Below are 55,566 nucleotides of genomic sequence, written 5' to 3'. Positions count from 1 at the left end.
CTGGGCGCAGGGCGATTATCGCAAGGCGGTGGAGGAGTGGCGCGGCCCCGCCATCGCGGGCGACGCCGATGCGCAGTTCAACCTGGCCCAGGCCTATAAGCTGGGGCGCGGCGTACCGCTCGACCCCGCGCTGGCCGAAAGCTGGTTCCGCAAGGCCGCCGCGCAGGGGCATGCCCAGGCCGCCGACAATTATGGCCTGGCGCTGTTCCAGTCGGGCAAGAAGGCCGAGGCGCTGCCCTGGCTCGAAAAGTCGGTCGCACGGGGCGAGCCGCGCGCGCAGCTGGTGCTGGGCACGATGCTGTTCAACGGCGACGGAGTGACGCGCGACTATCCGCGCGCCTATGCGCTGATGACGCTGGCGTCGCAGGCGGGGCTGCAAGCCGCTTCGCAGACGCTGGCACAGATGGACCAGTATATCACCCCGCCCGACCGCCAGCACGGCGTCGAGCTGGCCCAGCAATATCGCGCCCGGCTGGCGGCCCTGCCCGCCCCCGAAACCACCGGGCCGAAGCGGGTGACGGTGGGAAGCGAAGCGACGCCGGGCAAGACCGCCGACGGCCCGGTCCGCACCGCCGCACAACCGCGCCCGGCAGTGCAGCCGGTGCCGGTCCCCCCGTCGCGATCCGCGGCTTCCGGTTACGGGGCCAGCTATCCGGCACCCGGCACCTCGCCGAGCACGACGCCACCGGCCCGCGAGGTGGCCGCCGCCCCGGTCGACCGGCCCAAGCCCATGGCGTCGACGCGCACCGCCGCGCCGCATGCCGCCAAGCCTACGCCTCCCCGCGCGGCCGGGGGCGGCGCGTGGCGTATCCAGCTGGGCGCTTTCCGCGACCGGGGCAATGCCGAGGGGCTATGGCAGCGGGTGCGCGGGCGACTGGCGGGCGCACAGCCGCATTATGTCAGCGCGGGCGGGGTCATCCGCTTGCAGGCGGGCGGCTATGCCGATCGCAACGCAGCCCAGGCCGCCTGCACCCGCTCGGGCCAGCCCTGCGTGGTGGTCGTCCCGTAAACGACGCCCCTTCCTCCCCTATCCCGGGAAGGAAGGGCATCATGGTCCTTAACCGACCACCCATTCCGAACGCGGAATGCCCTGCGCATAGAGAAGCGCGGTCAGGTCGTTATGATCGACCCGCGCCGCCGCCGCGCCCGCGACGATCGGCTTGGCACGATAGGCGACGCCCAGCCCGGCGCGACGGATCATCGCCAGGTCGTTGGCCCCGTCGCCCACTGCCATGCTCTCCGCCGCGCCAATGCCCAGTTCGTCGAGCGCGGCGAGCAGCGTCTTTTCCTTGGTGTCCGAGCCGACGATCGGCTTGCGCACCGTGCCGGTCAGCTTGCCGTTCGCGATCTCGAGGTAATTGGCGATGGCGCGGTCGAAACCGATCTCGGCCGCGACCGGCTCGGCGAAGCGGGTGAAGCCGCCCGACACCAGGATCGCATGGCCGCCCCGCGCCTTCATCGTGCGGACCAGCGCGCGGGCACCCGCCATCAGCGTCACCCGCTCGGCCAGGCATTGCTCGATGACCCGCTCGTCCAGCCCTTCGAGCAGCGCGACCCGTGCGTCCAGCGCGGCGGCGAAGTCGAGTTCGCCGCGCATCGCCCGCTCGGTCACTTCGGCGACCTGCTCCTTGATCCCGGCATAGTCGGCCAGTTCGTCGATGCATTCGACCGTGATCATGGTGGAGTCCATGTCGGCGACCAGCAGCCGCTTCTGGCGGTTCGCGGCGGGCTGGATGATGACATCGGTCCGGTCAAACCGGCCATGCAGCACGCCCGCCGCAAAGTCGGGGTCCTCGGCGAAGCAAATATCGGCCGCGCGGCCTTGGTCGATCCAGTTCCAGTCGGCGACCGCGCATCGCGACGTCACCTGCACCACAGCCTCCGAAATATCGCGCTCGGCGATCGATTCGGCTGCTATCAGCGTGGCGATGAACATGGCGAACTCCTCTGACCGTCCAAAGGTCGCGCTCATCGCAGGGCCGACCGCGAGCGGCAAGTCCGCATTGGCGCTCGATCTGGCCAAGGCGACCGGCGGCACCATCATCAATGCCGATTCGGCGCAGGTGTACCGCGACCTCTCCATCCTGACCGCCCGCCCCTCCCCCGAAGAGGTGGCGCAGGCACCGCACCGGCTGTTCGGCCATGTCGACGGCGCGGACACCGGCTATTCGGCGGCACGCTGGGCGGCGGAGGCGCGCGCGGCGATCGCGGACAGCGTGGCGGCGGGGTCGCTGCCGATCCTGGTCGGCGGCACCGGCCTTTATATGCGCACGCTGCTCGACGGCATCGCGCCGGTGCCGGAGATCGACCCCGCCATCCGCGCCGAGGTTCGCGCGCTGCCCGTCGCCGAGGCCCATGCGGCCCTGTCCCGCGAGGACCCGACCGCCGCCGCCCGGCTCAATGCGGCAGACACCACCCGCGTCGCCCGCGCGCTGGAGGTGGTGCGTTCGACCGGCCGTCCGCTACACGCATGGCAGGCGCATAAGGAAGGCGGCATCGGCGATCGGATCGCGCTGTCCGCCGTCATCCTGCTGCCCGACCGAGACTGGCTGAACGCCCGCATCGACCGACGCTTCGGGGAAATGCTGGACGAGGGGCTGGACGAGGCCGCCGCGCTTCTCGCCCGTCCCGACCTGCCCGCCGACGCCCCGATCCGGCGTGCGATCGGCGTGCCGGAGGCCGCCGCGCTCCTCGAAGGCCGCATGACCCGCGCCGAGGCGGAGGCAGCCGGAGCGCTGGCGACAAGGCGTTATGCCAAAAGGCAATTTACCTGGTTCCGCCACCAGCCGGGGCCCGACTGGACCGTGATTCCGGACCCTGACGCCGATGTGCGTCGCAACATAATAGAAACTTTATTGCGCCGTTGACGGTTGACGCGCACTTTTTAAACTTGTAGCCGCGCCTTTCCCGACAAGCCCCGTCAGTGGGCACGGACGCAGAAGGACGAAGACGATGACCGAGAAAAGCGGAGCCGATATCCTGGTCGAGGCGCTGTGCGATCTCGGCGTGGAGGTCGTCTTCGGCTATCCGGGTGGTGCGGTGCTGCCGATCTATGACGCTATGTTCCGACATGCGAAGAACGGGGGGCGCATCCGCCACATTCTGGTCCGCCACGAACAGGCGGCGACGCACGCGGCGGAGGGCTATGCCCGCTCGACCGGCAAGCCCGGCGTGGTGCTCGTCACCTCGGGCCCCGGTGCGACCAATGCGGTCACCGGCATCACCGACGCGCTGCTCGATTCGATCCCGATGGTGGTCATCACCGGCCAGGTGCCGACCGCGCTGATCGGCACCGACGCGTTCCAGGAAGCCGACACGGTCGGCATCACGCGTCACTGCTCCAAGCACAACTATCTGGTGAAGGACCCCGCGCGTCTGGGCGAGGTGGTGCACGAGGCATTCCACATCGCGACCTCGGGCCGCCCCGGCCCGGTCGTGATCGACATCCCCAAGGACGTGCAGGTCGCCACCGCCCGCTATCAGAAGCCGGGTCCGATCCGTCACAAGACCTATCGCCCGCAAGTGAAGGCCGACCAGAGCCAGATCGAGCAGCTGGTCGACATGCTGGCCGCGGCCGAGCGTCCCATTCTCTATACTGGCGGCGGCATCATCAATTCGGGTCCGGCCGCGTCGCAGCTGCTGCGTGAACTGGCCCGCATCACCGGCGCGCCCGTCACCTCGACCCTGATGGGTCTGGGGGCCTTCCCGGCGAGCGACCCGCAATGGCTGGGCATGCTGGGCATGCACGGCACTTACGAAGCCAATATGGCGATGAACCAGGCCGATCTGGTGGTCGCGCTGGGCAGCCGGTTCGACGACCGCGTCACCGGCCGACTGGACGCGTTCAGCCCGAACAGCCGCAAGGTCCATGTCGATATCGACCGGTCGAGCGTGAACAAGAATGTCCGCGTCGACCTGGCGATCATCGCCGATGTCGGCCACGCGCTGGAGGATGCGGTGCGCATCTGGAAGTCGCGCCAGCATCCCAAGCCCGACACCACCGAATGGCAGCGCCGCATCGCGGGCTGGCGTGCGGTCGGCTGTCTCTCCTTCCCGGAGAATGGCGACGCGATCATGCCGCAGCGCGCGATCCGTGCGCTGTACGAAGCGACCCAGGCCCGCCAGCCGATCATCACCACCGAGGTCGGCCAGCACCAGATGTGGGCCGCGCAGCATTTCGGCTTCGAAAAGCCCAATAAGTGGCTGACGAGCGGAGGGCTGGGCACCATGGGTTACGGCCTGCCCGCCGCGATCGGGGCGCAGCTCGGCAATCCGGGGGCGCTCGTCATCGACATCGCCGGTGAAGCCTCGATCCAGATGAACATCCAGGAACTGGCGACGGCGACGCAATATCGCCTGCCGGTCAAGATCTTCATCCTGAACAACGAATATATGGGCATGGTCCGCCAGTGGCAGGAACTGACCTATGAGAGCCGCTATGCCGAAAGCTATTCGGACTCGCTGCCCGACTTCGTGAAGCTGGGTGAAGCCTATGGCTGGAAGGGCATCCTCATCGAGCACCGCGACCAGCTGGAGGACGGCATCGCCGCGATGCTGGACCATGACGGGCCGGTGATCGTCGACTGCCGCGTCGCCAAGCTCGCCAACTGCTTCCCGATGATCCCGAGCGGCGCGGCCCATACCGACATGATCCTGCAGGCCAATGAGGTATCGGGCACCATGGACGACGAAGCCAAGGCGCTGGTCTGACCTTCAAGCTCCTCCCCGGCACGGGGAGGGGGACCGTGACGCGAAGCGGCACGGTGGAGGGGGATCGCCGCGCAGGACAGCATGAGTGGAGAGCCCCCTCCACCATGCTCCGCATGGTCCCCCTCCCCGTTCCGGGGAGGAATTGAATATGCACATCAAGACCGAGAAGGTGGAACGCCACACGCTGGCGGTGATCGTCGACAACGAACCGGGCATTCTGGCGCGGATCGCCGGGCTGTTCACCGCGCGCGGCTATAATATCGAAAGCCTGACCGTGTCGGAGATCACCGCCGACAAGGCCGTCAGCCGCATCACCATCGTCACCAGCGCCTCGCCGCCGGTGATGGAGCAGATCATCGCCCAGCTCGACCGGCTGGTCCCCGTCCACAAGGTCGCCGACCTGACCGTGCAGGGTGACCATGTCGAGCGCGAGCTGGCGCTGGTGAAGGTGGCGGGCACCGGCGAACGCCGGATCGAGGCGCTGCGCCTGGCCGAAGTCTATCGCGCCCGCGTGGTCGATGCGACGATCGGCAGCTTCGTGTTCGAGGTGACCGGCACCATCGCCAAGATCGACAAGTTCGTCGAGCTGATGGGCGAAGTCGGCCTGGTCGAGGTCGCCCGCACCGGCATCGCCGCCATTTCGCGGGGCAAGGACGCGGCCTAAAGCATCATCACAACCACCATCGTCACCCCAGCGAAGGCTGGGGTCTCCTGGCCGGGCACTGGCCCTGACCGCAAGAGATGCCAGCCTGCGCTGGCATGACGGACCTCATCGAAAGGGAAGAAACCAATGCGTGTCTATTATGATCGCGACGCCGATCTGAACCTGATCTCCGAAAAGAACATCGCCATTCTGGGCTACGGCTCGCAGGGCCATGCCCATGCGCAGAACCTGCGCGATTCGGGCGTCAAGAATGTCGCGATCGCGCTGCGCCCCGGTTCGGCCTCGGCCGCCAAGGCGGAAGCGGCGGGCTTCAAGGTCCTGTCGAACCAGGAAGCGGCCGCCTGGGCCGACATCCTGATGATCCTGGCCCCCGACGAGCATCAGGCCGCGATCTATGACGCCGATATCAAGGGCAAGATGAAGCCCGGCGCCGCGCTCGCCTTCGCGCACGGCCTGAACGTGCATTTCGGCCTGATCGAGCCGCCTGCGGACATCGACGTCATCATGATCGCGCCCAAGGGCCCCGGCCACACCGTGCGCAGCGAATATGTGCGCGGCGGCGGCGTGCCCTGCCTGATCGCGATCCATCAGGATGCCAGCGGCAATGCGCATGACGTGGCGCTCGCTTACGCCTCGGGCGTCGGTGGCGGTCGCTCGGGCATCATCGAGACCAACTTCCGCGAAGAGTGCGAGACCGACCTGTTCGGCGAGCAGGCCGTGCTGTGCGGCGGCGCGACCGCGCTGGTCCAGGCGGGCTTCGAGACGCTGGTCGAGGCGGGTTATGCCCCCGAAATGGCCTATTTCGAGTGCCTTCACGAGCTGAAGCTGATCGTCGACCTGATGTATGAAGGCGGCATCGCCAACATGCGCTACTCGATCTCGAACACCGCCGAGTATGGCGACATCAAGACCGGCCCGCGCATCATCACCGAAGAGACCAAGAAGGAAATGAAGCGCGTCCTGGCCGACATCCAGTCGGGCCGCTTCGTGAAGGACTTCGTCCTCGACAACCGCGCCGGCCAGCCCGAACTGAAGGCCAGCCGCATCGCCGCCAAGCGCCACCAGATCGAACAGGTCGGCAGCGAACTGCGCGCGATGATGCCGTGGATCGGCGCGAACAAGCTGGTGGACAAGGCGAAGAACTGATTTTTTGTCGGGGGGTGGGCTCGGTGAGACACCTTTGCCCTCCCCCATCCCCCCCCGCTTGCGGGAGGGGTGCGCCAAGCGGAAGCCGCAAGCGCTTCGGCTAGCCCGCAGTTTGCGACAAAAGCAAAACGACTGCCCCAAACCTCTCCCCTCCCGCAAGCGGGAGGGGATGGGGGAGGGCAAGGGGCCTCGCAGAGACCCACCCCCGGAAACGCATCGTTGCGACCTTGGCCTTTGACGTGCGTTAACCGCACGGCCCACAAAGGCCGCCGTTCAACAGGGAGTACCCACCCATGCGTTTCGTCCTTCCCGCCGCCCTGGCGCTCGTCCTCGCCGCCCCGGCCATTGCCCAGACCGCTCCGGCGGGCACGCCCGGCGCGCCGGTCGCCTCGCGCGTCGTCGCGGGCACCTATGCCGTCGACCCCGCGCATACCCAGGTCACCTGGTCGCTCAACCATATGGGCTTCTCGATGCTCGAGGGGCAGTTCGGCGCGTCCGAAGGCACGCTGACCCTCGACCCGGCCAAGCCGCAGGCCGCCAAGGTCGATGTGACCTTCAAGATCGACAATCTGTCGGTCACCGCCGCCCCCTTCGCCAATCACCTGAAGTCGAAGGACTTCTTCGACGCCGCCACCTATCCGACCGCGCGCTTCGTCTCGACGGGCGTGAAGGTCATGGGCACCAAGGCGGTCATCACCGGCAACCTGACCATCAAGGACCAGACCAAGCCGGTCACGCTGAACGCCACCTTCTTCGGTGCGGGCACCAATCCGATGTCCAAGAAGCTCAACATCGGCTTCCGCGCGACCGCCAAGATCAAGCGTTCGGACTTCGGCGTCGGCGCCTATGTGCCGGTCGTGGGTGACGATGTGGACCTGGTGATCAACGCGGCCTTCACCGCGCAGTAATCCATTGCCGTCCGGTTCCGGCCGCCCGAGACCGGGCGGTCGGGGCAGGATCAGAACAGACGCTTCAACCCCGCGAAACTCTCGAACGTGGCCCGGATCTCGGGCGATGCCGTCGCCGCCATGCCCGCGATGCGCGCGACCAGCCTGGCCTTGTCCTCGCCCTTGGTCGCATAGCCCATCGCCCAGTCGCCGAACTCGCGGGCGTCCACCGTCCGGTCGGACAGGATCACCAGGGCATGGTGACGCGAATCCGCCGCGATATGGCGATAGACCCGCTCCACCGCCGCCGCCTCGCCCTCCAGCGCCTGGAGGAAACGCCGACCGTCATAATAGAGCAGCCCCGTCACCCCCGCCCGCGCATTGTTGCGGCGCGACGCCTGCAGGATCGCCTCGGGATCGATTGCCGCCGCCGGGCCCTTCACGCTGCTGATATAGACGAGCTGGCGCAACATCGCGGTCCCCCTCTTCCCGGCCCCTCTTCCCGGCCCCCTCTTCCCGGCGGCGCCGGTATTCCGGCCGTCGATGCCGCGCCCGGCTTTAACAAAGCGTTCACGCGGTGCGGCGGGATATGGACAAGCCCGCCGTGACGCGGCATGAACCGCTTCATCATGATCGCCGTGCTGCCGCTTCGTTCGCTTCGACTTATCCGCCCTTAGGGGAGGATCGGCGTGGCCATGCGCGACTTCCCTAAGGGCTGAATGAACCGATAAGCCTGTCCCCGCCGTGCCTCTGGCCAGACGCGGCCGAGAATGCTGGAAGACCCGATCATGTTGCGCGACCCTTCGACCAAATACCGCCCCTTCCCCGCAATCGCCCTGCCCGACCGGCAATGGCCGAACCGCACGATCACGCGCGCGCCGCGCTGGCTGTCGACCGATCTGCGCGACGGCAACCAGGCGCTGATCGACCCGATGGACGCCGAGAAGAAGACGCGGATGTTCGACCTGCTGGTCAAGGTCGGACTGAAGGAGATCGAGGTCGGCTTCCCCAGCGCGGGCGCGACCGAGTTCGACTTCATCTCGGGCCTGATCAAGAATGATCGCATCCCCGAGGATGTGACGATCCAGGTCCTCACCCAGTCGCGCCGCGACCTGATCGAGCGTAGCTTCGAGAGCCTGGAGGGCGCGCGCACCGCGATCGTCCATCTTTACAACGCGGTCAGCCCGGCCTGGCGCAAGATCGTGTTCGGCATGACCCGCGACGAGGTGCGCCAGATCGCGGTCGAGGGTGCCAAGATCCTGCGCGACGAGGCGGCCAAGCGCCCGGACACCGACTGGTTCTTCGAATACAGCCCTGAAACCTTCTCGACCGCCGAGCTGGATTTCTCGGTCGAGGTCTGTGCCGCCGTCATGGACGTGCTGAAGCCGACGCCCGACCATCCGCTGATCCTGAACCTGCCCGCCACGGTCGAATGCGCGACGCCGAACGTCTATGCCGACCAGATCGAATGGTTTGGGCGCAACATCCCCAACCGCGAGTCGGTGGTCATCTCGCTCCATACGCATAACGACCGCGGCACCGGCGTCGCGGCCGCCGAACTGGGCGTGATGGCGGGTGCGGACCGGGTCGAGGGTTGCCTGCTGGGCAATGGCGAGCGGACCGGCAATTGCGACCTCGTGACCGTCGCGCTCAACATGTACACGCAGGGCGTCGATCCGGGGCTGAACCTGTCGGACATCGACGAGGTGGTGAACACGGTGCAATATTGCACCAACCTGCCCGTCCATCCGCGCACCCCCTATGCGGGCGACCTGGTCTTCACCGCCTTTTCGGGCAGCCATCAGGACGCGATCAAGAAGGGCTTTTCCGCGCAAGCCGCGCGCAATGACAATCTGTGGGAGGTCCCGTACCTCCCCATCGACCCCGCCGATCTGGGCCGCTCTTACGAAGCGGTCATCCGCGTCAATTCGCAATCGGGCAAGGGCGGCGTGGCCTGGGTGATCGAGCAGGACAAGGGGCTGAAGCTGCCCAAGCGGCTCCAGGCGGATTTCAGCCGCCATGTCCAGGCCATGGCCGATGCGACCAGCCGCGAACTCAACGCCGCCGACATCTGGGGCGGGTTCGAGGCGACCTATCTGCCGCGCGGCGACGACCGCTTCGTCCTGCGCGACTATGAGGAGAGCGGCTCGGCCGGGCAGCGCATCTTCGTCGGTCGCGTCCAGGTGGACGGCGAGGAGAAGTCGATTTCGGGGCGCGGCAACGGCCTGATCTCCAGCGTGATCGCGGCGCTGGCCGACACCACCGGCCCCGCGCTCGAGGTCGTCGACTATAATGAGCATGCGATCGGCCACGGCGCCGATGCGCAGGCCGCCGCCTATGTCGAGGCGCGGACCGCCGATGGCCGGACCGTCTTCGGCGTCGGGCTGGACACCGACATCGCCACCGCCAGCGTCCGCGCGGTGCTGTCCGCCGCCAACCGGGCCTGACGCCCATGGTCCCCGCCCCGCTCTTCCCCATGACGTTCGTGGAGAGCGGGGCGGTCTCGGCTCTTACGGCGTAAGGCCCCCGACATGGCGGTGCTGACCCGGCTGCCCGAACGGTATCGCGAGACCCTGCGCGAGCGGGGGGCCTCGATCACGCTGACGGTGCTGGCGCACCTGCTGCTCGCCTGGTTGCTGTTCCACCTGGCGCCCAGGCTGATCGCGCCCGAGCCATCCTCCTCGCTCAGCACCTTTTCCGTCACCCCGTCGGACCGGGAGGCGGGTGCGCCGGTGCCCGAGACGCGCATCGCCACGCGCAAGCCCGCGGCGGCGGGCGGCTCCAAGGCCCCCGTCACCCCCAAGCAACCCGACACCCCCAATCCGCCGACCGAGAAGCCCGCCGACACCTCCGCGCCGACGCCGTGGCAATGGGGCGACAAGTCGCTGTTCGCGGCGGGCGACATTTCCGCCATGCCCAAGGGGGCGGGCAATGGCGTGGGATCGAGCAACGGCGACGATCGCGGCCAGGACAGCGCATCGGCCTATGGCCCCGGCGAGGGGCCGGGCGGCCAGCGGCTCTACAATGCCGAATGGTATCCCCATCGCCCGAGCAATGCCGAGCTGAACGGCTATCTGCACAGCGCGCCGCCGCCGAACAGCTGGGCGTTGATCGCGTGCCGGACGATCCCCGACTATCGGGTCGAGAATTGCCAGATCCTGGGCGAATCGCCGCGCGGACTGGGCCTGGCCCGCGCGATGCGCGAGGCGGCGTGGCAGTTCCGCGTCCGCGCGCCGCGCATCGGGGGCAAGGTGATGGTCGGCGAATGGGTCCGCATCCGGATCGACTTCAACAGTTCCGGCGGCGGGGACTGATCCTCAATAGGTGAATTGCAGCTGGGTGCGGATCAGGTCGCCGGTCGCGCGGCCGGTGCGCCGGGCATCGGCCTCGCGCCGCTCCATCCGCGCATAGGCCAGCGTCAGCTCCAGCGCCTCGACCAGCTGGATCTCGGCGCCCAGCTCCCACTCGTCGGTTTCCAGACGCGGCGCATCGACATTGGCCTTCCACCCGCCGCGATAATGTTGCCACCGGGCATAGGGGATCATGCGGCCGATCGGGGTCTTGCCCGCGTCCATCATCAGCTGGACATAGCCGCCGCCCAGCGGGCTGCTCCGCACCGCGCGAAGCCCCAGGTCATATTGCGGGCCATGGCCGGTCATCCATTCGGTCTGGATGCCGAAGGGTTGCGGATAGAGGATGGCATGGACGCCGACCCGGTCGTCGCGATAGCTGATCGGGCTGATCCCGCCGCTGCGCAATTCGGGGCGATAGCGGTTGAACATCGCCGATCCGCCGATCTCCAGCACCTGCCCCCGGAACAACGGCCCCAGCCCGTCGAGCGCGAAGGGCCAGGTCGCCATCGCGACCTTCATCAGCCGGTCGTTGCGCTCCGGCCGGTTGGTGCCCTGGCCGTTATAGACCGCCAGCCCGAACGCGCCGTAATTGCCGAACAGCTTCTGCTTCTTCTTCGACAGCCGGTCCCAGATCGCCTGCACCGCATCGGGGGTGTAATAGGCGTTGATGCCGACATCGCGCTCGCCGGGCACGCCGCTGTTGATCGCATCCGACCGGTCCAGCGTCAGCCGATTGGACGAGGATTGCAGATTTTCCCAGCCGAACGGCACCTTCGACTGGCCGAAGCGCAGCCGCAGCCGCCGTTCGGGGTCGAGGAACCAGTCGACATAGACATCGCGCAGCTGCCCGAAATTCTCGCGCCGCTCGGTGCTCGACTGGTTGTTCACCGCCGTACCGAAGTCATGCTGGAAATAGAGCTGCAACCGCTCGGTGATGTCGCCTTGCAGGACTAGCCGGACGCGGCGCAGGAGGAACCCGCCATCCTCGTTGATCGAACTGTCATGCACCGAACGCAGCCGCGATCCGGCGTCGGAGGGCGCATCCTTCTCGTCGAGAATGCCGTTATAGCGCAACTGGGTATAGCCGCGCAGGCGCAACCGCTCATACCAGGGCGCGCGCGCCGATGGCGGTTTGGCGATCGCGATGCGCGGAGCCGGGGCGCTGGTCGCCGGTGCCGACGCGGCGGGCGGCACGGCGGCGATCTGCGGCGCGGGGGGCGGCGATGGCTGGGGGGACGGCGCGGCCGACACCGGGACGGCCGCGGCCTCGCCCCGCTGCGCGGCGGTCAGCGCCTTGATCTGCGCCTTCAGCTCGTCGATCTGGCGCTGCAATTCCTGCACCGTCTGCGCGGCGGCGGGCACCGGACAGGCCGCCAGCATCATCGCGACGGCGACCCGGTACCGGGCCCGATGGGGTTTCGACATGCTCACCGTGCTGATTCCGCCCTGTTCGCCGCGATGCCTGCGGCACCCGCTGATGCGGCGGCGGCTTAGGCCAGCGACCGCCGGTTCCGCAACAGATTGATGACAGTTCGGTGATAAATCCGTGACACCAAGGCCCCGGCGATCAGCGCGTCCGCTCGATCTCGCATCCCACCCGCGCATCGGGATAGATGCCGGTCTTCATCGACCGCACCCGGACCTTCACCACCCGCCGGTCGGCGAGGCACAGCGCCGCCACCGCCTCGCACAGGCTTTCCTGAAGCGCAAAGCCCGGCCCCCCTGCCATCGCCAGGATCGACTCGCGCAGGAAATCATAGTCCAGCACCTCCTCGATCCGGTCGGCGCTGGGGGCGGCGGGATAGGTGACGGTCATCGCGACCGACAGGGTGACCGGCTGGGGCTCGGCCTCGTGCGGATGGATGCCCAGGCGCATCGCGACCCGCAGATCGTCGAGCAGGATCGTATAGGTCGCGCTCATCGCCGCCCCTCGAACATCACGTCGCCGTCGCGGCGGCAGAAACGCTGGCCGCAATCGACATAGAGTGTCTGGCCCGCAATCCCCCTGGCGGTCAGCAGGAAGGACACCGCCTCCGCCACCGCCGCCGCGCCGATCAGGCGACCGAGCAGGTTCTTGCTGGCCGCCGCGGCGAATTCCGCATCCGACTGGTCGCCGCTTTGCAGCGTGAGCCCCGGCGCAACCGCATTGACCGCGATGCGGGGGCCGAGCGCCTGCGCCAGCATCGTGTTCGCCCCCGCCAGCGCGAACTTGGCGCAGCTATAGGCGAAGAAATCGGGGTTCGGATTGGCGAGCTTCTGGTCGAGGATATCGACCACCGCGCCGTCCGCCACATCGTCCTGCCGCGCCAGGGCAGAGGCCAGCAAGGCCGGAGCGGCGGCGTTGATCGCATAAAGCCTGGCCATCAGCGCGGCATCCACCTCCGGCGGGCGATCGAAGACGAAGGCCGACGCCGAATTGACCAGCCCGTCGATCGGCCCGCCCGCCGCCATGCGGGCACGGGCGAACAGCGCGTCGATCCCGTCCAGCTCGGCAAGGTCGCCCTGCACGACCGGCGCGTCCAGCTCCGCCGCCAGCGCCTTCGCCGCGTCCGCCGAGCCGTTATAATGCACCACCACCCGATGTCCGTCCGCGACCAGCCGCCGCGCGATCGCCGCGCCCAGCCGCTTGGCCGCGCCGGTCACCAGGACGGTGCGGGTCGTCATCCGCCCAGGCCCATCAGCGACAGCACTTCCTTGCGGCTGCGGTCGTCGTCGCGGAACACGCCCATCATCCGGCTGGTCACCATCGACACGCCCGGCGTGCGCACCCCGCGCGCGGTCATGCAGGCATGGGTCGCCTCGATCACCACCGCGACGCCCAGCGGCTTCAGGTTCTGCCAGATGCAGTCGGCGACCTCGGCGGTCAGCCGCTCCTGCACCTGCAACCGGCGCGCGAAGCCGTGCAGCACGCGGGCGAGCTTGGAGATGCCGACGACATGGTTGCGCGGCAGATAGGCGATATGCGCGCGGCCGATGATCGGCGCCATGTGATGCTCGCAGTGCGACTGGAAGGGGATGTCCTTCAGCAGCACGATCTCGTCATAGCCGCCGACCTCCTCGAACACCCGCGACAGGTGGACGGCCGGGTCATCGCCATAGCCCGCACAATATTCGCGCCATGCCCGCGCCACGCGCTTCGGCGTATCGACCAAGCCTTCCCGCGCAGGGTCGTCGCCCGCCCAGGCGATCAGCGTGCGGATGGCCTGCGCCACATGATCGGGCACGACGACCTTGCCGTCCTCTCCGATCAGGTCGCCATCCTCCGGGTCGCCATGCGCGCAGCTCATATCATGTCCTTCACGTCAAAGCCGGTGCGATAGCGGATCGATTGTCGGGGTGCAAAACTCGCGGCGGTGCCCTGCGATCCCCCACACCCGTTCAGCCTGAGCGAAGTCGAAGGCCACGCGACAACGACTGAACCTAAGCGGATTCCCTTGGCCTTCGACTTCGCTCAGGCTGAACGGCGGTTGGGGGATTACCCGCGCAACCGCTCCGCCGCCCAGGCGACATGGTCGCCCATGAAGGTGGAGATGAAGTTGTAGCTATGGTCGTAACCCGGCTGCATCCGCAGGGTTAGCGCGATTCCCGCCTTCTCGCATGCCTCCGCCAGCAATTCGGGGCGCAACTGCTCGGTCAGGAACTGGTCGGCATCGCCCTGATCGACCAGCAGGTCGGGCAGCCGCGCGCCGTCCTCGATCAGCGCGACCGCGTCGGCCTGTCGCCATGCCGCACGATCGGGGCCCAGATAACCGCCCAGCGCCTTCTCGCCCCATGGCACCTGGCCCGGCGCGACGATCGGCGCGAAGGCCGAGACGCTGCGGAAGCGATCGGGGTTGCGAAGGCCGATGGTCAGCGCGCCGTGGCCGCCCATCGAATGGCCGGTAATGGCTTGCGCCCCCATATCGGCGACGGAAAAATGCGCGGCGATCAGCGCGGGCAGTTCCTGTTCGATATAGCTCCGCATCTTGAAGTGCTTCGCCCAGGGCTCCTGCGTCGCATCGACATAGAAGCCCGCGCCCTGCCCCATGTCATAGGCGTCGTCATTCGCCACGCCCTCGCCGCGCGGCGAGGTGTCGGGGGCGATGAAGATCACCCGATGCTCCGCGCATGGCCCCCGAAACTCGCCCTTGTCGGTGACATTGGCATGGGTGCAGGTCAGGCCCGACAGATACCAGAGGACGGGCAGTTTCTCCCCTTCCTCATGCTCCGGCACGAAGACCGAGAAGGTCATGCGCGTGCCCGTCACCGCGCTGTCATGGGCATAGACGCCCTGCACGCCGCCATACGCCTTGGAGGTCGAAATCGTCTCGATCGTCATCGGAACACCACCGTCCGGTTGTCATTGAGGAAAACGCGCCGCTCGCCCACCCAGGCGACCGCGCGGGCCAGCACCTGCGCCTCGATATCGCGGCCGATGCGGATCAGGTCGTCGACGCTGGCGCGGTGGTCGACGCGTTCGACCGCCTGTTCGATGATCGGCCCCTCGTCGAGGTCCGCCGTCACGAAATGCGCGGTCGCGCCGATCAGCTTCACGCCGCGCGCATGGGCGCGGTGATAGGGCTGCGCGCCCTTGAAGCCGGGCAGGAAGCTGTGATGGATATTGATGCACCGCCCCGGCAGCGCCGCGACCAGCCGCTCGCCCAGCACCTGCATATAACGGGCGAGGACGAGATAATCGGCGCGGGTCTCGTCCATCAGGGCGAGCATCGCCGCCTCCTGCTCGGCGCGGTTGGCGTTGCTGACCGGCAGGTGATGCCAGGGCAGGCCATGCCACTCGACCAGCGGGCGAAGGCTGTCATGGTTGGACACCACGCCGACGATCTCGACCGGCAGCGTGTTGGTCCGCCAGCGATGGAGCAGGTCGTTCAGGCAGTGCGAGCCCTTCGACACCGCGATCAGCATGCGGGGGCGTTCGCTGGCGGGCGCGACATGCCAGTCGAAGCCGAATCGCGCCGCCGGTTCGTTCAGCGCCGCCCTCACCCCCTCGACCGAGGCGGGAAAACGCGCCCCCTGGCCGGTGAAGACGATGCGCAGGAAGAAGCGCCCCGTCTCCAGATCGGCATATTGCTGGCTGTCGAGGATGAACCCGTCAATCCCCGCCAGCGCGCCCGACACGGCGGCGACGATGCCGACCCGGTCCTGGCACGCCAGCGTCAGGATATAGTCGGCGTCGCTCATGCGGCGGGCAGGCGACAGCCGAGACAGAGCTTGTTGCCGTCCGGATCGCGCAGATAGCCCAGATAGGCCTTGCCCAGCCCGGTATCCCGCTCGCCCAGGGGCCCCTCGATCGCGGTGCCGCCATGCGCGGTCCCGGCGGCATGTGCCGCCTCGACCTGCGCCGGATCGACCGCGCCCAGCCCGATCGTGCCGCCATTGGCATAGGTGGCGGGCTGGCCGTCGATCGGCCGGGTCACGATGAACACCGCACCATTGTGCAGATACAGGACACGCTCGGCATCTGGCGCCTGCCGACCCGGCTGGCCGCCCAGCGCGGTGAACAGCGCGTCATAGAAGGTCTTGGACCGCGCGATGTCGTTCGATCCGACCATGATATGGGTGTACATGTCCATTCCCCCCTTGGGACCGTCAGGCGGCGAGCACCAGATAGCGCGCGCACAGCTTGTTGCCGGTCGGATCGCGCAAATACGCCAGATAGATCTTGCCGACCGGCGGATAGCGATAGCCGGGCGGGTCCTCGATCGCGGTGCCGCCATGCGCCAGCCCGGCGGCATGCCAGGCGTCCGCCTGCTCGATCGACTTTGCCGCGAAGCCCAGCGTCCCGCCATTGGCATGGGTCGCAGGCTCGCCGTTCAGCGGCCGGGTGAGCAGGAAGCGCGAGCCTTCGTGGCTGTAGACCAGCCGTCCCCAGGGATCGATCACCCCCTCGGGCGCGCCGAGCACGCCCAGGATCGCGTCATAGAAGCGCTTGGCCTCGGCGATATCGTTCGCGCCCAGCACGACATGGCTGAACATCAGAAGATCACCACGCTGCGGATGCTTTCGCCCTTGTGCATCAAGTCGAAGCCCTTGTTGATCTCCTCCAGCGTCAGCCGGTGGGTGATCATCGGATCGATCTCGATCTTGCCGTTCATATACCAGTCGACGATCTTGGGCGTGTCGGTCCGCCCGCGCGCGCCGCCGAACGCGGTGCCGCGCCAGTTGCGGCCCGTCACCAGCTGGAACGGCCGGGTGCTGATCTCCTTGCCCGCCTCGGCCACGCCGATGATGATCGAGGTACCCCAGCCGCGATGGCACGCCTCCAGCGCGGTGCGCATCACCTCGGTATTGCCGGTCGCGTCGAAGCTGTAATCCGCGCCGCCATCGGTCAGCTCCAGGATCTTCGCGATCGTCTCCTCGCGCGATAGGCCCTTGGAATTGAGGAAGTGGGTCATGCCGAAGCGGCGGCCCCATTCCTCGCGGTCGGGATTGATGTCGACGCCGATGATCCGGCCCGCGCCCGCCAGCTTGGCGCCCTGGATGACGTTCAGGCCGATGCCGCCCAGACCGAAGACGACGATATTCTCGCCCGGCTGGACCTTGGCGGTGTTGACCACCGCGCCCACGCCCGTCGTCACGCCGCAGCCGATATAGCAGCTGGTGTCGAACGGCGCGTCCTCGCGGATCTTGGCGACCGCGATTTCGGGCAGGACGGTGAAGTTCGAAAAGGTCGAGCAGCCCATATAATGGAAGATCGGCTGGCCCTTATAGCTGAACCGGGTCGTGCCGTCGGGCATCAGCCCCTTGCCTTGCGTCGCGCGGATCGCGGTGCACAGGTTGGTCTTGCCCGACAGGCACGACTTACACTGGCGGCATTCGGGGGTGTAGAGCGGGATGACATGGTCGCCCGGCACGACGCTGGTCACGCCCGCGCCCACCTCGCGCACGATGCCGCAGCCTTCATGGCCCAGCACGCTGGGGAAGATCCCCTCGCTGTCCAGGCCGTCCAGCGTATAGGCGTCGGTGTGGCAGATGCCGGTCGCCATGATCTCGACCAGGACCTCACCGACCTTGGGTCCTTCCAGATCGAGTTCGACGATTTCGAGCGGCTTCTTCGCTTCGAAGGCGACGGCGGCGCGGGTCTTCATGTGTTCCAGTCTCCTCAGATGGCGTCCTGATGCCCCGATGCGCCCGCATGTGCAACCAACGAACGCCCCGGCGGATTGATGGGCCTGCACAAACCGGGAGAGCGACGATGACCGAATTCAAGAAGGGCGACCATGTCGAGTGGAACAGCCATGGCGGCACCGCCGAGGGCAAGGTCGTGAAGAAGCAGACCAGCGATACGAGCATCAAGGGTCATACCGTCCGCGCATCGAAGGACGAGCCGCAATACATAGTAGAGAGTGACAATGGCGGAAAGGCGGCGCACAAGGCGGACGCGCTGAAGAAGGCGTGATTCACGCGCGTCCCGCCAAGCGGCTGGGATGCTGAAGGATTAAGGGAAGGAATATCATGGCCACCGCAACCACGGGCACCGGCATCCACGCGCCGGTCCAGCCGTCCGAGGAACTGGGCGCGATCGTCGGCAACGATAAGCTGCCGCGCAGCCAGGTCATCAGCAAGGTGTGGGATTACATCAAGGCCAACAACCTGCAGAACCCCGAGAACAAGCGGGAAATCCTGGCCGACGACAAGCTGAAGAAGGTGTTCGGCAAGGACAAGTGCACCATGTTCGAGATGAACAAGTTCATCTCGGCGCACCTGAAGAAGTAAGCTTCTTATCCGGGCCCCCGGCCACCGCGCCGGGGAATCCCACTCGCGCCGCCCGCGTGCCAGCTATCGCAGGTCTAGGACCAGCGGCTTGCGCGCGGGCGGTGTCGCAGACGGCGTCGGCCGGGGTGTCGCGGGCCGGGACATGGCCGATCCGGCGGCTCTGGCCGCTCCCCTTGCGGGTGGCGATACGGGTGCCGCCGTCGGTGCGGGCACATTGCCCGGCGCCGCCTCCGCCCCGACACGCTCCAGTTCGATCTGGTTCAGCCGCTGCTCGACCAGTTGCGCATCCAGCAGCTTGCGATCCCCCTGCAACGCCGCGACCTGCGCCTCCAGCGTTGCGATCCGCTGTTCCAGCATCTTGACCCGCACTTGATCTTCGGTCTGCGCGACCATCTCGCGCGCCGCCTTTTCCTGGCGCGCGCGCTCCCGGCTTTCCGCCGCATCCACCGCATCGGTTCGGCCATCGGAGCCGGACGGCTGGCAGGCGACCAGCGCCAGCGGACAAAGGATCAGGGCAGGCACGCGACGCATGGGCGACAGTCCGGACAAGAGGAGGCGACGGCTTATCCCCTGCCCCCCGGCGGGAAAAGCCCCTGCGGACCCGCCGGAAAAATCCCTGTCTTCCTAAAGCTATGTTAAGCGAATCATCCTAAGCCGACCGTCAGGATTGGATGGAAGGCGACAGGATGAAGTGGTTTCATCGCGAAAATACGAATTTGAACGATCGCGTCGCCATCGCCCTGTTCGATCGATCCCCCGATGCCATCATGCTGCTGTCCGAAGGTCGCTTCATCGCCTGCAACGCCGCCGCCGAGCGCATCTATGAGCGTCCCCGCGCCGACGTGATCGGACAGGACCCGCTGGTCTTCTCCGCCCCCACCCAGGGCGACGGGCGGCCGACCGCGATCCATATCCAGGAACGCGTCCAACAGGCGCTGCGCGACGGCTTGGCCCGTTTCGAGTGGATGAACACCAGTCCGAACGGCCAGCTTCGCCGCTTCATGGTCATGCTGCTGCCCGCGCCGGTGGTGAAGCCCGACGACCTGCTGGTCATCATCCAGGATCTCGACGAGACCAGCCAGGTCGTCGATGCGCTGCGCACCGGCCTCGCCACCATTTCCTCGGGCGATCTGACCTACAGCATCGATACGCCCTTTCGCAGCGACTATGAACCGCTACGCAACAGCTTCAACGACACCGCCGCGATGCTGCGCCGGTCGATCGGCGATATCGATGCCGCCTCGCAGCGCGTGCTCGCCGGGGCGGGGGAGATCCGCAAGGCGGCCGACGACCTGTCGATGCGAACCGAGCAGCAGGCCGCCTCGATCGAGGAAACCGCCGCCGCCGTGCATCAGATCAACACGACCGCGCAGCAATCGGCGGTCAGCGGCGCCCGCGCCGCCGACGTCGCCACGGCGGCCCAGACCAACGCCGCCGAGAGCAGCGCCGTCGTCCGCCGCGCGATCGATGCGATGGGCGGGATCGAGCGGACCTCCACCGAGATTTCGGAGATCATCGCGGTCATCGACGGCATCGCCTTCCAGACCAATCTGCTCGCGCTGAATGCGGGGGTCGAGGCGGCGCGTGCCGGTGACGCGGGCAAGGGCTTTGCCGTCGTCGCCAGCGAGGTGCGCGCGCTGGCGCAGCGCTCCGCCGACGCCGCCAAGGACGTCAAGAGCCGCATCGGCGCCTCCGCCGAACAGGTCCGCGCGGGCGTCGAGCATGTCCATGCCGCCGGGACCGCGCTCGACCGGATCGCCGCGCAGGTCCGCGAGATGAGCGGACTGATCGCCGACATCGCCAATTCGGCGCAGCAGCAGGCGACCGGCTTCTCGCAGATCAACCTGGCGATCAACGACATGGATTCGATGACCCAGCAAAATGCCGCGATGGTCGAGGAAGCGACCGCCGCCGCCCGCGAACTCGCGCAGGAAGCGACGGGCATGGCCGATACGGTCGGCCGGTTCGACCATGGCAGCGCCCTGCACGCGACAGCCTGGGCACAGCCCGCCCGCGCCACCCGCCGGGCCGCGTAATCCCGACGATTCGCCACCCAAGCCGGCAGATATTTCTCCGCCAACGAAGACCTTTCGCGAACAGACAAAGCATTGCCCGGCCATGAACTTCGCCGGGAACAGCATATCTCAGAATAACCTCTAGCACCGCATTACGACATATTCATTCCACCCATGTGACACTTCGGTTTCCGATCTGCGAAATCGTCGCAAAAGACTCGCGACTTGTCGTCAAATTGTCACCGCCTGCTGCGAACAGGGGCCGCATCGTCGTTCAACGGGATGCCCCTTCGATGGCAACGCAGATGAGTACCGCCAGCGTCACCAAGGCCTATGATCGCTGGTCGCCTGTCTATGATCTGGTCTTCGGCCCCGTCTTCAAAAAGGGCCGCTCCGCCGCGATCGTCGCGGCCGAACGCATCGGCGGCCGGATCATCGAGGTGGGCGTGGGCACCGGCATATCGCTGCCCCAATATTCGCGCGACAACCGCATCGTCGGCGTCGACCTGTCCGAGCCGATGCTCGACAAGGCGCGCGAACGGGTGGCGCGCGGCGGGCTGAGCCATGTCGAGCAGATCGCTTACGGCGATGCCGAAGCGCTGCAATTCGCCGACAACAGCTTCGACGTGGTGGTCGCGCAATATGTCATCACCGCCGTGCCGAACCCGGAAAAGGCGCTGGACGAGTTCGCGCGCATCTGCCGCCCCGGTGGCGAGATCGTCATTACGACGCGGGTGGGGGCGGGCGACGGGCTTCGCGGCACGATCGAGAAGACGCTGATGCCGATCACCAGCCGGTTGGGCTTCCGCACCGACTTCCCGTTCGAACGCTATACCGACTGGGCGGCGACGCGCGGCGATGTCGAACTGGTCGAAAGCCGCCCCCTGCCCCCGCTCGGCCATTTCTCGCTGGTCCGCTTCGCCAAGCGCCAGCCTTCCGCTTAAGGACATGTCCAATGACTGGTTTTCGCGCGCAGCTCGCCGAACAGCGGTGGGACGATCATCGCTATTATCATCACAGCCTGGTCAATCAGAGCCTGCACTTCGTCAGCGCCTGCACCTTCCTGACCGCCTATGTGCTGCTGTTCATCGATCCGGCGGTGGCGAGCCTGCTCGCCTGGGGCGTGGCGATGACCAGCCGCCAGGCCGGGCACTTCTTCTTCGAGCCCAAAGGCTATGACCATGTGAACAAGGCGACGCACGAGCATAAGGAAGAGATCAAGGTCGGCTACAACCTCGTCCGCAAATATGTGCTGATGGGCATCTGGGGCGCGATCCCGCTGGTGCTGCTGGTCCAGCCGACCCTGTTCGGGACGCTCGACTATCCGGACGGCTTCATGGGCTATCTGCGCCATGTCGGCATCGGCTGGCTGGGCCTGGGCGTCAGCGCGATCGTGGTGCGCGTCCTTCAGCTCTGGGCGAAGCGCGACCTGGAGACCGGCCTCGTCTGGGCGACCAAGATCGTCACCGACCCGTTCAACGACTTCAAGATGTACAAGAGCGCCCCCCGCCGCCTGATGAAAGGCGAGCGGATGGATCATCACGATGTCGATGATTTCGAGGATCTGAAGGCGGCGTAACGCGCGGCTTCGGTTTGACGGACAGGGCGGCGGTTCGGAAAGGACCGCCGCCCCTTTTATATTCCGGCCTCTTGTCTGGCCGCTCCCCTCCCGCAAGCGGGAGGGGATGGGGGAGGGCAAGGTGTCTCACAGAGACCATCGCTTGCGGCCCTGCCCTCCCCAAACCCCTCCCGCCTGCGGGAGGGGCTTAAGAAGTGGGGGGCTTTACCTTCCCCGCCCCAACCGCACCGCCAGCGACTCCTTCAAAATCCGCCGCCGGATCGCCTTGTTCGCCGCCTTCAACTCCTTCGGCGCCTCGGGCGAGGTCCACCACCAGCCATCGTCACGCATCTGTTGTCCCGCTGCAACGAAGCGGTCGCAAATCTCGGCGAACAGGGTGTCGTCGATGTCCAGGCTGAAGATCAGCCGCCCGGTCCCGACCCAGCTCAACGCCAGCCCTTCCGCCCGGAGATAATATTGCAGCATCCAGTTATAGGGCGAGGCGACCGAATAGAGGATGGTCCAGATCGTCTGGACATGCGCGACCGACAGGGGCAGCCCCGCCGCGGCCATCGCTGCGTTGAACATCGCGGCCCGCGCATTCCACCGCTCGTCCAGCCCGTCATAGAGCGCGGCCACCTCGGGCGTTTCCAGCCGCCGCAGGAAGGCGTTCATCGCCCCCATCACCATGGGATGCGAATTGAACGTGCCGCGCGCGAAGCAGATGTCGACCGGGCGATCCTCGCGCCACCGCTTCATCAGATGCGCAGGCCCGCACAGCACGCCGACCGGCAAGCCACCGCCCAGCGTCTTGCCATAGGTGATCAGGTCGGGCTTCACCCCGAAATATTCGGGCATCCCGCCTTTGGCCAGGCGGAAGCCCATGAACACCTCGTCGAAGATCAGGACGATGCCGTTCGCCCGGCACACATCCGCCAGCCGGTGCAGCCAGTCGCGATAGGCGGCCATGTCGGCCCCCGCCTTGCGCCCGCCATCGACCAGCTGCCCGTCGGACGGCGCCGAGCCATTGGGGTGCATCGCCTGGAGCGGATTGACCAGCACGCAGGCAATGTCCTTGCGCGTGGCGAGGACCTTCAGCGTCCGCTCGGACATATCGGCCAGCGTCAGCGTGCGGTCGGCGGGCACGGGGTTGCCGATGCCGGGCTGAACCTCGCCCCACCAGCCATGATAGGCCCCGGCGAACCGCACCAGGCGCGGACGGCGGGTGTGATAGCGCGCCAGCCGCACCGCCTGCATCACCGCCTCGGTCCCCGACATATGGAAGGACACCTCGTCCATCCCCGTCAGGACTGTCAGCCGACGGACATTGTCGGCGACGACCGGGTGGAACGACCCCAGCACCCCGCCCAGATCGGCGACGGTCGCCGCCCCTTCCGCCATGGTCCGCTTGTAAAAGTCGTTGCCGAACAGATTAACCCCGTAGGAGCCGGTCAGGTCGATCAGCCTGTTACCGTCCAGATCGACCAGGATCGGCCCCTCCGACCGCTGGTAGAAGGCCCCGGTCGCCAGCGTCGTGCGGACCTTCTCGCGAAACTGGAACGGCACGCGGTACGCGCCGGTGAATTGCAGGTCGGACAGGCCGGGCCGCGTCTCGCGGGTCAGCGCCAGCGTCTGCGCATAACGTTGCGCGAACAAGGCGCCCAGCCGCTCGAAGCCTGCGCGCCGTTGCCCGGCCACCGCGTCTGGGGCGCCATCGACCCGGAAGAAGCGGTCCTCGCCATAGCTGTAGAACGGGATCTGCCCCGCGATCCGCTTGGCCATGCGGACGTGACCGCCCAGCCCCGGATGCTTGGCGCGCGACAGGGTCAGGCGGCGATGCCCTTTCGTCAGGGCGACCGCACCGGCGGAGACGGCCATCAGGCCAGTGAGAATCGGGTTCATGCGGCCTTTGACCGCGTGCCCATGACGGAGGCATGACAATGCGCGGACCCATCATGCGGTTCTTTTTGAACGAGGACATCAATTTCCTCGTCACCAACCGCCTGCCGCGCCGGTTCGCGACCAAGCTGGTCGGCCGAATCGCACGGATCGAGCATCCGCTGATCGCCCGGCCCTGCCTGGCCCTGTGGAAATTCTTCGCGGGCGTGGACCTGTCGGACGCGCGGACGACGCGGTTCCGGTCGTTGCGCGACGGCTTCGTCCGTTCCTTGCGCGACGGCGCCCGCCCGTTCGACGGCGATCCCGACACGGTCGCATCCCCCTGCGACGCGCTGGTCGGCGCGCATGGCGAAATCGCGGACGATCGACTCTATCAGGTAAAGGGCTTTCCCTATCGCCTGGGCGACCTGATCCCCGACCCCGAACTGGTCGAGCGGTTCCGCAACGGATCGTTCGTCACGCTGCGGCTGACGGCGGGCATGTATCACCGTTTCCACGCGCCGACCGACATTGCGGTCGAGGGCGTGACCTATCTCTCGGGCGATTGCTGGAACGTCAATCCGATCGCGCTCAAGCGGATCGAGCGGCTCTTTTGTCGCAACGAACGCGCGGTGATCGAGGCGCGGACCCTGGTATCGGGCCAGCCGCTGCTGATCGTGCCGGTCGCGGCGATCCTGGTGGCGAGCATCCGGCTCCATTGCCTCGACACCGAACGCACCCTGCGCGAGCATGGCCCCGGCCGCCGCGCCTGCACCGCCCGGATCGGCAAGGGCGAGGAGATGGGCTGGTTCGAGCATGGCTCGACCATCATCCTGTTCCTGCCTCGGGGCATGCGATTGCTCGACATGCTGACGGAGGGACAGGCGATCCGTGCGGGCGAGGCGATCGGGCGGACGGCGTGATCGCTCGCGCGGCACTCCCGAACGTCGGTCACTGGCTGTCGTTCTCGTCGCGCAGGGCCCGTCCGGCGATCGTGATTTCACCGACGAAACAGGCGAGCCCCGCCACCGCGAACAGCAGGCCCCCGCCGAAGAAGAAGAACAGCAGGGAGGCATGACCCGATTCGCGCAACGTCCCCAGGAACAGCGTGATCGCCGAGCAACAGGTCATCGCACCGGCTGCCGCCGTCATCGTCACCGCGATGTCGAGGATCTTCGAGCGCAGGCGCAACCGGCGCATCTCGAAGCTCTTCGCCCGTCCGTCGCGCTTGAGCGCCTGGATCCGGTCACTGATCCGCCCCAGCCGGGTGGCGAACACGTTGAGCAACGATCCCACGGCGGTCAGCAGAAAGATCGGCGTCAGCGCCAGTTGAATGACATGCGCGGCCGCGTTCAAGGGTTCGGTCATATCGGGTCCATTCTCCACCGATCCCCGATCGATCAAGCCGCCGCGATGTTCCCCGCCATGTCCCCGGCGTCGCCCTGACATATTTGTCATGGAACAGGCGATCGGTCCCGATACTTGGAAGGCGATCGAATAACCCAGGAGGATGTCATGCGGATCGCTCTAATCGCCCTTGCCGGTGCCACGCTGCTCGCCAGCCCGGTCTATGCCAAGGGCTGTATCCGCGGCGCGGTGGCGGGCGGTGTCGCGGGCCATATGGTCGGAAAAGGGCATGGCGTCGCCGGGGCAGCGGCGGGCTGCGCGCTGGCGCACCATCATTATGCCAAGAAGGCCAAGAAGCAGAAATAAGCCGGTCGCCTGGCCGGACAGCGGAGCCGCAGCCACCGGTTGCGGCTCTTTTCCACGCCCGGCAGGAATCGCCAAAGCCTTGGAAAATATGGCATGGTGACCCCGACTGGATTCGAACCAGTGGCCCTCAGATTAGGAATCTGATGCTCTATCCTGCTGAGCTACGGGGCCCCATGCGGGCGCGGTGATACAGGGGACGCGGGGTCCGGTCCAGAGCGTTTGCCGCCCCCCCATGCGCGCCGGTCAGTTGGTCAGCTTGGGCGGCACCACCGGAAAGGGCAAGGGCGCGACGGGCACGCCCTCCTCGACCAGCGCCTTGGCCTCGGCGAGGCTGGCCTGGCCATGGATCTGGGTGACGGGCGCCTCGCCGTCATGCATCGCACGGGCCCGGTCGGCAAAGGCGGTGCCGACCCAGGTCGATTTCTCCAGCATCCTGGCCTGCTCTCCCGCCAGATGGCGGAGCGCGGCCTTGATCGCCTCGGGCGACGGGGCGTCGGGGCGGCTATTGCCCTTGGCCGCGATCTGCGGCGCCATCACCGCCTTTTCGATGTCGCGGTCGCCGCATATCGGGCATTCGATCCGCCCGCTCTCGCGCTGTTCGGCATAGGCGCCGGACGAGGCGAACCACGCCTCGAACACATGCGCCTGGCCGCAGCGCAGGTCGAAGACGATCATGCCCCGGCCACCGGCGGAATGGCGCGACGATGGCGGATGGCGGGCAGCCGCTCGCGCACCGCCTCCACCTGCGCGGGGTCGATCGCGGCCACGCCCAGCCCCGCCGCCTCGCCCATGTCGAGCAGCACCTCGCCCCAGGGCCCGACGACCAGCGAATGGCCATAGGTCGCGCGGCCGTCCTGATGCTCGCCGGTCTGCGCGGCGGCGACCAGATGCACGCCCGCCTCGATCGCCCGCGCGCGCAACAGCACATGCCAGTGCGCCGCGCCGGTCGGCCGGGTGAAGGCGGCGGGCACCGACAGGATCGTCGCCCCCGCCTCGGTCAGCGCGGCGAACAGCGCGGGGAAGCGCAGGTCGTAGCAGATGGCGAGGCCCAGCCGCCCGACCGGCGTGTCGACCACCACCGCCTGCTCGCCGGGCGCGTAGGAGGCGGATTCGCGCCAGCTCTCGCCGCTCGGCAGGTCGACGTCGAACAGATGCATCTTGTCATAGCGGGCCCGGATCGCGCCCGCATCGTCGATGACATAGCCGCGATTGGCGAGCCGCCCGTCCGCCCCGCGCACCGCCAGCGAACCCAGATGGACCCAAAGCCCATGCTCGGCCGCCGCCGCCCGGACACGCGCCAGCACCGGATCGTCCGCCTCGACCACCAGATGCTCGGCCGCCCGCGCACGATCGCGGTCGATCAGCCCGGACATTTCGGGGGTGAACACCATGGCGCAGCCGCGCGCCGCCGCCTCGGCGATCGCCTGTTCCAGCACGGCCGCATTGGCGGCGGGGTCGATCCCCGCCGTCATCTGCAGGACGGCGATGTCGGTCATGCCGACAGCAGCGGGTCGAGCCCTCCCCGCTTGTCGAGCGCGGCCAGATCGTCCGATCCGCCGATATGCTGGCCGTCGATGAAGACCTGCGGCACGGTGGTCCGCCCGCCTGCGCGCTCGATCATCTCGGCGCGCTGCGGGCCGCCCATGGTGATGTCATATTCCTGGGGCTCGACGCCCTTGGAGGCGAGCAGCGCCTTGGCCCGGGTGCAATAGGGGCAGAACGCCTTGGTGTAGATTTCGACCTTTGCCATCCCCCTCAGGTGTGGCGCGCGGGCCCTATTGTCAATCGTCCGCCCCCTCGACCACCCGCGCCCAGCACAGGATCGCCACCGAAGCCGCCCCCGCCGCCAGCAGCGCGCGGACGCACGCCCCCGTCGTCGCGCCGGTGGTATAGACATCGTCGACCAGCACCACCCGCCGCCCCGCGACCCGCGCCGGATCAGGCACGCGAAAGGCCGAGGTCATCGCCGCCCGCCGCTGCCGGGGCGACAGGCCGCGCAGCAACGGGGTCGCCCTGACCCGCACCAGCCCGTCGCGCAGCATCGGCACGCCCGTCCGCCGCGACAGGCTGGCGCCGATCAACACCGCCTGGTTGAAGCCGCGCCGCCACAGTCGCCAGCGATGCAGCGGCACCGGCACCAGCAGCTCGGCCCCTTCCGGCATCCGCCGCGCCATCGGCCCGGCCATCGTCTCGGCCACGCCGATCCGCCCGCCATGCTTCAGCCGGATCGGCAATTCGCGGGCGATCGGGCCATAGGCGACCGCCGCATGGATTCCCGCATGGACCGGCGGCGAGTCGAGGCACGTCGCACAGCGCGCCTCCCGCCCCCCTTCCGGGACGATAGGCAGTCCGCAGCTCGCGCATCCCATGTCATCCAGAAAGCGGAGCTGCCCCCAGCAGCCCGCGCAGAAGCGATGATCCACTTCGACCGGCTCGCCGCAGCCGGGACAGCGCGGCGGCAAGGCCCAATCGGCGACGAGGCGGATCAACGAGCCGACCAGCCTGTACGCCGCCCGCCCCGCCGCAAATCCCGGCCGCGTCATGTCCCCCGCCCCATGATCCGACTTGTCCCCGATCGGTTGAGCGCGCACAAGCGCGACCGTGACCCCCACCACCATCTTCGACCGTAGCGCCCGCCGCCACCGCCGCGACCGCGCCCAGCCCGATTATGCCGCGCACGACTTTCTGCGCGCCGCGATGCTCGACGGGCTGGCGGAGCGGTTGGATGCGGTGACGCGGCCGTTCCGCGACGTTCTGGACCTGGGCTGTTTCGACGGCGGCTTTCCCGTTCCGCCGGGCGCGCATGTGGCGCGGCTGGACCCCGGTTTCGCCTTTGCCCGCGCGGCGGGGGGCGTGCAGGCGGACGAGGACCGGCTACCCTTCGCCGATCGCAGCTTCGACCTGGTGGTCAGCGCGGGCGTGCTCGACCAGATCGACGACCTGCCCGGCGTGCTGACGCTGATCCGGCGGGTGCTGCGCCCCGACGGGCTGTTCCTGGGGGCCTTTGTCGGCGGCGGCTCGCTGCCCCGGCTTCGCGCGGCGCTGCGCGTGGCGGAGGCGGAGCGGCCGGTGGCGCGGCTCCACCCGCAGGTCGATGTCCGCTCGGCGGGCGATCTGCTGATGCGCGCCGGGTTCACCTTGCCGGTCGCGGATATCGAGACGCTGGAGGTGCGCTACCGCGATTTCGGGCGGCTACTGGGCGATCTGCGCGGCATGGCGGCAAGCAACCTGCTGGCCGAGCGGCGACCGATCGGGCGGACCGCCCTGGCCTCCGCCGCCGCCGCCTTTGCCGACATGGCCGACGAGGACGGCCGGACCAGCGAGCAGTTCAGCCTGATCTTCCTGACCGGCTGGGCCCCCGATCCGTCGCAGCCCGTACCCGCCAAGCGGGGCAGCGCGACCGCTTCGCTGGCCGACGCGCTGAAGGCCAAGCCCTCGGCCGAATAAGCCAGGTCGGATCGACATTTTCTTCCCCTCTCCCCTGGACAGGGGAGAGGGTTAGCGAAGCTTGCCAGCCTGCTGGCTAGCGCAGCTTGGGTGAGGGGTTGAGCGAGCCCAAAGGCTCGCGCGCTGCGCGCATACACCCCTCACCCAGCTCCGACTAAGCCTTTGCTTTCGCAAAGGCCAAGTCTGCGCAACCCTCTCCCCTCTGCGAGGGGCGAGGGAAGGAGAGGCATCGCTGAATGTTGATCGGCGTTAGGAGATCATGGCCCCGCCGCGATCGCCCGCCAGGATGCGGCCGATCGCCTCGAACAGCTGGTCCATCGCGACGGGCTTGACGATCACATCGTCCGCGCCCGCCGTCATGCAACGTTCGCGCAGGTCGACGCCGCTGTCGGCGGTGACGACGATGATCGGCAGTTCCGCCTTGTCGTCGCCGCGCGCGCGGATGTGGCGGATCGCGGTGATGCCATCCATGCCGGGCATCCGCAGATCGATCAGGATCATGTGATAGGTATCGCGGTCGATCATCTCCAGGCCGATTTCCGCGCTCTCGGCCTCGGCCATGGTTGCGCCCGCGACGTCCAGCATGTCGCGCACGACCCGGCGGTTCATGCGGTCATCCTCGATGAAAAGAACGTTCATCCGCGTCCTTTTGCCACGTCGAGCCCGAATGCGTTGATGCTCAAGGTCATGGGGTCCGCCCTAACGATCATGCCGCTTGCGTTACAAGAGGCGACGGAGCGGTTTGCGATGAGGTGCCGAACAACATGCGCATCACCTCTCCCCCGGAGATCGGTTTGGCGATAACCCTGATTAAGTCGCGTTCGGTAAAATCGTTCCCTGCCAACGACTCCGTTTTCGGCCACAAGAGATGAAGCGGGAGGTTCGCCGGAGCAGCGCCCCGGATCGCGGCGATCGCGGCGGCCACGCCGTCCCTGTCGATCGCGCTGTCGTCGATCAGGACATGGGTGATGCCCCCCTCGCCCAGCCGGACCACCGCCTCCGCGACGTCGGCGGCAAAGACGATGGCGGCCTGCGATGCGGACAGCTTGGCCAACATGGCGCGGCGAATGGGGTTGCGGTCGACGAGCAGCAGATGCGGGCGTTCGCCCTCCTCCTGCGGCACCGCCGCCAGCTCGGTCAGCGGCAGGGTCAGGGTGAAGCGGGTGCCGCGCCCCGGCTCGCTCTCGACGGTCACGTCGCCACCCATCGCGCGCGCCAGCCGCCGACAGATGGCGAGCCCCAGCCCGGTGCCGCCGAACTGGCGCGTCGTGCTTGCATCGGCCTGGCGAAACGCCTCGAATATATCCTCCAGCGTGTCCGCCGCGATGCCGATCCCGGTATCGCGGACCTGCACCTCGACACCCTGCCCGCTGCGCCGCGCCGTCAGGTCGACGCGGCCGGACGGGGTGAACTTCAACGCGTTGGACAGGAGGTTGAAGACGATCTGGCGAATCCGCGCAGAATCCCCCTCCACCCTGTGCGGACAGTCCGCCAAATCGAGCGCGAAGCCCAGCCCCTTGGCCGCCGCCTGATCCTCCCATAGTCGCGAGGCGTCGCGGATCGTCGCGACCAGATCGAACGGTGCCTTTTCCAGCGTCAGGCCGCCATGTTCGATCTTGGCGACATCCAGCAGGTCGTCGACCAGCGCGCGCATGGTCAGCCCGGCGCCATGCATCACCTCGACCCGCTCGCGCTGGTCGCGCGCCAGCGCCCGGTCGGCCAGCATGACCTGCGTCATCCCCAATATGCCGTTCAGCGGCGTGCGGATCTCATGGCTGGTGGTCGCCAGGAACTCGGTCTTGACCGCCAGCGCCTTTTCCAGCCGGTCGTTGGTGATCGCCAGATCGCCATGCGCCGCGCGGATACGGTTGCGGCTGCGCCCCAGCGTGACCAGCCAGATGCCGAGCAGCGCGAGCACGACGACGATCCCGGCGACCGACCCGATCAGGATCAGCCGCTCGGTCCGCAACTGCTCCCGCTCGAAGGCGATGTTGCGTTGCAGGTCGGCGGCCTTCATCCGCGCGATCCGCAGTTCCTGATTGGCGAAGTCGAACCGCGCGCCCATCAGCGCCAGGCTGGTCGAGGTCGCCAGCCGCGTCGCCTCGTCATCGATGCGTTTGAGCGCCTGGAGATGGCGCAGCGCATCGGCGGTCCGCCCGGCGGCGGCATAGATGCGATAGGCGCTCCGATGCGCGTCGCGCTGCGTCATCGGCGTCCCGCTCGGATCGACACCCGCAAAGCTCCGGTCGATCAGCCGGGTCGCCCCCGCCAGATCGCCGCGCTGGAACGCCGCCTGCGCCGCGATGCTGTCCAGCGCGCGCCGATCCTCCTCGCCGGCCTGCGGATCGGCCCTGGCCGCGCTGGCGAGCGCCGCCTGCCCCTCGGCAATCCGTCCCGCCTCCAGCCGGGCGCGGGCGATGTTGCGCCAGATCAGCGCCTGGAGGCCGGGGCTGTGCATCGCCTCGGCCAGACGACGTGCCTCGCGCAGCTGCGCCAGCGCATCGTCGAACCGCGTCAGCTCGACCAGCGTCAGCGCGCGGTTGTTGAGGATCGCCAGCCGCAGCGCATCGTCGCCGCGATAGGCGGTCCGCGCCTGCTCCAGATAGCGCAGCGCCGAGGTCAAGTCTTTGCCGTCGCTGTACAGGCCCGCAATCTGGACGAGCGCTCGGGCCTGTCCGCGCGTGTCGTCCAGATATTGGAAGACCCGGTGCGCGACCTGATAGGCTTTGAGCGCGTCGGCGATATCGCCCCGGTCGCGGTCCAGCCCGCCCCTGGACAAAATGAGATTGCCGAACAGATCGGATCGCGGCGCCAGCCGCCGCGCGGTCGTCAGCGCATGTGCGATGATCGGATAGGCGTCCTGGCCGCGCCCCAGCCGGATCATGCTCTCGCCGCGCAGCCAGTCCGCCGTCGCCAGCGCGACCAGGCGGCGATCGCCCTGCGCCATGGCCTGCGCCTGGTCCCGCGCGCGCTCGGCCTGGTCCATGGCCTGGGCCGGGTCGCGCAGCATCTCGGCCCTGGCCGCGTCGATCGCATGGGCGAAGCCGGGCGGCCATGGCGCGACCGCCGCCCCCTGCCCCTTCGCCTCGACCACCGCCACCAGAAGGGCCGCGGCGACCAGCAGAACCCTAAGCACGCGCACGGGTAGCGAGCCGGGCAAAGGGCATGGGCGGCGACGGCGCCACCGTCGCCTGATGCGCCTGGGCGTCGAGGAACGGAATCAGCGCGTCGAGCGCGATCGGGCGGCTCATCAGATAACCCTGCACCATGTCGCATCCCATCACGCTGAGCAGCGCGAGTGTCGCGGGCGTCTCCACCCCTTCAGCGACCACCTCCATCTCCAGCGCATGCGCCAGGTCGATGGTCGAGCGGACGATCAGGGGATCGCGGTGCGAACTGGTCAGCTGGGTGATGAACAGCTTGTCGATCTTCAGCTCGCAGGCCGGCAGCTGCTTGAGATAGGATAGCGAGGACAGGCCCGCGCCATAATCGTCGATCGCGACCGCGATGCCCATGGCGGCGAACGCGCGGAGATTGGCGATCGCGCTGTCGGGATCGCGGATGACCGAGGTTTCGGTGATCTCGAACCCGATGCTGGCGCCGCTGTCGATGACGATCGCACAGGCCTCGCGCACGAAATCCTGGTCGCCCAGCAACATGCCCGAGATGTTGATGAAGATGCGCTGCGCATGGCCCAGCGTCGCCAGACGCCGCTGGTCGGCGATGACCCGGCGCAGCACCCACAGGGTCAGCGGCGCGATGATCCGCGACTCCTCGGCCACCGGAATGAACTCGACCGGCGAGATCAGGCCGTGCGTGCCGTGACGCCAGCGCAGCAGCGCCTCCAGGCTCGACACGCGCTGCTGGCGGACATGGACCTTGGGCTGATATTCGATGAACAGCGCATCCTGCTCGATCGCCTCGCTCAGCTCCTGTGCCAGCGTGAGCCGGTCGAGCCGGTCGGTCCGCGTCGCCATGTCGCGGATGACGGTCCGCCCCTCGACCTGCGATTCGGCGAGCGCCTGTTCGGCCTCTTCCAGCAGGCGGATATCGTCGTCATGCGGCATCCGCGCGGCCGCGACGCCCAGCATGGGCTTGATGCGGCAGGACGCGTCGCCCAGCGCGAAGGGGTGGACCAGCACCTCGCTCAAGGTCGCCAGATAGGCATCCAGCCCGACGCGATCGGCGGCGTGCAGCATGACCTCGACCTGCGAGGGGCCGGACGGGCGGGCGACGGCATCGGGAATGCACCGGGCGATTCGGTCTGCGATCGCCTCGATCAGCGTGGCGCTTCCCGCCCGCCCCAGGCGACGGCGCAGCGCGTTGAAGTTGCTCAGGCCGATCAGGACCAGGAACTGCCAGGGCGAATCGCGATCGTCCGCCGGATGGCCGTCGGGGGTGAGGCACATAGCGTCACCGGGTGGGGTTCGGGACAATCCTTTACTCACGCCCCTGGGTCTAGGGGCGATCCTTAAACAAGGGGTTAACCGCCTTTGCGTGGGGATCTCAATCGCTTGGCAATTCGTCGCAATGCCATTGCGCCATGGTTAACAGCGTATTAACCATGGCGTCGCGCCAACAAAAGGGGCGCTCTCAGGGAGGTACCCATGCTGAACTTCATTCTCGCGCTGATCTACGGCGAACAGATTCGCCCCTGGTAATCATATCCGCCCCTGAAGCGGGTCGGATGCGCGGCATCCGCTCGCTTCAGGGCGCATATCGGCCGGTCTAGCCCAGCAGATCGTCCGCCAGCCGCAGCATGAAGGCGGCACCGCGCTCCATCTGCGCAACCTCGATATATTCGTCCGGCTGATGCGCCTGCGCGATCGAGCCCGGTCCGCAGATCACGGTCGAAAATCCCGCCCCCTGAAACTGCCCCGCCTCCGCGGCATAGGGCACCGCGCGGGCCGGACCATTGTCCCCCGCCCATCGCCGCGCCAGCCGTTCGGCCGCTCCGTCCGCCTCGGGCGCGAAGGACGGCGTGCGCGAGCGCCGCTCGATACACACCCCGGCCTCGGGGAAACGGGCGCGAAGCGCGGCATCGGCGTCGGCGCAGGCCGCGAAGAAGGGCGCGAGCAACGCCTCCGGGTCCTGCCCCGGCAGTGTCCGCAGATCGAAGGCGAACCGGCATTCGCGCGCCAGGATGTTGACCGCCGTGCCGCCCGCCATCTGTCCGATCGTCAGCGTGGCATGGTGCGGACAGAAGGGGCCGTGCGGATCGCCCTCGCCCGCCAGCCGGTCGGCCAGATCGGCCAGCTCCTGCATCAGCCGCACCGCGACCATGTTGGCCGACGCGCCCAGATGGATCAGGCTGGAATGCGCCTCATGCCCGGTGACGGTCACGGTCCAGGTCGCGATGCCCTTGTGGCCGCTGACCACCACCATCTCGGTCGGCTCCCCCACCACCACCGCCGCCGGCGCGGGAAGCTCGCGCGCGATCTCGGCGATCATCGACGGCGCACCGAGGCAGCCGACCTCCTCGTCATAGGAAATCGCCAGGTGCAGCGGGCGGACCATCCGCCCCTTGGCGACATGCGGCGCGATCGCCAGCGACAGCGCCAGAAATCCCTTCATGTCGCAGGTGCCACGCCCGAACAGCCGGTCGCCGCGCCGGGTCAGCCGCCACGGGTCGCTGGTCCAGGGCTGGCCGTCGACCGGCACCACATCGCTATGCCCCGACAGGACGACGCCGCCCGGCACCGCCGGGCCGATGCTGGCATAGAGATTGGCCTTGGTCCCCTCGTCGTTGAAGACCCGCCGCCCGGTCGCCCCGAACCCCGCCAGATGCCGCTCGACATAGGCGATCAGGTCCAGATTGGACTCGCGCGAGGTGGTGTCGATCGCGATCAGATCGGCGAGGATGGCGGTCGCATCGGCGGCAAGGCGGTCCGGGGTCATGGCCCCATCCTGCCGGATGTTTCACTTCGATGAAACCCCGCCGGGACCGCCCGGCGGGGTTTCGCCATCGATCAGAAATCGCGCGAATAGCGCAGGCTGGCCGCCGATCCGCCGAACGAGCCGGTCTGGGTCAACAGGCTGAGCGTGCGGGTCAGCGCGATCTGCAACTGGGTGGCGGTGAAGCCGCGCGCATCGGTCACGATCTCGACATAGATATTGTCGGTCAGATATTTGCCCGCCGCCAGGCTGGTCCCCCGGCCGGTCGCCTCGTCGGCGCCCAGCACGCGCAGCCGGTCGAAGCCGACCGCCGAGCGCAGCTTGCCCAGCGGATTGAGCCCGCCGCCGCCCGATCCGCGCAGCGAATTGAGCGCGGCGGCCAGCTGGATCGCCTCGGTCGCGGACAGATTCTCGGGGTTGGTGCCGAACAGCAACCGGCTGAGCACCTCGTCCTGCGGCAGGGTTGGCGTCGAGGTGAAGCTGATCTGCGGACGCTGGCCGGTGCCGGTGACGTTGATGACCGCGGTGATGCCGTCGGTGGTCGTCGTCGCCTGGATATTGATGTCCGGATCGGTCAGCGCGCCGCCGCGGAAGCGGATCGTGCCGCGATTCACCTCGAACCGCTTGCCGGCGAAGCTGTACGTGCCGCGCACCAGGTCGAGCCCGCCATTGATCGTCGGCGCCGCGCTGGTGCCGCCGATGCGCAGGTCCATCTCCCACTCCGATTCCAGCCCCATGCCCGAGACGAACAACTGGTTGTCGGCATGCACCCGCAGGTCGAGGCGGAACAGCCCCGGCGGCGGGGTGGGCGCGGGCCGGTCGGTCGGACGCGGGGTGCGGATCTCGCTGCGACGGCGCACGCCGGTCAGCTCGGGCACCTCGGCCTGGCCCTGGCGGATGATCTGATAGCGCGCATTGGGCACGGTCAGGTCGCCCTGGATCAGTCCGCCGTCGCGACCATGGGTCAGCCGGATCGTGCCGCTGGTCGTCGCGGCCAGCGCATCGCTGTCGGCCAGCCGCGCATTGTCCAGCCTGGCGCGCAGATCGATGGGATAGCCGCTGTCCGCCGCCAGCCCGATGGTGCCCTGCGCCTGGATGCTGCCCTCACCCGCCTTGGCCTGCATCCGGGTGATCTCCAGGCGGTCGTTGTTGAAGCGTCCCGCCAGCTGCATGTTGTTCAGCCGCGTGCCGTACGCCTCATTGTCATAGGTCAGGTTGTCCGCGCGGATCAGGCCGTTGAGCTGCGGCGCCGACACCCGCCCGCCGAAATCGGCGGCGATCGCGATCGGTCCGCTCAACTGCTGGTTGGGCAGCGCCGCGAAGGAGAACAGCACCGAGGACGGGCCGTTATAGCGCAGGCCCCCGGACAGCGGCGCCTGCATCAGCCGGTTGACCCAGCCGCCATTGCCCGGCGGCAGCGGACGCAGGTTCGCGACCATCCGGCCGACGACAATCTGCCCGCGCCGGATCAGCGCGCGCGCCTCGCCGCCATCGGACACGAGCCGTCCGGCAAAGACGATGTCCACCGCCTCCGACACCGCCGACAGGCCGGTGCGCCGGAAGTTGTTGATGGTCAGCCGCGCCTCGGCCGCGGGGAAGCTGCTGCCCTGCGCCTGGGTGAAATCCAGCGCGCCGCTCGCCTGACCCGAAATCCCCAGATTGGGGATGAAGGCGTCGAGGATCGAAAGCTGGAGCTTGTCCAGCCGCGTCTGGACGTTCAGCCCCTTGCCATAGGAACCCGCCATCAGCACCGATCCCTGATCGAAATTGATCCGGGTCGGCGCCAGACGCCAAGTCCCCTGCTCCTGACGGATGCGCGCCGGATTGGTGGTCCGGAAGCCGATGCCGTTGGCCTGCCCCTTGGCCGCCACCAGATAGTCGTCGGGCGCCAGCCGCGCATTGAGCGCGACGTTGAACGGAATGCTCGACGATCCGGTCAGCACCGCCTGCGCCGTACCGCGCCCGCTGGTGTAGTTCACCTTGGCGCGGGCCGACTGGATGACGACCTCGCCATAACGGGTGTCGGCCAGCTGCGTGTCGGCGACGATCTGCGGCGCCTTGGGCAGCATGACGATGCTGGCGTTGACGATGGCGCGGCCGATGGTGAAGTCGACCATGCCCGGCACGCGGGCGTTATAGGCGCGCGCGGCGATGTCGGCGCGCTGGTTGCCGCCCTGATCGGCCAGCTGGACGCGGCCGCTGATCCCCTGCCCGGCGAACTGCAACGCGCCCGCGAACGGTCCCGCCGCCGTCTGGACGACGCGGCCGGTGGCGTTGATCCCGGCGAAGACCAGGCTGCGAATGTCGATCGCCAGCTGCCGCCCGGTGCTGACCAGCACATTGGCGGTGAAGGGGCCGTAATTGGTGTCGCCGCTGGCGTTGACCGCATAGGCGCCGTTCCGCCCGACGATCCGCGCCTGGAGATTGGCCAGCCCCACGCCGACGCCCGGCTTGGCCGCGCGCAGCACGATGACCGGGTTGGTCTGCGACCCCGTCACGCGCGCGGTCAGCGGGCCATATTGGTTGGAATAGGCATCCGCCTCCACCGCCAGCGCGCCGTTTGCGGGATTGTAGCGACCGCTGCCCCGCGTCACGCGGAATTGCGGTGCGGCCAGCCTCAGGCGGCTGAAGGTCACGATCCCCTGCGGGCTATACTCGACATCGGCGCGGACGACGGCGTTGCCGCCCAGGAAGTTGCGCGCGCCCTCGTTGAAAATCTGCGAGGTGCGCGCGACCACGCGGCCCTTCATCCCGAACCCGCCGGGTGTCGCCACCAGATTGGCGTCGGTGGTCAGGTTGATGATGCCGATGCTCTCAACCCGGTAATTGTTCACCCGGCCCTTCAGCGCGCCGGTATAGCGCCCGGTCGACAGGTTCGCGACGACGACCGCCGTCGCGTCGATATTGTCGGAGCGGATGCGCAGATTGTCCGACAGGATGTTGGGCATGGCGATCGCGAAATCGCCCTCGATCGCGACATTGTTGGTCAGCCCGCCGACCGCCGCGTTCAGCCCCGCGATCCGCTTCGCCCGCGCCTTGACCGGCACCAGGATGCGGTCGGCATTCACCTTGGCCAGCCCCTCGGCATAGAGGTTCTGGACCGAGGTCTCGCCGAAACCGAGCGCCGCCGCGCGGACCTTGTAATCCACCGTCGGCGTCGCGAACGCGCCGTTCAGCACCACGCGGGCCAGCACGTCGCGCCCCGTCAGGTTGGGCGCGATGGCTCCCGGCGTCAGCAGCTTGGCGTCGACCGCGAAATTGCCGAACTGGCTGTTCGCCAGATCGAGCAGACCGCCCGCATCGACCAGCAGCGCCGAGGAGCGCAGCTTCATCCGCGTGTCGGCGCGGCGTTCGTTCAGCGTGGTGTCGATCGCGACCTGGAGCGCGGGCGCGGTCAGCCGTTCGACCGGTCCTTCCAGATACAGGCCGGGTCGCGTCACGCCGCGCACCTCGATATGCCCGTCGCGCGCGGTGGCGTTCAGATTGGCCAGCTCGCCGCCGCCCAACGTCGCGATGGCGCGGCCCTGCCAGGCCTTCCAGCCGCCACGCCCGTCGACCGACAAAGTCAGCGGCGCCTTCAGCCCCGCGATCGACGCGACCACGCCGCCGGTCGGCGCGGTCAGCTTGACGTCGACCGCCAGCCGGTCGGCATCGGGCACCGCGTCGAGCACCAGCCGCAGCCGGTCGCCACCCGCGATGCCGGGTCCGCGCAGCGCATCGGCGCTGGCCGTCACCTGCGCGCGGCGGTCGGCGATATGCACCTTGCCGTCGATCGCCAGGATATGACGCTGTCCGGTCACCGGCGCACCGAGCACGAAGCGCTTGATGGTCAGGCGGTTCACATCGATGTCGAGATCGGGAAGCAACGGCGCATTGGGGTCGCTGGGCGTCGGCTTCAGCTCGGGCTTGCGCGCCAGCGTGACCAGATCGGCGCTCAGCGAGCGGACATCGACATGGTTGCGCGTATAGGCAAAGGGGCGCCAGTCGACCGCCAGCTTCGGGCTGGACAGGAACACGCCCTTGGGATCGCTGACCCGCAGGTCGATCAGGTTCATCCGGCCATAGAGCGACCCCTCGATCCGTCCGACCCGGATGTTCAGGCCCGAGGCGGTGGTATAGCCGCCCAGCTGATCCGCGACGAAGCGGCGGCCGGGATCGGTGTTGATGCCCAGCAGGATCGCCCCGACCAGCAGGATCAGGCCCAGGATCGTGAAGCCGATCCATTTCAGCACACGCTGCCAGAGCGGGCGGCGCACGACGACGGTTTCGGTCGCGGGCTCAGGCACTATGGTCTGTTCGTCCGCCATCAGAAGGCCTGTCCGATCGAGATATACAGCGCGACCTTGCCGTCGCCCGGACGCGGGTTCAGCGGGGTCGCGACATCGACGCGCAACGGCCCGAAATTGGTGTAGAAGCGCCCGCCTATGCCCGCGCCGAAGCGCAGGTCCTTGCCCGTCGGCAAGGTGCTTTCATAACTGTTGCCCGCATCGACGAACGGCACGATGCCGAAATTGCCGAAGCGATAGCGCGCCTCCAGCGAGAATTCGTTCAGGCTGCGCCCGCCGACCGGATTGCCCTGCGGATCGAACGGCCCGAGCCGCTGGAAGCCATAGCCGCGCACCGAGCCGCCGCCGCCGCCATAATAGCGCCGCGACGGGGCCAGATCGTCGCGCTCGATCCCGAAGATCGCGCCCGCCCGCGCCCGTCCCGCCAGCACCAGGCTGTCGTTGAAGGGATAGTAGAAGGTCCCCTCGACCATCGTCCGGACATAGGGCCGCACCGCGCCGCGCACCGAGGTTTCGGGGCTGAGGTTCAGTTTCAGGCGATAGCCGCGCGTCGGGTTGAGCAGGTCGTTGGACTGGTCGAACACCGCCTGCGCCGGGATGGCCGCGATGCCATAGGTTGCGCGCCGCCGCTCGCCGCGGGCGAAGTCATAGACGCTTTCGTTGGTGCCGGTCAGCTCGCCGCCATAGGCATAGGTGAATTTCTTCTGCCAGATGGGCGTCGAGTCATAGCTCCAGCGGAACGCCACCGTGCCGATGAACGCGTCGAAGGCGTCGTAATTCTGGTGGCTGGCCGATCCGATGACCTGGAAGGTCCGGTCGCGCCGCCCGGCATTGGAACGGCGGAAGGTGCCGCTCAGCCCCTGTTCCTGCGTGCCCGCGATGACCGAGGCGATGAGCGCCCCTTCGGGCTTGAAGGCGTTGCGGTTGGTGAAGCTGCCCTGCAACCGGACGCCCTGCCCGGTCGAATAGCCGCCCTCGCCCGACAGGGTGCGCGCGGGCCCCTTGGTCTGGGTGACCTGCAGGTCGATCTGCTCGGTCCCGTCGGGGTTCATCCGCCCGGTCCGCTTGGGCTCGACCGCGATGCCGTTGAACAGACCCGTCGCGACCAGCGCGTTGCGCAGATCGTCGGTCAGCCGCGAGTCATAGAGCTGGCCTTCGTCGAAGCGCGGGAAGACGTTCAGATGGTCGAGATCGAACACCCGGTCGCCGACCGTGGTCAGCTTGCCGAACGCGGATCGCGGCCCCGTATCGACCGGCAACGTATAGGCGCCCACCGGCTCGGGCCCCTGATCCTCCAGCAATATGTCGCGGTCGCCGACCTTGACGAAGGGATAGCCGCGCTGCGGCAGGACCAGGCTGACATTGGCCTCCGCGCCCTGGATCCGCGCCGCCTCGATCGGCTCGCCGACCTTGAGCGGCAGGTTGGATCGGATCAGGTCGGGCGGGACCGTGGGATCGGCCTTCACCGTGATCGACGACAGGCGATAGAGCCGCCCCGGCGTCGCGGTCAGCACGACCTTCAACCGGCCCGCCTGCGCCTCTCCCTCGCCATCGCCCGCCGCTTCGCGTTGCAGCGTCGAGACGGCGGTCGCGTCATAATAGCCGAGCGACTTCATCAGCCGGATCGCCAGCTGTTCGTCCTCGCGCGCGCGGGCGGCGACCTGGGTCGCGTTCGCCGCCTTGCCCTTGCCTTCGCGCAGCGCGGACAGGCCGCGGAACTCGTCCTCCAGCTTCAACTCGGCCAGCCCGCGCACGTCCATGTCGTACCGGATTTCGGGGGCGCGCGTCCCCTTGATGTCGGCGGCGGTCTGGAGCGGGGTGGAGTCGAAGCCGGTCAGCGGGGTCAGCGGTTGCGCCAGCTGCGGATCCTCGGGCGCGATCGGGCCGATGGTGTCGCCGGTGGCCAGCGGCTGGGCCGTCCGCGCAGCAGGCAGCGGCGGCGCGCTCTGCGGCACGGGGATCGCCTCGACCTTGGGCTGGCCCTTGGTCATCGAGGACATGGATTCCAGCGGTGCGTTGATGTCGCCGCTCAAGGGGGGCAGCGCGGCGTTGAACTCGGCATCGGGAACGATCGGGGCATTGCCCTGCGGATCGCCGGCGGTCGCATGGTCGCCACCCTGGCGCTGTGCGTCGGACAGGCTGGGGCCCTGGGCGGGCGCGGTGCCGGGCTTGGACAATTGTGCCTGAGCGGGAAGGGAAAGCGGTGGAGCGATCAGCGCGAACGCAAGCCAGGTATGTCTGCCGATCCGTCCCGCCACGCCGTTCAAAGCCCCTTTATCCGACAGGGCCTTCCGTAATTCGGATCGATCCCCCACTATCCCGTCAACGCCAGAAGGTCAGTTGGAGTTCCCCCTACAGTTCACTTCTCACCGCGCGGCGGGCGTACATCCCACCAGCCCGCCGACCGGCACGGCGATCTCATCCTGTCCGTCGCGCCCGATCCGCAGCGTCGCGTCGGAGACGATCGCCCCGTCCTGAAGCGTTTCGCGCTGCGCGATGGTCATCGACAGGGTGGCGGTCCATCCGCCCCCGGCAAAGCGGGTGCTGTCGGCGAACCCCAGCGTCCCCGCCCCGCTTCCCTCGGCGGCAGGCAGGTCGCGGACAGTCCCGTCGACCAGGATGCGCAGCCGGGCGGGCTCCGCCATGGCGACCAGCCGCTGATCCTGCACCGTCCACAGATAGGCGGCGCATCCCCGTTCGGGCAGTTGCTGGCGCGGCAGGGTGCCGAGCACCGGCGGAGCGGCTGGCGGCGCTTGGATCAGCGCCAGGGCGAGGAGCGGCGACATCATGGCGCCGATGCTATCATCAACAGCCAGCTCGGGTAAGCGGCGATGGCCAGCAACAGCCCCAGCGGCACCATATCGTCCCCGGCGATCCGCTTGCCCGACAGGCGGCGAAACGCGACATGGCCCAGCCCGATCACGCATGCCGCCAGCAGCAGGGCGGGCAGCATCCGCCAGCCCAGCCACAGCCCGATCGCACCCATCAGCTTGGGGTCGCCGCCCCCCATCCCCTCACGCCCCCGCCAGCGACGATACGAGGCGGCGATGGCCCAGAGCGTCCCGAACCCCGCCAGCCCGCCGACGATCCGGTCCCCCAGCGACGGCGCAAGACCCAGCGCGCCGGTCAGCAGCCCCGCGCCCGCCAGCCAGGCGGTCAACCGGTCGGGCAGCCACAGCGCCATCGCATCGAGCGCGCCCAGCGCCAGCAGCGACCAGCCGAACAGCGCGCCGGTCCAGCCATCCGGCCCGGCCACCCACCCCGCCGCCGCACCGATCAGCGCGGCCAACGATTCGATCCGGAAATGGACCGGATCGATCCGCGTCCCGCACCGGGCGCAGCGTCCCCGCAGCGCCAGCGCGCTCAGGATCGGCACCAGTTCCCAGGGACGCAGCGGCGCGCCGCAGCCGTCACAGGCCGATCGCCCGCGCAGCACCGACCGGTCGTCCAGCCAGCGCAGCACCAGCGCCGCGACGAACGACCCGGCGATCGCTCCCGCCAGCCCATAGATACCGGCCCAAAGTCCCGATGCCGCCCCGAACGTCATGCCCCCGCCCCTAACCGCCCGCCCCTTTGCGCGCCACGGGCAAAAGGCGTAAGGCCGCAGCAAAACTACAGATCACGGAGAGCATGCCGCCATGACGGATTCCATCGTCATCCTGTCCTATGCCCGCACCCCCATAGGGTCGTTCCAGGGCAGCCTGTCGGGCCTGTCCGCGACGCAACTGGGCGCCGCCGCCGTCAAGGGCGCGGTCGAGCGTGCCGGCGTCGATCCCTCGGCGATCGAGCGCATCCATATGGGCTGCGTCCTCCCCGCCGGGCTCGGCCAGGCGCCCGCGCGGCAGGCGGCGATCTTCGCGGGACTGGGCGAGCAGGTCGAGGCGACGACGGTCAACAAGATGTGCGGATCGGGGATGCAGGCCGCGATCATGGCGGCCGAGGCGCTGGCGGCGGGCTCGGCCGATCTGATCGTCGCGGGGGGCATGGAGAGCATGACGAACGCGCCCTATCTCAGCCACAAGCATCGGGGCGGCGCGCGGATCGGGCATGACACGCTCTACGACCATATGTTCCTCGACGGGCTGGAGGACGCCTATGAGCGCGGGCGGCTGATGGGGCATTTCGCCGAGGAGGCCGCACAGGATTATCAGTTCACGCGGGCGGCGCAGGATGATTTCGCCATCGCCTCGCTGGAACGCGCCAAGGCGGCGCAGGCTTCGGGCGCGTTCGACCGCGAGATCGTGCCGGTCACGGTCAAGACCCGCAAGGGCGAGGAACAGGTCGCGAGCGACGAACAGCCCGCCAAGGGCGATGCCGCCAAGATCCCGACGCTCAAGCCCGCTTTCTCCAAGGACGGGACGATCACGGCGGCCAATGCCTCGTCCATCTCGGACGGCGCGGCGGCGCTGGTCATGACGCGGGCGAGCGTCGCGGAGCGGCTGGGCCTGACCCCGATCGCGCGGGTCGTGGCGCAGGCCGCCCATGCCCATGCCCCCGCCCGCTTCACCACCGCGCCGGTCTTTGCGATGCGCAAGGCGCTGGAACGCGCGGGCTGGTCGACGGGCGATGCCGATCTCTACGAGGTCAACGAGGCCTTTGCCGCCGTTGCGATGATCCCGATGCACGACATGGGTTTGTCGCACGACCGGCTGAACGTCCATGGCGGCGCCTGTGCGTTGGGCCATCCGATCGGCGCCAGCGGCGCGCGGGTGCTGGCGACGCTGCTTTCGGCGCTCGAAACCCAGGGTGCGCGGCGGGGTGTCGCGTCATTGTGCATCGGTGGCGGCGAGGCGACCGCGATGGCGGTGGAGTTGATATAGGGCTGCTTTCGCCTCGCTATCGCGGGCGGAAGAGAAGAAGGGCAGGAGTCTCACTGAGACCATCGCCTGCGGCCTGCCCTCCCCCATCCCCTCCCGCTTGCGGGAGGGGCGTGCCTGGCAGCGAACGAACGAATCCTTCACAGCGTCCCGAAAACGGCACGCGGCGATCGGGGTCCAGCGCCATCCCCAAGCCTCTCCCCTCCCGCAAGCGGGAGGGGATGGGGGAGGGCAAGGTGCCTCGCAGAGACCGCCCCCTCCGCCCCTCCCCCCTAAGGAACGACCTCCCCCGGCTCGACGCCCCAGATCGACCCCACCGGTACGAACCCCGCCTGCCCCTTCACGTCCAGCCGACACCAGCCGCCATTGCACTCGCTGATCCGCCCGACCACGCCCGGCGCGGCGCGCCACAGCGTCTTGGCGGTCTCATTGGGGGCCGACCGCATCGGCAACGGCTCGGCGCCGCGCACGATCGCGGTGCGGGTGTTGCGCAGCAGGACCGCCAGCATCCACCCCTCGGTGCCGTCGGGGTCCTGCACCTTGCGCCATTCCTTGAACGCGGCGACGACCTTCACCGGCAAATCGGGGCGGCGATAGGTCCAGCTGGCGGGATAGGCGCGCGCCGGGCCGGTCCGCATCCGCGCCAGCGACGCGCCGATCGAGCCATAATAGGGCATGGCGCGTTTTTCGGGCGCGGCGATCGCCGCCGGGGCGATCGGTCCGGCGGACAGGAACACCGCCATCAAAGCCAGTCCGAACATGGACCTGCGCATCATAATTCCTTCAATTCGCCCCCGCCCCCGGCTCTACGCCGAGGCGGGGGGGCGCTTCAACCGTGTTCGCACGGGTGGCGAGGGACGGCTGGCGCGGGATCGCCGGTTGACGGACCGGCGGGCTTGGCCCAATCCCTTGGCCATGGTCGATCCGCGCCGCTGCCTGAACCCCAGGGTGGTCGTCACCCGCGAACTGCCCGATCCGATCATGGACCGGATGGCCGCGCTGTTCGACACGCGCCTCAACCGCAGCGACGAGAAGTGGGACCGCGCGAAACTGACCGAGGCGGTGGCGGATTGCGACGTGCTGGTCCCGACCGTCACCGACGCGATCGATGCCGACCTCATCGCGCGCGCCGGGCCCCGATTGAAGCTGATCGCCAATTTCGGCGCGGGCGTGAACCATATCGACCTGAAGGCCGCCCGCACGCGCGGCATCATCGTCACCAACACGCCGGGCGTCCTGACCGAGGACACGGCCGACATGACGATGGCGCTGATCCTGTCGGTGCCGCGTCGCCTGCCCGAAGGGGAAAAGCTGGTCCGCTCGGGCGCGTGGAAGGGCTGGAGTCCCGGCGGGATGCTGGGCCACCGGATCGGCGGCAAGGCGCTGGGCATCGTCGGCATGGGCCGGATCGGGCAGGCGGTGGCGCGGCGCGCGCGGGCCTTCGGCCTGTCGATCCACTATCACAACCGCCGCCGCCTGCCCGCCAGCATCGAAGCGGAGCTGGGCGCGAGCTGGTATGGCGACCTCGACACGATGCTGGGCGCGGTCGATATCGTGTCGATCCATACGCCGCTCAACGCCGACAGCCACGACCTGATCGACCGCCGCCGGATCGGCCTGATGCGCAGCCATGTCTATCTCATCAACGCCAGCCGGGGCGGCATCGTCGACGAGGACGCGCTGGTCGACGCGCTGGAGGCCGGGCGGCTGGCGGGCGCGGGGCTGGACGTGTGGCGGCACGAGCCCGAGATCAACCCACGGCTGCTGGCATTGCCCAATGTCGTGCTGACCCCGCATATGGGCTCGGCGACGCTGGAGGGCCGCATGGCATCGGGCGATCGGGTCATCGCCAATATCCGCAGCTGGGCCGACGGCCACCGCCCGCCCGATCAGGTGCTGGAGGGGTGGCTGTAGGCCTCGGGCCTCCCCCCTCTCCCCTGGACAGGGAGGGATAGCGGAGCTGGTTAGCGCAGCTTGGGTGAGGGGTCGAGCGAGCCTTCGGCCCGCGCGCTGCGCGCTCACCCCTCACCCAGCTCCGACTAAGCCTTTGCTTTCGCAAAGACCAAGTCTGCGCAACCCTCTCCCCTCTGCGAGGGGCGAGGGACAGAAAGGCATGACGGCATATCGCGCCGATCTGTTCGATTCCGGTGAGCCTCCCACGAGATCGATTGCTCCGATGCGGCTCATGTCCTTCACCCGTACCCATTCGGACCGGCGGCGTCAGCCTCTTGCCATCCATGTCAAAATGTTGCGGCGCGGAACCGTCATCGGGCCGCCGCATTCCCCTCCTGTCATCACAACAGGAGCTACCCCCATGAAAAAGCTGGCTATTGGTCTGACCCTTGCCGCGACCGCCTTCTCCATGTCGGCCTGTTCGACGCTGAAGGGGGCCGCGATCGGCGGTGCCGGGGGCGCAGGGGTCGCGGCGGCGACCGGGGGTAGCGTGGAAAAGGGCGCGGCCGTTGGCGGCACGGCGGGCGCGGTGGTCGGCACCGTCGCCGACTGATCCTATCGGGCGGGAGAGGCCGGGCTCGGCCTAGCTCCCGCCCGCTTGAGCGCCGCGATGCGCGGGGCGTCCTTGGACCGCCCGAAGAGATGGAACAGCGACAGAAGTTCGTCCCGATCGGGTAGGAACAGCACGCCATCGTCGACCGTGACCCGATGCCGGGAAAGCGGCGCCACCCGCCGCCAGCGCCCCCCGGCCTTGACCTGAAATCCCGCCATCACCTCGACCGGAACGGGCCAGGCCTCGGACCGTGCGAAAACGGCCGAACGAAACTGCGGATCGGGCGGCAGGGTCAGCGGCGTGATGCCCAGCCGCTCCAGCACCGCCTCGGCCAGCGACATATCGATCAGCAGATCGATATCGTTCACCCGCCCGGCCTCGACCCCGTGCAGCAGGACCGCCGCGCTGCCGATGATCCACCAGCCTTCGGGAAACACCGCCATCGCCCGCGCGACACCTTGCAATGTCGCGCGAAGCTCCGGCGTCATGACGGCGATCAGTCGCCGGTCAGGATGCGGTCGACCAGCTGCTTCACGGTCGGCACGAATCCGTTGGAGTAGAAGGGATCGCGCTTGAAGTTATAGGCCGCGTGGCCCGCGAACATCAGGTTCTGCTCGACATCGCCGCCATGCGCGATCTCCTGCAACGTCTTCTGGATGCAGAAGCTGCGCGGATCGGCCAGGCGGCCGGTCGAGTTGGTTTCGCTGTCGGCCCAGCTGGAGAACAGGCATTGCGACAGGCAACCCATGCAGTCGGCCTGATCCTTGCGGATTTCCTTGGCTTCCTCGGGCGTCACGAAGACCAGCGTATTGTCGGGGGTCTTCAGCGCCATGGTGAAGCCGCTGCCGAACCACTCGCGCGCGCGCAGCAGGTCGCCCTTGGTCACCCAGAAATTCTTGCCCTTCACGCCCACGTCGAGCTGGAAGACATGGTCGCCCGCTTCCTGGGTCGAGAAGGCGATCTGGCGGTCCGAGCGGGCCTCCAGGTTGCGCAGGAAGGGATTGCGCACCGCGCTGGAATAAAAGCCGGTCGGCGAGAAGCGATGGAGAAGGACATCGCCCTGCTCGATCGTCATCAGCCGCTGCTTCCACTCTTCGGGAATCGGGCTTTCCTGGGTCAGCAAGGGCCGCGTGCCGAACTGGAAGGCGATCTTGCCGAGCTCGGGATTGTCGATCCAGTCGTTCCAGTCGCGCAGGTACCAGACGCCGCCCGCCATCACGATCGGCACCTCGTCCGAAATCCCGCCCTCGCGCATCGTATCGCGCAGCGCCTTCACGCGCGGATAGGGGTCCTGGGGCTGCAACGGGTCTTCGGCGTTGGACAGGCCGTTATGGCCGCCCGCCAGCCAGGGATCCTCATAGACCACCGCCGCCAGCCACTCCGACGCCTTGGAATAGGCCCGCTTCCACAGCGCGCGGAAGGCGCGGCCCGAGGAGACGATCGGCAGATAGCTGACCTGGTGATGCGCCGCGATCTCGGACAGCTTATAGGGCATGCCGGCGCCGCAGGTGACGCCCGCGACCAGGCCCTTGGTGCGTGCCAGCACGCCTTCCAGCACCCGCTGCGCGCCGCCCATTTCCCACAGCACGTTGATGTTGATCGCGCCCTTGCCACCGGCAATGTCCCAGGCGCGCTTCACCTGCTGGACCGCGCCCTCGATGGCATATTCGATCAGTTCCTCGTGCCGCTCGCGCCGGGTCAGCGCGCGGTAGATCTGGGGAATGATCTTGCCATCGGCATCATAGCTGTCGGCATTGACCGCCGAGACGGTGCCGACGCCGCCAGCCGCAGCCCAGGCCCCCGCCGAGGCGTGGTTGGTGGCGGCGACGCCCTTCCCGCCTTCGATCAGCGGCCATACCTCGCGGCCGTTGTACAGGATGGGGCTCAAGCCTTTGAACACGTCGTTACCTTGTCTGTCCTAAAGGGCCTCATATAGCGTGTTAGGATCGCTTAGCGAGCGGGAATTAACGGCACGGCCCGGTACGACGCTCCATGGCGGATCAGCCGAGCGCGCCCGGTCGGCCCAGCACCTTTTCGTACAGGGCCTTGTAGCGCGCGACCATCAGGCTTTCGTCGAATTCGGCCCGCGCCCGCGCCTGGTTGGCCGCGCCCGCCGCCGCGCGGTGATCGGGATTGAGGATCAGCGCCTGGATCACGTCGCGCAGGCGCACCTCGTTGGGATGGTCGGTGATGAACGGCTGATTGGCCTCCGACACCATCGACGCCACGTCGCCCACCGGCAGCGAGGCGATGGGCAGGCCCGCCGCCATCCCCTCCAGCACCGAGATCGGCGCCTGTTCGGACAGCGAGGACAAAGCGACGATGTCGAAATGCCGGATGAAGCGATAGGGGCGGTCGAGAAAGCCCGGCATGACCAGCCGGTCGGCGATGCCCATCGCGGCGGCGGCCTGCTGGATGGTCGCGCGCTCCGGCCCCTCGCCCACGATCACCAGCCGGAAGCGCCCGGCGATGCCGCCCATCGCGCGGACCAGCATCGGCAGGTTCTTGACGACGCGCAGGCCCGCCAGCGCGCCGACGACCACCTCCTTGGGCTGGCGGACGAAGCCGGGGATCGCCTTGGGCTCGGGGTCGCGGGCATAGAGCGCGGTGTTGATGCCGTTGGGGATGCGATGCACCCGCTCGGCGGGCTGTTTCCAGGTGGTGCGCGCAATCCCCTCCAGCACATGGCTGGGCACCGCCAGCGCATCCGCCGCCGACAGGGCGATGCGGCGATAGATGTTGCGCTCCAGCTTCAACCCGCGCGCCTCGTCGGCGTTGAACCCGTCCTCGTGATGGACCAGCGGCGGCGCGCCCTTGGCATAGACGCGGCGCGCCATCACCCCGTCGATCGCCCCCCAATTATAGGTCAGCACCAGATCGAAGCGGCGCATATAGGCCGCGATCGCCTCGTAACGCTTGACCGAGGGCTTGCCGGTCAGCGGCGGCGCATCCTGCGCGATCTCGTAGCGGATCCCCCTGGCGATCGCATCGCGCGCGCCGAGTTCGTCGGGCAGCCCCGAGACGATGGTGTGCTTCGCGGCATCGCCGAACGCATTCATCAGCGCGACCGCCCGCGCCTCCTTGCCGCCCAGCGAGAAAGAGGAATGCAGGTGGAGGATGTGGAGCGAACGGGCCATGCCCGCCGGATTAGCGGGCATCGGGAAAGTTGAAAACCACTCGCGCCGCCCAGCACTCGTCTTTTCCCGAACAACCAAGCGTCGTCGCGATCGTCAGTCCCTGCCCCGACCATGCACCACCCCGGCGAAGGCCGGGGTCCAGTTGCGGCACGACGGGATCGGATCAGCAGTGCTTACCCAACTGGATCCCGGCCTTCGCCGGGATGGTGCTGCCGGGTTTTGAAAGCGCCCCCCTAACCCGCCACCCGGTCGAGCAACCGGCCGATCCCCGCAAGCGCCTCCGGCTCGGTCAGCAGCGGCGTGTGGCCAACGCCCGGCACCGTCACCAGCTCGGACGGCGACAGGCGCGCCGCCATGCGCGCCGCCACGCCCGCGCTCAATATGTCCGACCGCTCGCCGCGCACGACTAGCGTCGGCACGCCGTTCAACGCGTCGAGCGCGGCCCACATATCGGGTCCGCCCTCGGTATTGGGCACGCGGAACGGCTCGGCGATCTTCAGGTCATAATCGAGGACGATCCGCCCCGCACTGGTCAGGCGGTGGGTGCGCTTGGCCATGGCCAGCCAGTCCTCGACGCCCCAGCCGGGATAGATGTCCTCATTGGTTTCCTGGACGCAGCGCGCGGCGTGGAGCCAGGTCGGGAAGCTCTGCCCCCTGCCGACATAGCCGCGAATGCGCGCCAGTCCCGCCGCCTCGATCTCCGGCCCGATATCGTTGAGCACCGCGCCCGCCAGCCGCCCGCGCGCGGTCGCCGCCAGCACCATGGTCACGATCCCACCCAGCGAGGTGCCGACCGCGACGAACCGGCCGATGCCCAGTTCGTCCAGCATCGCCTCGACATCCTGGACATAGGTGAGCGGCACATAGCTCATCGGGTCCTTGGCATAGGCGCTCTCGCCCCGCCCCCGGAAACTGACCGCGATCACCCGCGCGCGGCCCGCCAGCGCCTCGGCCAGCCCTTCGAAATCGCGCGCGTTGCGGGTCAGGCCGGGCAGGCAGATGACGGGGGGCAGCGCGTCCGACCCCGGATAGTCCCGTGCGTGGAGCCGCAGCCCGTCTTTCGACCACCAATAACGATTCTCATAGGCCGTCATGCTTGAAGGTCCTCCGGTGCCGCCTCCATATCGCGGCATGCCCGTTTCCCCGCAAGCCTATCGCCCCGCCCGCGCCCTGACCGGGATCGCCGACATCCTCGCCGATCCGGTGGCGCCCGCCGACTTTCCGCAGACCATCCTGCGCTTCCGCAACGACAGGGCGGCGGCGGAGATCGGGCTGGACACGCTGACCGACGACGAATGGATCGCGCATCTCGGCCGGTTCCAGCCGCTGCCCGACACGCTGCCCGGCCCGGTCGCGCTGCGTTATCACGGGCACCAGTTCCGCCAGTATAATTCCGACCTGGGCGACGGGCGCGGCTTCACCTTCGCGCAGATGACCGCGACCGATGGCCGGCTGCTCGAACTCGGCACCAAGGGGTCGGGGCAGACGCCGTACAGCCGGTTCGGCGATGGTCGCCTGACGCTGAAGGGCGGGGTGCGCGAAATCCTGGCGACCGAGATGCTGGAGGCGCTGAACGTCCCCACCTCGCGCACGCTGTCGCTGATCGAGACCGGCGAGGCGCTGCACCGGGGCGACGAACCCTCCCCCACCCGCTCGGCGGTGATGGTGCGGATGAGCCATGGCCATATCCGCATCGGCAGTTTCCAGCGGCTCGCCTTCGAGCGCGACGAGGCCGGGATGAAGCGGCTGGTCGCCTATGCCCTGCGTCACTTCTATGGCGAGGATTCGGATGATCCCGTCCGGCTGCTGACGTGGGTGGCGGAGCGGACCGCGACCCTGGCCGCGCGCTACATGGCCGCCGGTTTCGTCCATGGCGTGCTGAATTCGGACAATATCAACGTCACGGGCGAGAGCTTCGACTATGGTCCATGGCGGTTCGCCCCGGTCTGGGACCCCGAATTCACCGCCGCCTATTTCGACCAGAGCGGCCTCTATGCGCTGGGCCGTCAGCCCGAGGCGATCCAATGGGACGTAATGCAGCTCGCCTCCAGCCTGCGCCTGATCGCCGAGAGCGAGCCGCTGATCGCGGCGCTCGACGGCTTTGCCACCACCTATCAGACGGCGATCGTCGCGGCGATCCTCTGGCGGCTGGGCGTCACCCCGCGCGAGGCCACCGAGGACCGCGCGCTGATCCAGACGTTCGAGCGCGCGCTGCGCACCAGCCAGGCCTCGATCGACCGGACCTATTTCGACCTGTTCGGCGGGTCGGTGCCCGATCATTATGACGAGACGTGGGACGCACTCCGCGACCTGATCGAGCCCTATGCGCCGCGACGCGCCCGCGATCACGCCTATTGGCAGGGCTCGCCCGAATCGATGCTGATCGACGAGGTCGAGGCGATCTGGGCGCCCATCGCCGAGCGGGACGACTGGACGCCGCTCTACGACAAGGTGGAGCGGATTCGCGCGATGGGCGCGGCGCTTGCCGGGGGTCCCGGCACGGCCTAGCCTCGCCGCCATGACCCAGTTCCTGTCGACCCATGAGCCCGCCACCGGCGCGCTGATCGCCCAATTGCCGATCGGGGATGCCACGCACGAAGTCGCCGCCGCGCGTGCCGGATGGCCGGGCTGGGCGGCCACCCCGCTGGCGGAGCGGATCGCCACGCTCCGCCGCTTTGCCGAGCTGGTGCGGGAGCGCGCCGCAGCCTTTGCCGAGCTGATCGCGCGCGAAACCGGTAAGCCGCTGTGGGAGGCCACGACCGAGGTCGACACCGTGGTCGCCAAGGTCGCCATCTCGATCACCGCGCAGGCCGAGCGTGCGGGCGAGCGCTTCACCGACCAGCCGGGCGGCGGGCGCATGGCGCTGCGCCACCGGCCGCACGGGGTGCTGGCGGTGCTGGGGCCGTATAATTTCCCGGCGCACCTGCCCAATGGCCATATCGTCCCCGCGCTCCTCGCCGGGAATGCGGTGGTGTTCAAACCCTCCGAAAAGACGCCCGCGACGGGGGCGTTCCTGGTCGAATGCTATCATGCGGCGGGCGTGCCGGACGGGGTCGTGCGGCTGCTGGTCGGCGGACCCGACCAGGGGCGGGCGCTGGCGGGGCATGAGGGTATCGACGGGCTGCTCTTCACCGGATCGGCGCGCACCGGCATCGCGCTCAACCGCCAGTTCGCCGAGCGGCCGGAAAAGATCCTCGCGCTGGAGATGGGCGGCAACAACCCGATCCTTGTCTGGGACGATCCCGACCCGGATGCCGCCGCCGCGCTGATCGTCCAGTCGGCCTTCACCACCGCTGGACAGCGCTGCACGGCGGGGCGGCGGCTGATCGTCGAGGATCGGCTTTACGATCCGGTGATGGCGGCGCTAACCCGGCTGACCGACCGACTGATCGTCGGCGCGCCGCATGATGACCCGGCACCCTTCATGGGGCCGGTGATCGACAATGCGGCGGCCGATCATCTTCTCGCACGGGCCGACGAGTTGATCGCGAGCGGCGCGGCGGTCGTCCGCCCGCTGGCGCGTCTTACCCCCGGCCTGCCGCTGCTGACCCCCGCGATCCTCGACGTGACCGATGCGACGGAGCGGCCCGATGACGAGCTGTTCGGCCCGATCCTGCAGGTTTCGCGCGCGCAGGATTTCGGGCAGGCGATCGAACAGGCCAACGCCACCCGCTACGGCCTGTCCGCCTCGCTGATTTCGCCCTCGCGCGAGCGGTACGAACAATTCTGGACCGGCATCCGCGCCGGGATCGTCAACTGGAACCGCCCGACCAACGGCGCGGCGTCGAGCGCGCCGTTCGGGGGCATCGGCTGGTCGGGCAATCACCGCCCCAGCGCCTATTACGCCGCCGACTATTGCGCCTATCCGGTCGCCAGCGCCGAGACCGACCATATCACCGCCGCGATCCCGGTCGGTCTTCGCTGAACAGGAAAATGGCCCGGAACCAGGGTTCCGGGCCATCCCCGATCAGAAGCGGGCGGAAATGCCGACCCGCAGGGTCCGTCCCCGTACCGTGTAATAGGCCGGGAAGGTGTTGAAGTACGATCCGCTCGAAGCCGTCGCGGCATCGCCGATCAGCGGCGGATCCTTGTCGAAGATGTTCTGGACGTTGAAGCGTACGTCGATCCCCTTCACCAGCGTGACATTGGTGTTGAAGTCGAAATAGCTATAGGCCGGAATCCGCTGGACCAGCGGATAGGTCTCACCCGCCTTGGCAGCCAGCACCGAGTTCTTCGAGAGCTTCGCATTGCTGGTGCCCCCCACATAGCGCCAGGTGAACCCGACGCCGCCCTTGATCCATGGCAACTGCCAATTCACTCCGGCGACATGGCGCCAGCGCGGCATCGGATCAACGCAGGCGAAGCCGAAATAGCCCAGGCACGACCAGGGTGTGTTGCCCGGTGCGAACTGCCGCTCATATTTGGTAGTCAGCGTTCCGTTGAAGTTCAGGCCGAAGGTGCCGATGTTGTCGGCAATCCCCAGACGTTTCGGATCGAGCGCATAGTTGGCCCCGAAGTCGATACCCCGCGTCTTGGTATAGCCGGAGTTGTTGTACCGCGCATCGGCGACGAGCAGCTGCCCGGACTGCGGGTCACGCTTGTAGAACTGGCAGAAGAACTCGACCTTGTTGTTGTAACATTGGTCGAAAGCCATACCGATCCGCGTCCATTCGAAGGCGCCACGGATATCGATGTCATACCAGTCGACGGTGGCGGACAGACCGGGGATGCCGCGCGGTTGCAGCACCACGCCCAGCGTCTTGCTGCGCGAACGTTCGGGTTGCAGCCCGGGATTGCCGCCATTGACCAGGGTCGTCGGGCAATAGCCCTGTGAATTGCATCCCGTATAGCTGGTCAGCGCGTCATATTGTGCTCGTGTCATGCCGATCGAGCACTGATCGAAGGTGTAACGCTGGACAGTGTTGGCGCCGCTGGACGCACGGGGCGGGGCGCACAGGTCGAGCATCAGCGAATTGGGATAGCGATTCTCGCCTTCCAGCCGCGGGAGCACGCCGACCCGCACCGCGCGGTTATAGCTGCCCCGGAAGCGGATGCCGTCCACGGGGGCCCAGCTCGCCTCCGCCTTCCAGCTATGCACCAGCGACTGATAGACGTCGTAATCGGAAATCCGATAGCCGCCATTGACGCTGAGTTCCTTGAAGAAGGGCTTGTTCTCGATCAGCGGGATATCGATTTCGCCGCCCAGTTCCTTCACGCTGGTCCGGCCGTCAAACGTCGTGAAGTTCGACCAGGCGCCCATCCCCTTCGACTGGTTGCGATATTTGCGATATTCGCCGGTGATCGCAAAGCCGACGCCGCTTTCGGCAAACGGGCTTTTGATCCCGTAATCCTCCAGCGTGCCCGACACGATGGCGTTGATGACCTGCAGATCGTTCTGCTGGCGGCGGCTGCCATCGGTGGTCAGATAATTATAGACCGCGTCGCTGACCGGCGAGTTGACCGAGAAGGCATCGACCGGCTGGCAGGTCGGATCGCTTCCGTCGATCTTGGACAGACAGGTCGGAACGCCGTTGACGTTACGGACCTGAAGACCGCGCCCCATACGGGTTTCCTGGTCCGCTGCCGGCAGATGGTCCGCATAGCCCCGCATGATGTTGCGGGTCTGCTGATAGCTGAGCTCGAAGCGGATCTTGTCGACGATCATGCCCGACAGATTCAACGATCCGCGCCAATCGGCCGTGGTGTTGCGGAAGTTCTGGATCATGCCCGGCCGGAACAGCGACACCGCAATCGGATCGCTGAGCGCCGTCGTGCCCGCCGCCGCGCCGCAGATCACCTGGGCCTGCTGCTGCCCCAGGAAGGGATTGTCGCAGTTGACGC

At 68.1% G+C, this 55,566-nt stretch carries 53 protein-coding genes and 1 tRNA gene (2 of these 54 running past the window's edge); 21 read left to right on the top strand and 33 right to left on the bottom strand.

Features of this window, described 5'->3' with window-relative positions; genetic code table 11:
* A protein-coding gene (locus tag QE360_RS10910; RefSeq protein ID WP_309701492.1) for an SPOR domain-containing protein crosses the window boundary here: on the top strand, window positions 1-1,009 show its 3' portion. The gene continues 101 nt to the left of window position 1, outside the view; 1,009 of the gene's 1,110 nt are visible here — the last part of the coding sequence; the start codon falls outside the window, past its left edge; the stop codon is at window positions 1,007-1,009.
* Between the two features lie 48 nt (window positions 1,010-1,057).
* Here the strand turns inward: QE360_RS10910 and serB are convergent, their stop codons facing one another.
* Window positions 1,058-1,936 (bottom strand): phosphoserine phosphatase SerB, encoded by an 879-nt coding sequence (gene serB / locus QE360_RS10905; protein ID WP_309701490.1) that lies wholly within the window; start codon window positions 1,934-1,936, stop codon window positions 1,058-1,060.
* Between serB and miaA the strand changes: the two genes are divergently transcribed.
* The 5 genes from miaA to QE360_RS10880 all read left to right on the top strand — a co-directional run bounded on the left by miaA (window position 1,935) and on the right by QE360_RS10880 (window position 7,428).
* Entirely contained in the window at window positions 1,935-2,867 is a 933-nt protein-coding gene (gene miaA / locus QE360_RS10900) for a tRNA (adenosine(37)-N6)-dimethylallyltransferase MiaA (RefSeq protein ID WP_309701488.1), read from the top strand. The two genes, serB and miaA, sit on opposite strands and share 2 nt — an antisense overlap.
* 85 nt (window positions 2,868-2,952) lie before the next feature.
* Complete coding sequence (locus QE360_RS10895) at window positions 2,953-4,710, top strand: acetolactate synthase 3 large subunit (protein WP_309701486.1); 1,758 nt, start codon at window positions 2,953-2,955, stop codon at window positions 4,708-4,710.
* Between the two features lie 148 nt (window positions 4,711-4,858).
* Window positions 4,859-5,374, top strand: coding sequence for an acetolactate synthase small subunit (gene ilvN, locus QE360_RS10890; protein ID WP_309701483.1), 516 nt, complete (start codon window positions 4,859-4,861; stop codon window positions 5,372-5,374).
* Between the two features lie 126 nt (window positions 5,375-5,500).
* Window positions 5,501-6,520, top strand: a complete 1,020-nt coding sequence (gene ilvC, locus QE360_RS10885; RefSeq protein WP_307100165.1) for a ketol-acid reductoisomerase — start codon at window positions 5,501-5,503, stop codon at window positions 6,518-6,520.
* Window positions 6,521-6,813: 293 nt separating this feature from the next.
* The gene (locus QE360_RS10880; RefSeq protein WP_309701482.1) at window positions 6,814-7,428 is read left to right on the top strand and encodes a YceI family protein; all 615 of its coding nucleotides are present in this window, start codon (window positions 6,814-6,816) and stop codon (window positions 7,426-7,428) included.
* Between the two features lie 50 nt (window positions 7,429-7,478).
* Here the strand turns inward: QE360_RS10880 and QE360_RS10875 are convergent, their stop codons facing one another.
* Window positions 7,479-7,880, bottom strand: a complete 402-nt coding sequence (locus QE360_RS10875) for a BLUF domain-containing protein (protein ID WP_307100169.1) — start codon at window positions 7,878-7,880, stop codon at window positions 7,479-7,481.
* A gap of 315 nt (window positions 7,881-8,195) precedes the next feature.
* On the opposite strand from QE360_RS10875, the gene leuA reads away from it, so the two are divergent.
* Window positions 8,196-9,854 (top strand): 2-isopropylmalate synthase, encoded by a 1,659-nt coding sequence (gene leuA, locus QE360_RS10870; protein WP_309701480.1) that lies wholly within the window; start codon window positions 8,196-8,198, stop codon window positions 9,852-9,854.
* Window positions 9,855-9,938: 84 nt separating this feature from the next.
* On the top strand, window positions 9,939-10,721 hold the full coding sequence (locus QE360_RS10865; protein ID WP_309701479.1) for a hypothetical protein: 783 nt from the start codon (window positions 9,939-9,941) through the stop codon (window positions 10,719-10,721).
* 3 nt (window positions 10,722-10,724) lie between these two features.
* On the opposite strand, the gene QE360_RS10860 is transcribed toward QE360_RS10865, so the two are convergent.
* The 9 genes from QE360_RS10860 to QE360_RS10820 all read right to left on the bottom strand — a co-directional run bounded on the left by QE360_RS10860 (window position 10,725) and on the right by QE360_RS10820 (window position 17,845).
* Window positions 10,725-12,185 carry a porin gene (locus QE360_RS10860; protein WP_309701476.1) on the bottom strand — a complete coding sequence of 487 codons (1,461 nt, stop codon included), beginning with the start codon at window positions 12,183-12,185 and terminating at the stop codon, window positions 10,725-10,727.
* A 142-nt stretch (window positions 12,186-12,327) separates the two neighbouring features.
* Window positions 12,328-12,681: a dihydroneopterin aldolase gene (locus tag QE360_RS10855; protein WP_307100178.1), complete on the bottom strand. Its 354-nt coding sequence runs from the start codon at window positions 12,679-12,681 to the stop codon at window positions 12,328-12,330.
* Complete coding sequence (locus QE360_RS10850) at window positions 12,678-13,424, bottom strand: SDR family oxidoreductase (RefSeq protein ID WP_309701475.1); 747 nt, start codon at window positions 13,422-13,424, stop codon at window positions 12,678-12,680. The genes QE360_RS10855 and QE360_RS10850 overlap by 4 nt, the downstream gene beginning before the upstream one ends.
* Window positions 13,421-14,047, bottom strand: coding sequence for a GTP cyclohydrolase I FolE (gene folE / locus QE360_RS10845; RefSeq protein WP_307100183.1), 627 nt, complete (start codon window positions 14,045-14,047; stop codon window positions 13,421-13,423). Before folE ends, QE360_RS10850 begins: the two co-directional genes overlap by 4 nt.
* A gap of 188 nt (window positions 14,048-14,235) precedes the next feature.
* On the bottom strand, window positions 14,236-15,078 hold the full coding sequence (gene fghA / locus QE360_RS10840; protein WP_309701473.1) for an S-formylglutathione hydrolase: 843 nt from the start codon (window positions 15,076-15,078) through the stop codon (window positions 14,236-14,238).
* The gene (gene purU, locus QE360_RS10835; RefSeq protein WP_309701470.1) at window positions 15,075-15,938 is read right to left on the bottom strand and encodes a formyltetrahydrofolate deformylase; all 864 of its coding nucleotides are present in this window, start codon (window positions 15,936-15,938) and stop codon (window positions 15,075-15,077) included. Before purU ends, fghA begins: the two co-directional genes overlap by 4 nt.
* On the bottom strand, window positions 15,935-16,324 hold the full coding sequence (locus tag QE360_RS10830) for a VOC family protein (protein ID WP_309701469.1): 390 nt from the start codon (window positions 16,322-16,324) through the stop codon (window positions 15,935-15,937). The genes purU and QE360_RS10830 overlap by 4 nt, the downstream gene beginning before the upstream one ends.
* Before the next feature lie 22 nt (window positions 16,325-16,346).
* Entirely contained in the window at window positions 16,347-16,733 is a 387-nt protein-coding gene (locus QE360_RS10825) for a VOC family protein (protein WP_309701467.1), read from the bottom strand.
* A complete protein-coding gene (locus QE360_RS10820; protein WP_309701465.1) occupies window positions 16,733-17,845 on the bottom strand; it encodes an S-(hydroxymethyl)glutathione dehydrogenase/class III alcohol dehydrogenase in 1,113 nt (370 codons plus the stop codon). Before QE360_RS10820 ends, QE360_RS10825 begins: the two co-directional genes overlap by 1 nt.
* A 107-nt stretch (window positions 17,846-17,952) precedes the next feature.
* Between QE360_RS10820 and QE360_RS10815 the strand changes: the two genes are divergently transcribed.
* A complete protein-coding gene (locus QE360_RS10815; protein ID WP_058734057.1) occupies window positions 17,953-18,156 on the top strand; it encodes a DUF2945 domain-containing protein in 204 nt (67 codons plus the stop codon).
* Between the two features lie 56 nt (window positions 18,157-18,212).
* Window positions 18,213-18,473 carry an SWIB/MDM2 domain-containing protein gene (locus tag QE360_RS10810; RefSeq protein ID WP_307100197.1) on the top strand — a complete coding sequence of 87 codons (261 nt, stop codon included), beginning with the start codon at window positions 18,213-18,215 and terminating at the stop codon, window positions 18,471-18,473.
* Window positions 18,474-18,536: 63 nt separating this feature from the next.
* Here the strand turns inward: QE360_RS10810 and QE360_RS10805 are convergent, their stop codons facing one another.
* Window positions 18,537-19,004 carry a hypothetical protein gene (locus tag QE360_RS10805; RefSeq protein WP_309701464.1) on the bottom strand — a complete coding sequence of 156 codons (468 nt, stop codon included), beginning with the start codon at window positions 19,002-19,004 and terminating at the stop codon, window positions 18,537-18,539.
* Window positions 19,005-19,189: 185 nt separating this feature from the next.
* Here QE360_RS10805 and QE360_RS10800 point away from each other — a divergent pair, with 185 nt between their 5' ends.
* The 3 genes from QE360_RS10800 to QE360_RS10790 all read left to right on the top strand — a co-directional run bounded on the left by QE360_RS10800 (window position 19,190) and on the right by QE360_RS10790 (window position 22,067).
* Window positions 19,190-20,509, top strand: coding sequence for a methyl-accepting chemotaxis protein (locus tag QE360_RS10800; protein WP_309701462.1), 1,320 nt, complete (start codon window positions 19,190-19,192; stop codon window positions 20,507-20,509).
* Between the two features lie 284 nt (window positions 20,510-20,793).
* Window positions 20,794-21,432 carry a methyltransferase domain-containing protein gene (locus QE360_RS10795; protein WP_309701460.1) on the top strand — a complete coding sequence of 213 codons (639 nt, stop codon included), beginning with the start codon at window positions 20,794-20,796 and terminating at the stop codon, window positions 21,430-21,432.
* Window positions 21,433-21,443: 11 nt separating this feature from the next.
* Window positions 21,444-22,067 (top strand): hypothetical protein, encoded by a 624-nt coding sequence (locus QE360_RS10790; protein ID WP_309701458.1) that lies wholly within the window; start codon window positions 21,444-21,446, stop codon window positions 22,065-22,067.
* Between the two features lie 204 nt (window positions 22,068-22,271).
* Here QE360_RS10790 and QE360_RS10785 read toward each other — a convergent pair whose 3' ends face one another.
* A complete protein-coding gene (locus QE360_RS10785) occupies window positions 22,272-23,948 on the bottom strand; it encodes an aminotransferase class III-fold pyridoxal phosphate-dependent enzyme (protein ID WP_309701455.1) in 1,677 nt (558 codons plus the stop codon).
* 53 nt (window positions 23,949-24,001) lie between these two features.
* On the opposite strand from QE360_RS10785, the gene asd reads away from it, so the two are divergent.
* Window positions 24,002-24,847, top strand: a complete 846-nt coding sequence (asd, locus tag QE360_RS10780) for an archaetidylserine decarboxylase (RefSeq protein ID WP_309701453.1) — start codon at window positions 24,002-24,004, stop codon at window positions 24,845-24,847.
* 28 nt (window positions 24,848-24,875) lie between these two features.
* Here asd and QE360_RS10775 read toward each other — a convergent pair whose 3' ends face one another.
* The gene (locus QE360_RS10775; RefSeq protein WP_307100210.1) at window positions 24,876-25,292 is read right to left on the bottom strand and encodes a DUF2721 domain-containing protein; all 417 of its coding nucleotides are present in this window, start codon (window positions 25,290-25,292) and stop codon (window positions 24,876-24,878) included.
* 147 nt (window positions 25,293-25,439) lie between these two features.
* On the opposite strand from QE360_RS10775, the gene QE360_RS10770 reads away from it, so the two are divergent.
* Window positions 25,440-25,637 (top strand): hypothetical protein, encoded by a 198-nt coding sequence (locus QE360_RS10770; RefSeq protein WP_307100212.1) that lies wholly within the window; start codon window positions 25,440-25,442, stop codon window positions 25,635-25,637.
* 94 nt (window positions 25,638-25,731) lie between these two features.
* On the opposite strand, the gene QE360_RS10765 is transcribed toward QE360_RS10770, so the two are convergent.
* From QE360_RS10765 to QE360_RS10745, 5 genes are all read right to left on the bottom strand, one after another.
* Window positions 25,732-25,808, bottom strand: a tRNA-Arg gene (locus QE360_RS10765).
* Between the two features lie 72 nt (window positions 25,809-25,880).
* Entirely contained in the window at window positions 25,881-26,312 is a 432-nt protein-coding gene (locus tag QE360_RS10760) for a DUF1178 family protein (protein ID WP_309696801.1), read from the bottom strand.
* The gene (locus QE360_RS10755; RefSeq protein WP_309701451.1) at window positions 26,309-27,133 is read right to left on the bottom strand and encodes a carbon-nitrogen hydrolase family protein; all 825 of its coding nucleotides are present in this window, start codon (window positions 27,131-27,133) and stop codon (window positions 26,309-26,311) included. Before QE360_RS10755 ends, QE360_RS10760 begins: the two co-directional genes overlap by 4 nt.
* Window positions 27,130-27,387: a glutaredoxin 3 gene (grxC, locus tag QE360_RS10750; protein WP_307100218.1), complete on the bottom strand. Its 258-nt coding sequence runs from the start codon at window positions 27,385-27,387 to the stop codon at window positions 27,130-27,132. The genes QE360_RS10755 and grxC overlap by 4 nt, the downstream gene beginning before the upstream one ends.
* Before the next feature lie 31 nt (window positions 27,388-27,418).
* A complete protein-coding gene (locus QE360_RS10745) occupies window positions 27,419-28,180 on the bottom strand; it encodes a ComF family protein (RefSeq protein ID WP_309701449.1) in 762 nt (253 codons plus the stop codon).
* A gap of 58 nt (window positions 28,181-28,238) precedes the next feature.
* On the opposite strand from QE360_RS10745, the gene QE360_RS10740 reads away from it, so the two are divergent.
* On the top strand, window positions 28,239-29,084 hold the full coding sequence (locus tag QE360_RS10740) for a class I SAM-dependent methyltransferase (RefSeq protein ID WP_309701447.1): 846 nt from the start codon (window positions 28,239-28,241) through the stop codon (window positions 29,082-29,084).
* Between the two features lie 249 nt (window positions 29,085-29,333).
* On the opposite strand, the gene QE360_RS10735 is transcribed toward QE360_RS10740, so the two are convergent.
* From QE360_RS10735 to QE360_RS10700, 8 genes are all read right to left on the bottom strand, one after another.
* Window positions 29,334-29,723 carry a response regulator gene (locus tag QE360_RS10735; RefSeq protein ID WP_307100223.1) on the bottom strand — a complete coding sequence of 130 codons (390 nt, stop codon included), beginning with the start codon at window positions 29,721-29,723 and terminating at the stop codon, window positions 29,334-29,336.
* 67 nt (window positions 29,724-29,790) lie between these two features.
* A complete protein-coding gene (locus QE360_RS10730; RefSeq protein WP_309701445.1) occupies window positions 29,791-32,220 on the bottom strand; it encodes an ATP-binding protein in 2,430 nt (809 codons plus the stop codon).
* A complete protein-coding gene (locus tag QE360_RS10725; RefSeq protein ID WP_309701442.1) occupies window positions 32,213-33,493 on the bottom strand; it encodes a GGDEF domain-containing phosphodiesterase in 1,281 nt (426 codons plus the stop codon). Before QE360_RS10725 ends, QE360_RS10730 begins: the two co-directional genes overlap by 8 nt.
* A 319-nt stretch (window positions 33,494-33,812) precedes the next feature.
* Window positions 33,813-34,982, bottom strand: a complete 1,170-nt coding sequence (gene argE / locus QE360_RS10720; RefSeq protein ID WP_309701440.1) for an acetylornithine deacetylase — start codon at window positions 34,980-34,982, stop codon at window positions 33,813-33,815.
* 71 nt (window positions 34,983-35,053) lie between these two features.
* On the bottom strand, window positions 35,054-39,286 hold the full coding sequence (locus QE360_RS10715) for a translocation/assembly module TamB domain-containing protein (RefSeq protein WP_309701438.1): 4,233 nt from the start codon (window positions 39,284-39,286) through the stop codon (window positions 35,054-35,056).
* Window positions 39,286-41,532: a BamA/TamA family outer membrane protein gene (locus QE360_RS10710; RefSeq protein ID WP_405052583.1), complete on the bottom strand. Its 2,247-nt coding sequence runs from the start codon at window positions 41,530-41,532 to the stop codon at window positions 39,286-39,288. Before QE360_RS10710 ends, QE360_RS10715 begins: the two co-directional genes overlap by 1 nt.
* Before the next feature lie 99 nt (window positions 41,533-41,631).
* Window positions 41,632-42,054 carry a hypothetical protein gene (locus QE360_RS10705; protein ID WP_309701430.1) on the bottom strand — a complete coding sequence of 141 codons (423 nt, stop codon included), beginning with the start codon at window positions 42,052-42,054 and terminating at the stop codon, window positions 41,632-41,634.
* Complete coding sequence (locus tag QE360_RS10700; RefSeq protein WP_309701428.1) at window positions 42,051-42,812, bottom strand: A24 family peptidase; 762 nt, start codon at window positions 42,810-42,812, stop codon at window positions 42,051-42,053. The genes QE360_RS10705 and QE360_RS10700 overlap by 4 nt, the downstream gene beginning before the upstream one ends.
* 91 nt (window positions 42,813-42,903) lie before the next feature.
* Here QE360_RS10700 and QE360_RS10695 point away from each other — a divergent pair, with 91 nt between their 5' ends.
* A complete protein-coding gene (locus QE360_RS10695; RefSeq protein ID WP_309701425.1) occupies window positions 42,904-44,085 on the top strand; it encodes an acetyl-CoA C-acyltransferase in 1,182 nt (393 codons plus the stop codon).
* A 269-nt stretch (window positions 44,086-44,354) separates the two neighbouring features.
* Here the strand turns inward: QE360_RS10695 and QE360_RS10690 are convergent, their stop codons facing one another.
* Window positions 44,355-44,843, bottom strand: a complete 489-nt coding sequence (locus QE360_RS10690) for an SH3 domain-containing protein (RefSeq protein WP_309696828.1) — start codon at window positions 44,841-44,843, stop codon at window positions 44,355-44,357.
* 154 nt (window positions 44,844-44,997) lie between these two features.
* Here QE360_RS10690 and QE360_RS10685 point away from each other — a divergent pair, with 154 nt between their 5' ends.
* Together QE360_RS10685 and QE360_RS10680 are read left to right on the top strand one after the other, a co-directional pair.
* Window positions 44,998-45,996, top strand: coding sequence for a D-glycerate dehydrogenase (locus tag QE360_RS10685; RefSeq protein WP_309704136.1), 999 nt, complete (start codon window positions 44,998-45,000; stop codon window positions 45,994-45,996).
* Between the two features lie 400 nt (window positions 45,997-46,396).
* The gene (locus QE360_RS10680) at window positions 46,397-46,588 is read left to right on the top strand and encodes a hypothetical protein (RefSeq protein ID WP_307100247.1); all 192 of its coding nucleotides are present in this window, start codon (window positions 46,397-46,399) and stop codon (window positions 46,586-46,588) included.
* Window positions 46,589-46,590: 2 nt separating this feature from the next.
* On the opposite strand, the gene QE360_RS10675 is transcribed toward QE360_RS10680, so the two are convergent.
* The 4 genes from QE360_RS10675 to QE360_RS10660 all read right to left on the bottom strand — a co-directional run bounded on the left by QE360_RS10675 (window position 46,591) and on the right by QE360_RS10660 (window position 50,819).
* Window positions 46,591-47,076, bottom strand: a complete 486-nt coding sequence (locus tag QE360_RS10675; protein WP_309701424.1) for a hypothetical protein — start codon at window positions 47,074-47,076, stop codon at window positions 46,591-46,593.
* 8 nt (window positions 47,077-47,084) lie between these two features.
* Complete coding sequence (locus tag QE360_RS10670; protein ID WP_307100252.1) at window positions 47,085-48,488, bottom strand: nitronate monooxygenase family protein; 1,404 nt, start codon at window positions 48,486-48,488, stop codon at window positions 47,085-47,087.
* Between the two features lie 100 nt (window positions 48,489-48,588).
* Complete coding sequence (locus QE360_RS10665; RefSeq protein ID WP_309701420.1) at window positions 48,589-49,725, bottom strand: glycosyltransferase; 1,137 nt, start codon at window positions 49,723-49,725, stop codon at window positions 48,589-48,591.
* Between the two features lie 233 nt (window positions 49,726-49,958).
* Window positions 49,959-50,819, bottom strand: coding sequence for an alpha/beta hydrolase (locus tag QE360_RS10660; protein WP_309701418.1), 861 nt, complete (start codon window positions 50,817-50,819; stop codon window positions 49,959-49,961).
* 37 nt (window positions 50,820-50,856) lie between these two features.
* Here QE360_RS10660 and QE360_RS10655 point away from each other — a divergent pair, with 37 nt between their 5' ends.
* Together QE360_RS10655 and astD are read left to right on the top strand one after the other, a co-directional pair.
* Window positions 50,857-52,233, top strand: coding sequence for a protein adenylyltransferase SelO family protein (locus QE360_RS10655; protein WP_309701416.1), 1,377 nt, complete (start codon window positions 50,857-50,859; stop codon window positions 52,231-52,233).
* Window positions 52,234-52,243: 10 nt separating this feature from the next.
* Complete coding sequence (gene astD / locus QE360_RS10650) at window positions 52,244-53,650, top strand: succinylglutamate-semialdehyde dehydrogenase (protein WP_309701413.1); 1,407 nt, start codon at window positions 52,244-52,246, stop codon at window positions 53,648-53,650.
* Window positions 53,651-53,692: 42 nt separating this feature from the next.
* On the opposite strand, the gene QE360_RS10645 is transcribed toward astD, so the two are convergent.
* Window positions 53,693-55,566, bottom strand: partial view of a TonB-dependent receptor domain-containing protein gene (locus QE360_RS10645; RefSeq protein ID WP_309701411.1) — the 3' portion only. Its footprint extends 1,114 nt past the window's final position; only the last 1,874 of its 2,988 coding nucleotides appear in the window; the start codon falls outside the window, past its right edge — the gene reads right to left on this strand; the stop codon is at window positions 53,693-53,695.

The sequence above is a fragment of the Sphingomonas sp. SORGH_AS_0789 genome, from assembly GCF_031453055.1.
Taxonomy (GTDB): Bacteria; Pseudomonadota; Alphaproteobacteria; order Sphingomonadales; family Sphingomonadaceae; genus Sphingomonas.
The sequence above is the reverse complement of the archived record's forward strand: the minus strand, read 5'-3'. Positions and strand labels throughout refer to the sequence as shown.

What these genes read in the sequence shown, in the direction of transcription:
- miaA (WP_309701488.1), top strand. Translation starts at nt 1,935, where the DNA reads ATGGCGAACTCCTCTGACCGTCCAAAGGTCGCGCTCATCGCAGGGCCG.
- serB (WP_309701490.1), bottom strand. Translation starts at nt 1,936, where the DNA reads ATGTTCATCGCCACGCTGATAGCAGCCGAATCGATCGCCGAGCGCGAT.
- QE360_RS10895 (WP_309701486.1), top strand. Translation starts at nt 2,953, where the DNA reads ATGACCGAGAAAAGCGGAGCCGATATCCTGGTCGAGGCGCTGTGCGAT.
- ilvN (WP_309701483.1), top strand. Translation starts at nt 4,859, where the DNA reads ATGCACATCAAGACCGAGAAGGTGGAACGCCACACGCTGGCGGTGATC.
- ilvC (WP_307100165.1), top strand. Translation starts at nt 5,501, where the DNA reads ATGCGTGTCTATTATGATCGCGACGCCGATCTGAACCTGATCTCCGAA.
- QE360_RS10880 (WP_309701482.1), top strand. Translation starts at nt 6,814, where the DNA reads ATGCGTTTCGTCCTTCCCGCCGCCCTGGCGCTCGTCCTCGCCGCCCCG.
- QE360_RS10875 (WP_307100169.1), bottom strand. Translation starts at nt 7,880, where the DNA reads ATGTTGCGCCAGCTCGTCTATATCAGCAGCGTGAAGGGCCCGGCGGCG.
- leuA (WP_309701480.1), top strand. Translation starts at nt 8,196, where the DNA reads ATGTTGCGCGACCCTTCGACCAAATACCGCCCCTTCCCCGCAATCGCC.
- QE360_RS10865 (WP_309701479.1), top strand. Translation starts at nt 9,939, where the DNA reads ATGGCGGTGCTGACCCGGCTGCCCGAACGGTATCGCGAGACCCTGCGC.
- QE360_RS10860 (WP_309701476.1), bottom strand. Translation starts at nt 12,185, where the DNA reads ATGTCGAAACCCCATCGGGCCCGGTACCGGGTCGCCGTCGCGATGATG.
- QE360_RS10855 (WP_307100178.1), bottom strand. Translation starts at nt 12,681, where the DNA reads ATGAGCGCGACCTATACGATCCTGCTCGACGATCTGCGGGTCGCGATG.
- QE360_RS10850 (WP_309701475.1), bottom strand. Translation starts at nt 13,424, where the DNA reads ATGACGACCCGCACCGTCCTGGTGACCGGCGCGGCCAAGCGGCTGGGC.
- folE (WP_307100183.1), bottom strand. Translation starts at nt 14,047, where the DNA reads ATGAGCTGCGCGCATGGCGACCCGGAGGATGGCGACCTGATCGGAGAG.
- fghA (WP_309701473.1), bottom strand. Translation starts at nt 15,078, where the DNA reads ATGACGATCGAGACGATTTCGACCTCCAAGGCGTATGGCGGCGTGCAG.
- purU (WP_309701470.1), bottom strand. Translation starts at nt 15,938, where the DNA reads ATGAGCGACGCCGACTATATCCTGACGCTGGCGTGCCAGGACCGGGTC.
- QE360_RS10830 (WP_309701469.1), bottom strand. Translation starts at nt 16,324, where the DNA reads ATGTACACCCATATCATGGTCGGATCGAACGACATCGCGCGGTCCAAG.
- QE360_RS10825 (WP_309701467.1), bottom strand. Translation starts at nt 16,733, where the DNA reads ATGTTCAGCCATGTCGTGCTGGGCGCGAACGATATCGCCGAGGCCAAG.
- QE360_RS10820 (WP_309701465.1), bottom strand. Translation starts at nt 17,845, where the DNA reads ATGAAGACCCGCGCCGCCGTCGCCTTCGAAGCGAAGAAGCCGCTCGAA.
- QE360_RS10815 (WP_058734057.1), top strand. Translation starts at nt 17,953, where the DNA reads ATGACCGAATTCAAGAAGGGCGACCATGTCGAGTGGAACAGCCATGGC.
- QE360_RS10810 (WP_307100197.1), top strand. Translation starts at nt 18,213, where the DNA reads ATGGCCACCGCAACCACGGGCACCGGCATCCACGCGCCGGTCCAGCCG.
- QE360_RS10805 (WP_309701464.1), bottom strand. Translation starts at nt 19,004, where the DNA reads ATGCGTCGCGTGCCTGCCCTGATCCTTTGTCCGCTGGCGCTGGTCGCC.
- QE360_RS10795 (WP_309701460.1), top strand. Translation starts at nt 20,794, where the DNA reads ATGAGTACCGCCAGCGTCACCAAGGCCTATGATCGCTGGTCGCCTGTC.
- QE360_RS10790 (WP_309701458.1), top strand. Translation starts at nt 21,444, where the DNA reads ATGACTGGTTTTCGCGCGCAGCTCGCCGAACAGCGGTGGGACGATCAT.
- QE360_RS10785 (WP_309701455.1), bottom strand. Translation starts at nt 23,948, where the DNA reads ATGAACCCGATTCTCACTGGCCTGATGGCCGTCTCCGCCGGTGCGGTC.
- asd (WP_309701453.1), top strand. Translation starts at nt 24,002, where the DNA reads ATGCGGTTCTTTTTGAACGAGGACATCAATTTCCTCGTCACCAACCGC.
- QE360_RS10775 (WP_307100210.1), bottom strand. Translation starts at nt 25,292, where the DNA reads ATGACCGAACCCTTGAACGCGGCCGCGCATGTCATTCAACTGGCGCTG.
- QE360_RS10770 (WP_307100212.1), top strand. Translation starts at nt 25,440, where the DNA reads ATGCGGATCGCTCTAATCGCCCTTGCCGGTGCCACGCTGCTCGCCAGC.
- QE360_RS10760 (WP_309696801.1), bottom strand. Translation starts at nt 26,312, where the DNA reads ATGATCGTCTTCGACCTGCGCTGCGGCCAGGCGCATGTGTTCGAGGCG.
- QE360_RS10755 (WP_309701451.1), bottom strand. Translation starts at nt 27,133, where the DNA reads ATGACCGACATCGCCGTCCTGCAGATGACGGCGGGGATCGACCCCGCC.
- grxC (WP_307100218.1), bottom strand. Translation starts at nt 27,387, where the DNA reads ATGGCAAAGGTCGAAATCTACACCAAGGCGTTCTGCCCCTATTGCACC.
- QE360_RS10745 (WP_309701449.1), bottom strand. Translation starts at nt 28,180, where the DNA reads ATGACGCGGCCGGGATTTGCGGCGGGGCGGGCGGCGTACAGGCTGGTC.
- QE360_RS10735 (WP_307100223.1), bottom strand. Translation starts at nt 29,723, where the DNA reads ATGAACGTTCTTTTCATCGAGGATGACCGCATGAACCGCCGGGTCGTG.
- QE360_RS10725 (WP_309701442.1), bottom strand. Translation starts at nt 33,493, where the DNA reads ATGTGCCTCACCCCCGACGGCCATCCGGCGGACGATCGCGATTCGCCC.
- argE (WP_309701440.1), bottom strand. Translation starts at nt 34,982, where the DNA reads ATGACCCCGGACCGCCTTGCCGCCGATGCGACCGCCATCCTCGCCGAT.
- QE360_RS10715 (WP_309701438.1), bottom strand. Translation starts at nt 39,286, where the DNA reads ATGGCGGACGAACAGACCATAGTGCCTGAGCCCGCGACCGAAACCGTC.
- QE360_RS10705 (WP_309701430.1), bottom strand. Translation starts at nt 42,054, where the DNA reads ATGATGTCGCCGCTCCTCGCCCTGGCGCTGATCCAAGCGCCGCCAGCC.
- QE360_RS10700 (WP_309701428.1), bottom strand. Translation starts at nt 42,812, where the DNA reads ATGACGTTCGGGGCGGCATCGGGACTTTGGGCCGGTATCTATGGGCTG.
- QE360_RS10695 (WP_309701425.1), top strand. Translation starts at nt 42,904, where the DNA reads ATGACGGATTCCATCGTCATCCTGTCCTATGCCCGCACCCCCATAGGG.
- QE360_RS10690 (WP_309696828.1), bottom strand. Translation starts at nt 44,843, where the DNA reads ATGTTCGGACTGGCTTTGATGGCGGTGTTCCTGTCCGCCGGACCGATC.
- QE360_RS10685 (WP_309704136.1), top strand. Translation starts at nt 44,998, where the DNA reads ATGGTCGATCCGCGCCGCTGCCTGAACCCCAGGGTGGTCGTCACCCGC.
- QE360_RS10680 (WP_307100247.1), top strand. Translation starts at nt 46,397, where the DNA reads ATGAAAAAGCTGGCTATTGGTCTGACCCTTGCCGCGACCGCCTTCTCC.
- QE360_RS10675 (WP_309701424.1), bottom strand. Translation starts at nt 47,076, where the DNA reads ATGACGCCGGAGCTTCGCGCGACATTGCAAGGTGTCGCGCGGGCGATG.
- QE360_RS10665 (WP_309701420.1), bottom strand. Translation starts at nt 49,725, where the DNA reads ATGGCCCGTTCGCTCCACATCCTCCACCTGCATTCCTCTTTCTCGCTG.
- QE360_RS10660 (WP_309701418.1), bottom strand. Translation starts at nt 50,819, where the DNA reads ATGACGGCCTATGAGAATCGTTATTGGTGGTCGAAAGACGGGCTGCGG.
- QE360_RS10655 (WP_309701416.1), top strand. Translation starts at nt 50,857, where the DNA reads ATGCCCGTTTCCCCGCAAGCCTATCGCCCCGCCCGCGCCCTGACCGGG.
- astD (WP_309701413.1), top strand. Translation starts at nt 52,244, where the DNA reads ATGACCCAGTTCCTGTCGACCCATGAGCCCGCCACCGGCGCGCTGATC.